Genomic DNA, 57,192 nt, shown 5'->3' on the forward strand with positions numbered 1-57,192 from the left:
GACAGCACCACCACCAGATCACCGTCCTGCGGCCGATGCACGGCAATCCGGCACACGTTGGCGCCGCGCACACTGCGGGTTTCCGGATGGCTGCCGGCCGGCATCACATCGACGAACGGCTCGTTGGCGTAACGCTTTTCAAACAGCGCCTGCAAATCCACCGAGCGATCCACCACCGTCGCATACAGTGTCGAGTGAATGCCACGGATCATCGGAGTCAGGTGCGGCACGAAGGTCAGCCCCACATCCTTACCGGCGGCGCGACGCAGCCCCTGGCGGATTTCCGGCAGATGACGATGCCCTTTTACCGCGTAGGCCTTCATGCTTTCCGACGTCTCGGAGTATAGCGACCCCACCGCCGCCCCACGCCCGGCGCCGCTGACGCCCGACTTGCAGTCGGCAATCAAGCGCGAAACGTCGGCCAGCCCGGCTTCGAGCAATGGCAGGAAGCCCAGCTGCGTCGCGGTCGGATAGCAACCCGGCACAGCGATCAGGCGCGCTTGCTTGATCTGCTCACGATTGACTTCCGGCAGGCCGTACACCGCCTCTTCCAACAGCTGCGGCGCGCCGTGTGGCTGGCCGTACCATTTGGCCCACTCGTCGGCATCCTGCAGGCGGAAGTCCGCCGACAGATCGATGACCTTGGTGCCCGCGGCCAGCAACTCGCCGGCCAGCGCATGGGCCACGCCGTGGGGGGTGGCAAAGAACACCACGTCACAGGCGCCGAGGGTCTTGATGTCCGGTACACTGAACGCCAGGCCGTCGTAATGGCCTCGCAGGTTCGGGTACATATCGGCCACAGCCAGGCCGGCCTCGGATCGGGAAGTGATGACCACCACCTCAGCTTGCGGATGCTGCGCCAACAGACGCAGCAATTCGACACCGGTGTAACCCGTGCCGCCGACGATACCGACCTTGACCATAAACCTGCCCTCAAAGAACCCACTGGAAAGCCGTCGATAATAGGGGCCGCATTGTCCTGCGACAACCGCCAAGGTGACGTAAGGACGCATGAGCCACTACTATCTTCAGTTACCGTGAACCTGGGAATAACTAAAAATGCTTTATCTATGGGTCAAAGCCTTCCATATCGTCAGCATCGTGTGCTGGTTTGCCGGGCTGTTCTACCTGCCGCGCCTGTTCGTCTACCACGCCCAAAGCGAAGACACCGTCAGCAAGGAACGCTTCAGCGTCATGGAGCGCAAGCTGTATCGAGGCATCATGGGCCCGTCGATGCTTGCCACGCTGGTCTTCGGCATCTGGATGATCGCCCTCAACCCCGGCCTCTTCCATATGGGCGCCTGGCTCCACGTCAAGCTGACCCTGGTCGTTCTGCTGATCGGTTACCACCACATGTGCGGCGCACAGGTAAAACGCTTCGCCCGTGGCGAAAACACCCGCAGCCATGTCTTTTATCGCTGGTTCAATGAATTCCCGGTTCTGATATTGCTGGCTATCGTAATTCTGGTCGTGGTCAAACCGTTCTAACGTCAATGCCTCGGGGTACCTCCAATGTCGCTGCCCGCTTTGCTTGAACAACATCTGCGCCTGCCCGTCGTGGCCGCGCCGATGTTCCTGATTTCCAATCCGCAACTGGTCCTGGCGTGCTGCCGCAATGGCGTGGTCGGAAGTTTCCCGGCACTGAACCAGCGCGAAAGCAGTGGTTTCAAGGCCTGGCTGGAGGAAATCGAAGCGGGCCTGGCGCAGTTGAGCAACCCTGCGCCCTACGCCGTCAACCTCATCGTCCACCACAGCAACCCACGGTTGGAGGCAGACCTGGCGATCTGCGTCGAGCACAAGGTGCCGATCGTCATCACCAGCCTCGGCGCGGTGAAGGCGTTGGTCGATGCGGTACACAGCTACGGCGGCCTGGTCTTCCATGACGTCACCACTCGACGTCACGCCGAGAAAGCCGCCGAAGCCGGGGTGGACGGCCTGATCGCCGTGGCCGCCGGCGCCGGTGGCCATGCCGGCACCTGGAGCCCGTTCGCGTTGATCGCCGAGATTCGCCAGTTCTTCGACAAAACCCTGCTGCTGGCCGGCTGCCTCAACCACGGGCACGAGATCCTGGCCGCCCAGTTGCTGGGCGCGGACCTGGCGTATCTGGGCACGCGGTTTATCGCCACCGCCGAAAGCCACGCGCCGGATGCGTATAAAGAGATGCTGCTCACATCAGGCGCCGTCGACATCGTGCACACTGCCGCAGTCTCCGGCGTGCCCGCGAGCTTCATGCGCCAGAGCCTGGCAAACGCCGGTTTCGACCTGGCCGCCCTGCAAGGCAAAGGCGAAGTCAATTTCGGCGCCAAGCTCAAGCCGCTGAACGACGAGGCCAAGGCCTGGAAGACCGTATGGTCTGCCGGCCAGGGCGTCGGTGAAATCGATGATTTGCCCGGCGTCGATGAACTCGTTGCGCGCCTGGATGCCGAATACCGCGAAGCCCGCGAGAAGGCGGCACAGTTGCGCTGGCCGCGCTGATACACTTGCCGGACCCGCTCATTGAAGCGGGCCTGCCCCCCCCCCCCTGTAACATGACAAGGATGCCCGCATGAGCGACAACCGTTTCAAGATTGTGTTTGATGGAGCCCTGCTCCCGGGTGTCGAAAGCACCACCGCTAAACTGAATCTCGCCGAATTGTTCAAAAGCAACGTTGAGGCCATCGAGAAGCTCTTTACCGGTCGCCCCGTCGCCCTCAAGCGCGACCTCGCGCGCCCCGATGCCGAAACCTACCTCACCGCGTTGAAGAACGCCGGGATCGACGCGCGTATCGAAGCCGAACAGCCCGTGGCCTTCAGCCTTGACGAAACCCACGAGACCGAGCCCTCTGCCCGCCCTGCCGCCTCCCCGTATGCACCACCGCGTGCCGCAGTGGGTGACGATTTGCCGGAGTACGCCGAGCTCAAGATCTTCACGATCCATGGCCGCATCGGTCGCCTGCGCTACCTGGCCTGGACGCTGGTACTCACCGTCGCGATGCTCGTCGCCTCGGGCATCCTCGCCACTGCCGGCTTCGCCGTGGCGACCGCTTCGCCGACGGCGGGCATCATCCTGGGCTCGCTGCTGGGTTTCGCGCTGTTCGTGGCGATTGTCTGGGTCAGCGTGCAAATCGGCGTGCAGCGTCTGCACGACCTGGGCTGGTCCGGCTGGCTGTACCTGCTGAACCTGGTGCCGCTGGTGAACAGCATTTTCCCGCTGCTGCTGCTGGTGTTGCCAGGTAACACCGGCGCCAACCAGTACGGTGCGCCGCCACCGCGCAATTCCACGGCAGTGAAAGTCCTGGCCTCCCTGTGGCTGGCGTTTATTCCGTTGATGCTCATCATCTTGATGGCCTTGGGGATGAACGGCTACCTGGACCAACTCGAAAGCAACGTGGACAGCAGCTACGAAAGCAGCTCCATCACCTCCGATGAAGACGCCGATCAAAGCGTGATCGTCAATGAAGAAGACGTGCAAAGTGCTGACGACGCGGCCGAACCTGTAGACTCTCCAGAACAGTGAAAAAACGCCCGCCGCCTGTGATGCCTCTGTCACAGGTCCGGCGGCGTTGCGATGGAGAAAGGCATGACCCGTTACGCTCTGATCACCGGTGCCTCCAGCGGCATCGGCCTGGCCTTGGCCGAAGCACTGGCCCGGCGTGGCCGCAGCTTGATTCTGGTGGCCCGCCAGCGTGATCAGTTGGAAAGCATTGCAATCGAATTGACGCAACGCTTCGGCGTCGAGGTGCTGTTCCGCGCCTGCGACCTGGGTGAGCCGCTGCGTTTGTCCGGGTTCCTGTTGGAGCTTGAGGAAGGCGAGCGGCAGATCGACTTGCTGGTCAACTGCGCCGGCATGGGCACCAGCGGGCCGTTCCTGGCCCAGGACTGGATGACCGAGCAGGACCTGATCGAAGTCAACATCCTCGCCCTGACCCGTATGTGTCACGCCCTCGGCAATGCCATGGCCCTGCATGGCGGCGGGCAGATCCTCAACGTCGCCTCGATCGCCGCATTCCAACCCGGCCCGTGGATGAGCAGTTACTACGCCAGCAAAGCCTATGTATTGCACTTCTCCGAAGGTCTGCGCGAAGAATTGAAAACCTGCGGCATCAAGGTCTCGGTGCTGTGCCCCGGCCCGACGCGCACGGCCTTCTTCGGCACGGCGCAAATGGACACCGCCAAGCTCGAGCGCAGCGCGCACTTGATGAGCCCGGAGGAAGTGGCGCTCTACACCGTGCGCGCCCTGGAAAAAAACCAAGCCATCATCATCCCCGGCCGCCGCAATCGCTGGCTCGCCTTCAGTCCGCGCTTGAGCCCACGCTGGCTGACCCGCAAGCTCGCCGGCGCGATCAACAAGGCCTATTGCCCGCGCTGAAGGCCTGAGTACACTCACCCTGCACATTCACCATGGAGAAACAGCTTTGGATACTCTGTTCACCAAGATCATCAACAGAGAAATACCCGCGAAGATCATCTATGAAGATGATCAGGTCCTCGCCTTCCACGATATCGCCCCACAAGCGCCGGTACATTTTCTGGTTATCCCGAAAAAACCGATCCGCACCCTGAACGATCTGACCGAAAGCGACAAAACCCTGGCTGGGCACATCCTGTTCACCGCTCAGCGCCTGGCCCTGGAACAGGGCTGCGAGAAGGGTTTTCGTGTGGTGATGAACTGCAATGAAGACGGTGGACAGACCGTTTACCATATCCACATGCATGTGCTGGGTCAGCGCCAGATGAACTGGCCGCCGGGCTGATACGCCTGACACACGGGTCGCCGGCCTCCCGCATGCGACCCCATGCCCTTGACTCAACGCAAACGCTTCGCCCTCTCTTGCGGTAAACTGGCCGCCGAGATTCTTCCCGGAGGTCAGCATGACTACCCAACGTCACTACTCGCCAATTGACCGTCTGTTGTTGCAAGCCGACACGGCCATACGCACGCTGCTGCCATTCAGCGGCCAGCCGTATCGCCCGTCGCCCGCCATCGTGCAGCCCGATGCACAGATGAACGAGACCGACACCCGCCACGTCGCCGGCCTGATGCGTATCAACCATACCGGCGAAGTCTGTGCCCAGGCGCTGTACCAGGGCCAGGCGCTGACCGCCAAGCTGCCGCAAGTGCGCGCAGCCATGGAGCATGCCGCCGAGGAAGAAATCGACCACCTGGCCTGGTGCGAGCAACGCATTCGCCAGTTGGGCAGCCATCCCAGCGTGCTGAACCCGCTGTTCTATGGCCTGTCGTTTGGGATTGGCGCCGCAGCCGGCTTGATCAGCGACAAAGTCAGCCTGGGGTTTGTCGCGGCCACGGAACAGCAAGTATGCAAGCACCTGGATGAGCACCTGGAACAGTTACCGACCGAAGACGAAAAGTCCCGGGCGATTCTTGAACAGATGCGTATCGACGAAGAACACCACGCAGAAAGCGCACTGGACGCCGGTGGTTTCCGCTTCCCGGCGCCGGTGAGGTTTGGCATGAGCCTGATGGCCAAGGTCATGACCAAAAGCACCTACCGCATCTAACCTGCAAAAAAGGGCGCTATCAAAGCGCCCTGTCTTTATTGCCGACGAATCCCTGGATCAGCCCAACTCAATGATTTCGTAATCATGGGTAATGGCGACACCGGCCGCGCCCAGCATGATCGACGCCGAGCAATACTTCTCGGCCGACAGCTCGATGGCACGTTTGACCTGGGCTTCTTTCAGCGCCCGGCCCTTGACCACGAAATGCATGTGGATCTTGGTGAACACCTTGGGATCTTCAGTCGCACGCTCGGCTTCGAGGAAGGCTTCGCAGCTTTCCACGGCCTGGCGGGACTTTTTCAAAATGCTGACCACGTCGAAATTGCTGCAACCGCCTACACCAAGCAGGAGCATTTCCATCGGGCGTACGCCCAGGTTGCGGCCACCGGCTTCCGGCGGACCGTCCATGACCACGACATGGCCACTGCCCGACTCACCGAGGAACATGGCTTCGCCCGCCCATTGGATGCGTGCCTTCATCGCCCAGACTCCACTGCTAAAAAAGGGTCGCCAGCTTAGCACACGGCCCGCGGCCGGCAGCTTTTGCGCGTAAAACCATCAATCGCCACAGTTACCCGGTAAATTGGCTAATCGAGTCACAATGTGTCTGGTAAGCTGGCGCCAAATGAATGGCGCATTGCCATCCTTTGTACAACGTGTATCAATGCAGATACAGCTGGATAAAAACAAATCCAACCACCCTGTGCAGTCTTTTTCGGGATACAACCATGGTTGCTTTTACTCCCATACCCAAGATCAAGAATCTCGACAGACTGCTGACGCATTGCCAGAGTCGTCGTTACCCGGCCAAGCACAACATCATCTGCGCAGGCGAACGCTCCGAAACACTGTTCTTCATTATCAAGGGCTCGGTCACCATCCTGATCGAGGATGAAGACGGCCGCGAGATGATCATTGCCTACCTCAATACCGGCGATTTCTTCGGCGAGCTGGGGTTATTTGAACAAGCTGGCAAAGAACAGGAGCGCAGTGCCTGGGTGCGGACCAAAATCGAGAGCGAAGTGGCCGAGATCAGTTACACGAAGTTTCGTGAACTGACCCAGCACGATCCCGACATCCTTTATGCACTGAGCGGCCAGATTGCCCAGCGCCTGCGGGACACCACGCGCAAAGTCGGCGACCTGGCATTCTTTGATGTCACCGGCCGTGTGGCCCGCTGCCTGTTGGAGCTGTGCAAGCAGCCCGACGCGATGACTCACCCCGATGGCATGCAGATCAAAGTCACGCGCCAGGAGATCGGGCGCATTGTCGGTTGTTCACGGGAGATGGTCGGTCGCGTGCTCAAGGATCTGGAAGAACGCAACCTGGTAGACGTCAAAGGCAAGACGATGGTGGTGTTCGGCACCCGTTAAACCGGCAGGAAGCTGGCCAGCATCTGCCGGTACAGCACATCCAGCCGGCTGAGCGCGTCCGGTGCGGGGAAGGCTTCGTGCAGGGCGATATGGCTGTCGGCGCGAACGCGCTGTTCCAGGCCGCAGGCTTGATTGAAGCGATTGACCGCCGCGATCAGTTCTTCGCGATCGTTGTCCAGCAACAAGGCTCCGTGTACCAGCCCCACCGGACGGCCACCACTTTGGCGCCAGCGCTGGGCGGTGCCGACCATTTTGCGGCCATTGAGGTTGACGTTGTAGCGGCCGTCGCAGAACGCGCCGTCGATTTCGCCGACGGAAGCATCGCCGCCCAGTTCGATCAGCAAGTCACAGATCGGCTGGCACAAACGCAGGTAGCCGGTTTCGATGCGCCCCTGGTCGCCTTCGCTGCGCGGCGGTGCGTAGACCAGGGCGATATTGACCGTGGCGTTTGATTGCGGCACCGGCTCGCCGCCGGTTTCGCGTAACAGCACCGGCCAGCCGGCCGCGGCTGACACTTGGCTGGCCACGTCAAACCCCGGCAGTCGGCTCAAGCGCCGCGGCATCACCAATGCCTGATCACTGGGCTGCCAGAACAGCAGGCCAAACGCCTGCTCCCCAGCACAAACAGCCGCCAGCAGGTTTTGCTCGGCAGCAAGCCCGGCTTCGACGCTCATCGACACTGGCTGGATCATCGAACACCTACCTCGCTGAATAAATACAAAACCCAATGTGAATGTGGGAGGGGGCTTGCCCCCTCCCACATGTTGACCGCACTTCAAATACTGACCGCGGTTTGATCAATCCAGGGTCGAACCGCTGACTGCCACACCACGCTCCGGGAAGAACAGGCGTTGCAGTTCGGCGCCCGGGTTCTCGGCGCGCATGAAGGTCTCGCCCACCAGGAACGAATACACGTCGCTGATTTCCATCAGCTCCACGTCGGCGCGGTTAACGATGCCGCTTTCGGTAATCACCAGGCGGTCGCGCGGGATACGCGGCAGCAGGTCGAGGGTGTTTTCCAGGCTGACTTCGAAGGTGTGCAGGTTGCGGTTGTTGACCCCCACCAGCGGTGTGTCGAGGGTTTTCAGCGCACGTTCCAGCTCATCGCCGTCGTGGACTTCCACCAGCACGTCGAGGCCGACGCTTTTGGCCACGGCCGCCAGCTCGGCCATCTTCACGTCATCCAGCGCGGAGACGATCAGCAGCACACAGTCGGCGCCCAGGGCACGGGCTTCAACGATCTGGTATGGATCGATCATGAAGTCCTTGCGGATCACCGGCAACTTGCACGCGGCGCGGGCCTGTTGCAGGAACAGGTCGGAACCCTGGAAGAAATCGACATCAGTCAGCACGGAGAGGCAAGTCGCCCCGCCTCTCTCATAGCTGGTGGCGATGTCGGCCGGTACGAAGTTTTCGCGGATCACGCCTTTGCTTGGCGAGGCCTTCTTGATTTCAGCGATGACAGCCGGCTGCTTGAGCTTGGCCTGAGCGATCAAGGCCTTGGCGAAGCCACGCGGCGCATCGGCGATTTTCGCCCGGCTTTCCAGCTCGGCCAGGCTCACGCGGGCACGGCGTTCAGCGACTTCTTCGGCTTTGCGGGCCAGGATCTTTTCCAGAACGGTCGGCACACTCATCCTTCATTCTCCATCTTGAACACCGCAGTAAAGGCCCCCAGTTCTTCGAGCTTCTCGCGGGCAAGGCCGGTGTGCAATGCATCATGCGCGAGGGCCACGCCTTCGTTAAGACTATAGGCGTGATCGGCGGCATAAAGCGCGGCACCGGCATTGAGCACAATCATTTCGGCGGCTTTCTGGCCGTTTTCGGTCTTGCGACGCCCCAAGGCGTCCTGAATCAGCGCCAGGGAGTCCGCCGGGCTTTCCACCGCCAGGCCGTGCAGGCTCTGGCTCTTCATGCCGAGATCTTCAGGCTCGACCCAATATTCGGTGATCTGATCATTCTTCAGCTCCGCCACAAAGGTCGGCGCCGCCAGGCTGAATTCGTCCAGGCCGTCTTTGGAATGCACCACCAGCACATGCTTGCTGCCCAGGCGCTGCAACACTTCGGCCAACGGCCGGCACAACGCCTGGCTGAACACGCCGACCACCTGATGCTTCACACCGGCCGGATTCGTAAGCGGGCCGAGCATGTTGAACAGGGTGCGCAGGCCGAGATCCTTGCGCGGGCCGGCGGCGTGTTTCATCGCGCCGTGGTGGGACTGCGCAAACATGAAGCCAATGCCCACGTTGTCGATGCAGCGCGCCACTTGTACGGGGGTCAGGTTCAGGTAGATCCCGGCCGCTTCGAGCAGATCCGCGCTACCGCTTTTGCCGGACACCGCTCGGTTGCCGTGTTTGGCCACGGTGCAACCCGCTGCCGCGACCACGAAGGAGGCCGCCGTGGACACGTTGAAAATATTCGCACCGTCGCCGCCGGTGCCGACCACATCGACCACGCCGTCGAGGGTCTTGAGCTCGACCTTGTCCGCCAGCTCGCGCATCACCGACACGGCGCCGACGATTTCGTCGATGCTCTCGCTCTTCATACGCATCGCCATCATGAACGCGCCGATCTGCGCGTCGGTGCATTGACCGGTCATGATCTCACGCATCACATCGCTCATTTCCGCGGTGCTCAGGTCCAGATGGCCGACGATACGGCTCAGGGCAGTCTTGATATCCATGAAAAGTCCTTAGCGCGTGCCGCCGCTCTGCTTGAGAAAGTTGGCGAACAGCTCGTAGCCCTGCTCGGTCAGGATCGACTCGGGGTGAAACTGCACCCCTTCGATGTTCAGTGTCTTGTGGCGCAAGCCCATGATCTCGTCGACCGAGCCGTCTTCCAGCTGGGTCCAGGCGGTCAATTCCAGGCAGTCGGGCAGGGTTTCGCGCTTGACCACCAGCGAATGGTAGCGCGTCACGGTGACCGGCAGGTTGAGGTCTTCGAACACACCGAGGTTTTTATGGAACACCGGGCTGGTCTTGCCGTGCATCACTTGGCGCGCCCGCACCACCTCACCGCCAAACGCCTGGCCGATGGACTGGTGGCCCAGGCACACGCCGAGGATCGGCAGCTTGCCGGCGAAGTATTTGATCGCCTCCAGGGAGATGCCCGCCTCGGTCGGCGTGCAGGGCCCCGGCGAAACCACAATGCGCTCCGGGTTCAGGGCGGCGATTTCGGCGACGGTCAGTTCGTCGTTGCGCACCACCTTGACCTCGGCACCAAGCTCGCCCAGGTACTGCACAACGTTGTAGGTAAAGGAGTCGTAGTTATCAATCATCAGCAACATGGGGGAAACCTCAAGAATTCTTAGCCCTGGGGGGTCTGTTCAGCCAACGCCACTGCACGGAACATGGCGCGGCGCTTGTTCAGGGTTTCTTCCCATTCGAGGGCCGGCACCGAGTCGGCGACGATCCCGCCACCGGCCTGCACATGCAGTTCCCCGTCCTTGATCACTGCCGTGCGAATCGCAATGGCGGTGTCCATGTTGCCGTTCCAGGCGAAATAGCCCACGGCGCCGCCGTAGACACCGCGCTTGACCGGCTCGAGCTCGTCGATGATCTCCATCGCGCGAATCTTCGGCGCGCCCGACAAGGTGCCCGCCGGCAGAATCGCCCGCAGCGCGTCCATCGCGGTCAGGCCGGCCTTCAATTCGCCGGTGACGTTGGAGACGATGTGCATCACGTTGGAGTAGCGCTCGATGACCATCTTCTCGGTCAACTTCACCGAACCGATTTCCGAGACGCGCCCGGTGTCATTGCGGCCCAGGTCGATCAGCATGAGGTGCTCGGCGATTTCCTTGTCGTCGCTGAGCAGCTCTTCTTCGAGCGCCAGGTCCGCTTCCTCGGTCGCGCCACGCGGGCGGGTACCGGCGATCGGGCGCACGGTGATCAGGTTGTCTTCGACGCGCACCAGCACTTCCGGCGAACTGCCGACGACGTGGAAGTCGCCGAAGTTGAAGAAGTACATGTACGGCGTCGGGTTGAAGCAACGCAGCGCGCGGTACAGGTCGATCGGCGCGGCCTTGAAGTCGATGGACATGCGTTGCGACGGCACCACCTGCATGCAGTCGCCGGCGAGGATGTATTCCTTGATGGTATCGACCGCCCGCTCGTAGTCATCCTGGGTAAAGCTGGAGCGGAACACCGGGTCGGCCGCCGGCGGACGGCGCAGGTCCAGGCCGCGACGCGGGGTGATCGGCTGGCGCAGTTTTTCCAGCAGGGCTTCGAGGCTGGCCAGGCCTTGCTCGAACGCATCGCTCTGGGCGGGGTCGGCCAGCACGATTGCATGCATCTTGCCGGCGAGGTTGTCGAACACCACCACGGCGTCGGAGACCATCAGCAGAATGTCCGGAACGCCCAATGGATCGGGGTTCGGGCATTTACCCAGGCGTTTTTCCACATAACGCACGCAGTCGTAGCCGAAATACCCGACCAGGCCGCCGTTGAAACGCGGCAGCCCAGGGATGGTCGGCACGTTGTAGCGCGCCTTGAAGGTTTCGACGAAGGCCAGTGGGTCTTCGACGTCATGGCTTTCGATCTCGACGCCGTCATGGGTGATGCTGACGTGATGGTCGTACACGCGCATGACGGTGCGGCACGGCAGGCCGATGATCGAGTAACGGCCCCACTTCTCGCCGCCCTGTACCGATTCAAGCAGGTAGGAGTTGGGCGCGTCGGCCAGCTTCAGGTAGATCGACAGCGGCGTGTCGAAGTCGGCCAGGGTTTCGCAGGCCAGGGGGATACGGTTGTAGCCGGCAGCGGCCAAGCGCAGGAATTCTTCGCGGATCATGAGGTGCCTCGTGGCATGAGGGTCTAACGGTCAGGTGTGCAAACGTGCCGCAGCGCGGCCAGGATTCAGTCAGGCGCGCCAACGCCAGCGGGCCAGGGCCTTGATAACTTTCATCCAGAGTTTGCGAGTGACTACCACGATGGTATTTCCAGAAGGGGATGGATCGGTGTCGGCCAACGTTATCTCAGCGCCCGCTCCCAAGCAACCGGGGATTAGTCGGCGCAGGTCATCAATTACCAGCGCGGGCGACTCTTCGGCGATCGGCCGACCGTGGTTATAGCCGTAACTCAAGGCCACGCACTGCACGCCCGCCGCCTTGGCCGCCAGCACATCGCTGCGCGAATCGCCGACAAACAGCGACTGGGACGCCGGGATATTGGCCATTTTCATCACGAAAAACAGCGCCGCCGGGTCGGGTTTCTTCTGCAGCAAGGTATCGCCACCGATGATCCAGCGGAAATAACGGCCGATTTTCATCTGGTCCAGCAACGGCGCGACGAAGCGCTCCGGCTTGTTGGTGATCAGGGCCATTTCCACGCCCTGCTTGCTCAGCCATTTGAGGGTGTCGCGCACGCCGGGGTACACCACGGTCAGTTCGTGGTGGTCTTCATAGGCGAGGTTGAACAATTCCAGGGCATGTTCGGCCTCGACATCATCGACCCCCTCGGCCTCGATGTGGTTGGCCAGCGCCCGGCGTACCAGTACTTGCGCGCCGTTGCCGACCCATTTGCGCACCGACTCGATGCCGACCGGCTTGCGCCCCAGCTTGAGCAGCATCTCGTCCACCGCCGCCGCCAGGTCCGGCACCGAGTCGATCAACGTACCGTCCAGATCGAACATCACCAGCCGTGGCAGTTTGCCGGGGAACAGCCGCTCGAAGCCGCTCATGGACGCGCCAGCGCCAGTTCCGCACGCATCTTGGCGATGACGTCCTGGTAGTTCGGCGCATTGAAGATCGCCGAGCCGGCGACAAAGGTGTCGGCGCCGGCGGCAGCGATTTCGCGGATGTTGTTGACGTTGACCCCGCCGTCGATTTCCAGGCGGATCTCACGCCCCGAGGCATCGATCAGCGCACGGGCTTCGCGCAGCTTGTCGAGGGTGCCGGGGATGAACTTCTGCCCGCCGAAACCTGGGTTGACGCTCATCAGCAGCACCATGTCGACTTTGTCCATCACGTACTTGAGCACGTCCAGCGGGGTGGCCGGGTTGAACACCAGGCCCGCCTTGCAGCCGCCTTCGCGGATCAGTTGCAGGGTGCGGTCGACGTGCAGCGAGGCTTCCGGGTGGAAGGTGATGTAAGTCGCGCCCGCTTCAATGAAGTCCCCGACGATGCGGTCTACCGGGCTGACCATCAGGTGCGCGTCGATCGGCGCGGTGACACCGTACTTGCGCAACGCCGCGCAAACCATCGGGCCGATGGTCAGGTTGGGGACGTAGTGGTTGTCCATGACATCGAAGTGGACGAAGTCGGCACCGGCGGCCAACACGTTGTCCACTTCCTCACCCAGACGGGCAAAGTCGGCGGAGAGAATCGATGGAGCGATAACGAAGGGCTGCATGACGCACCTTTTTTGAGCTAAATCACAATGGCGCGCATTGTATACCTCATGCTTTGCCCAGCGCACCGTGACCTAACTCAACGGCTAGTACGCCGCCCGATAGATTTTCTCGATATCGGCAGCGCTGAGTTGGCGCGGATTGTTGCACATCAGGCGCTCGATGCCCGCCGCTTCCACGGCCATCGCGGCGAGTGCGTCTTCGGGGATGCCGAAGCTGCGCAGGCCCGACGGGATCTCCACCGCGGCGCACAGTCGCGTCATCGCCTCGACCGCCTGGTCGGCGGATTCATTGACGCTCAGGCCGGTGACATTCACGCCCATGGCCTGGGCAATGTCCTGCATGCGTTCGACACACGCCAGCTTGTTCCAGTGCATGACATACGGCAGCAACAGCGCATTGCTCACGCCATGAGCGATATTGAAGCGCCCGCCCAGCGGATACGCCAACGCATGCACCGCGCCGACCCCGGCGTTACCGAACGCCATCCCGGCCATCAGGCTGGCGGTGGCCATGTCGTCGCGGGCCTGCAGGTTGGCCGGGTTGGCGTAAGCCTTGGGCAACGCCTTGGCAATCAGCTTGATCGCGCCGATGGCCAAGGCATCGGTAATCGGCGAGGCGTTCAGCGACAGGTAGGACTCAATGGCATGCACCAGCGCATCCACGCCACTGGCGGCGGTGACGCTGCGCGGGCAGGTCAGGGTCATCTGCGGGCTGATGAGTGCGACGTCCGGCAGCAGGAAGTCACTGACGATGCCCTTTTTCAGTTGCGCGGCCTTGTCGGAGAGGATCGCGACGTTGGTCACTTCCGAGCCGGTGCCGGCCGTCGTGGGAATGGCGATCAGCGGCGGGCCCTTGCGCGGCACCTGATCGACACCGAACAGGTCCGCCAGCGCGCCGTGGTATCCGGCATAGGCCGCCACGCTCTTGGCGATATCGATCGCACTGCCGCCGCCCAGGCCGATCAGGCCGTCATGCCCGCCTTCGCGGTAGGCGCGCATGCAATCTTCGACAATGGCGATTTCCGGGTCGGGCAGCACCCGGTCGAAGATCTCGTAGGAGCGCTCGCCCAAATGCGCCAGCGCCAGCGCCACGGTGCCGGACTTGACCAGCGCGGCATCGGTGACGATCAGCGGGTTGTCGACATCCAGCCGCGTCAACTCTGCGGCCAATTGCTCGATGGCGCCGGCGCCAGTCAACAGTTTGTGGGCGATCTTGAATGAGGAAGTACTCATGTGCGCGGCCTCTTGTCGATTGTGGGCTGGCACAAGAGTAGCTGACGGAGATCGGTTGTCTTCCATTCAACAGCTGAATGGTCACAGAGCCGATTGTGGGAGGGGGCTTGCCCCCTCCCACATTTAGACCTGGGCGGTGCGCAACTTCTCGCTACGGCCGCGCAGCCATTCCAGGGTCAGCAGCAGCAACACCGAGAAAGCAATCAGCAAGGTCGCCGCGGCGGCAATCGTCGGGCTGAGGTTTTCGCGGATACCGCTGAACATCTGGCGCGGCAGGGTCGCTTGCTCGGGGCCGGCGAGGAACAGCGTCACCACCACTTCGTCGAACGAGGTGGCAAACGCGAACAGCGCCCCGGAAATCACCCCCGGCGCGATCAGCGGCAAGGTCACCCGGCGAAACGCGGTCAACGGCGATGCCCCCAGGCTGGCCGCTGCCCGCACCAGGTTATGGTTGAAACCCTGCAAGGTCGCGGACACCGTGATGATCACAAACGGCACGCCCAATACGGCGTGGACCACAATCAGCGAAAAGAAACTGTTACCCAGCCCCAGCGGCGCGAAGAACAGGTAACTGGCCACGCCGATGATCACCACCGGCACCACCATCGGCGAAATCACCAGGGCCATCACCAGCGCCTTGCCGGGGAAATGCCCACGGGTCAGGCCGATCGCCGCCAACGTGCCGAACACCATGGCCAGCACGGTGGCCGCCGGGGCGACGATGACGCTGTTCTTCAGCGCCCGCATCCATTCGGCCGAGGCGAAAAAGTCCTGGTACCAGTGCAGCGAGAAGCCTTGCAGCGGGTACACCAGGAAGCTGCCGCTGTTGAACGACAGCGGGATGATCACCAGCACAGGCAGAATCAGGAACAGCAGGATCAAGCCGCAGAGGATCCGCAAGCTGTAGAACCACACCCGCTCCACGGGCGACATATAAGGGCTCAGCATCGCAAGGTCTCCTTAGCTCAGGCGCAGGCGGCTGGCGCCCACCAGCCGGTTGTAGATCAGGTACAGCAGCACGGTGGCCAGCAGCAGCAAGCCGCCCAACGCGGTCGCCATGCCCCAGTTGATGCTGGTGTTGGTGTAGAAGGCCACGAAGTAGCTGACCATCTGGTCGTTCGGGCTGCCCAGCAAGGCCGGGGTGATGTAGTAACCAATCGCCAGGATGAACACCAGCAGGCAGCCTGCGCCCACACCGGCGTAGGTTTGCGGGAAGTACACGCGCCAGAAGCTGGCGAATGGGTGACAGCCCAGGGAAATCGCGGCGCGCATGTAAGTCGGCGAGATGCCTTTCATCACGCTGTAGATCGGCAGAATCATGAACGGCAGCAGGATATGCACCATGGAGATGTAGACCCCGGTGCGGTTGAACACCAGCTCCAGCGGCTTATCGATCAGGCCCATGCCCATCAGCGCGCTGTTGATCAGGCCACCGGACTGCAGCAGCACGATCCACGCCGCCACGCGCACCAGGATCGAGGTCCAGAACGGCAGCAGCACCAGAATCATCAGCAGGTTGCTTTGCCGTGCCGGCAGGTTCGCCAGCAGGTAGGCCAGCGGATAGGCCAACAGCAGGCAGACAAAAGTGATCACCAGGCCCATCCAGAAGGTGCGGGCGAAGATGTCCAGGTAGATCGCCTGGTCCGGCGTGGCCGGGGCCACTTCGCCGAGGTCGTCGATACGGTGATCGACGGCCGCCAGCAGATAGTACGGCGTCAGGCTGCTGGTATTGCGCCGGATCGCCTGCCAGTACGCCGGGTCGCCCCAGCGTTCGTCGAGGGTTTCCAACGCTTCTTTATAAGAGGCCGGCGCTTCGGTAAACGGCAGCGCCCGCGCGGTTTTGGTCAGCAGGCTGCGATAGCCGGCCAGTTCCATGTTCAAGCGTTTCGACAGATCGCCGAGGGTCTGGTTCTTGCGCGCTTCGCCAAGGTCTTCGCTGAGCGCCTGGTACACCGGCTCGCCAGGCAAGCCGCGACCGTCCCAGGTCTTCACCGCCACCACCGTGCGCGGCAGGCCGCCCACGACTTCCGGGTTGCCGACACTTTTGTACAACAGCGCAACGATCGGCACCAGGAACACCAGCAGCAAAAACAGCACCAGCGGCGCAATCAAGGCCTGGGCCTTCCAGCGATTAAGCCGCTCGGCACGCGCCAGGCGCTGCTTGAGGGTGGGGCTGTTGACCTCGGTCGAGGGAACGGCGATGGCCATGGCTAACTCCGAAACTTGAAAATGAATGCACTCTGCCAAACGCAGCAGATCCCCTGTGAGAGGGGGCAAGCCCCCTCCCACATGGAGTTACTTGGCAGCCCAGGAATTGAAGCGCTGCTCAAGTTGCTCGCCGTTATCCGCCCAGAAGCTCACATCGATCTGCACCTGGTTGGCGATGTTCTCAGGCGTGGTCGGCATGTCTTTCAAGACGTCTTTGGCCAGCAGCGGTACAGCTTGGGTGTTGGCCGGGCCGTAAGCGATGTTTTCCGAGTAGATCTTCTGCTGCTGCGGCTGCACCGAGAAGGCGATGAACTTCTTCGCCGCTTCTGCGCGATCCTTGGCCAAGCCTTTTGGAATAGCCCACGCGTCGAAGTCGTAGATGCCACCGTTCCAGACCACTTTCAGGTTGCTCTCTTTCTGTACGGCAGCGATGCGACCGTTGTAGGCCGAGCTCATCACTACGTCACCCGAGGCGAGGTACTGCGGCGGTTGCGCGCCGGCTTCCCACCACTGGATCGACGGTTTGAGTTCGTCGAGCTTTTTGAACGCACGGTCCTGGCCGTCTTTGCCGGCCAGCACTTTGTACACATCCTTCGGCGCCACGCCGTCAGCCATCAACGCGAATTCGAGGGTGTATTTGGCACCCTTGCGCAGGCCGCGCTTGCCAGGGAATTTCTTGGTGTCCCAGAAGTCCGCCCAACTGGTCGGCGCGCTGCTCAGCTTGTCAGCGTTGTAGGCGAGTACGGTCGACCACACGAAGAAGCCCACGCCGCATGGCTGGATCGCGCCTTTGACGTAGTCAGCGCTGTTGCCGAACAGTTTCGGGTCCAGCGGCTCGAACATGTCTTCGTCGCAACCACGGGACAGTTCCGGCGACTCCACTTCCACCAGGTCCCAGGACACGCTCTTGGTGTCGACCATGGCCTTGATCTTGGCCATCTCACCGTTGTACTCGCCGGCGACGATTTTGCCGTTGCCCGCACTTTCCCACGGTGCATAGAAAGCCTTGACCTGTGCGGCCTTGTTCGCGCCACCAAAGGACACGACCGTCAGATCCGGGCCGGCCATGGCCTGGGTCGCGCCGATCAAGCCGATCGCCAGTGCGGAATACTTAAGGGATCTCAACATTGTTGTTCTCTCCACGTGCAGGGTTGGTGAAGCCATGGGGGCGATTATTTCGCCTCTAGAAGTGGGTCGAGTGCGCGAACGTGCTCGACTTGCCAGCCAATCGGTACCACGTCGCCGACCGCCAGTGCCGGGTCCAGCTCGGCGATCGGTTGTTTCACAAAAAAATCAGTCATGCCGCAGACTTCCAGGCGCACGCGCACGTGGTCGCCCAGGTAGACAAATTCCGCTACTCGCCCAGAGAAGCGGTTCACGCAACGTTCGCTGGAGCCATTGAGGCTGACGCGCTCAGGCCGCACCGACAAGGTCACCGGGCCGCCGACCTGGCCGACGTTCACCGCCAGCGCCTCGACTTTCTCGCCCCGCGCCAGTTCCACCACGCAGCGGTCGCCGGTGTGGCTGTGCAGGCGACCGTTGAGGCGGTTGTTTTCGCCGATGAAGTTGGCGACGAAGGTATTTTTCGGCTCTTCGTACAGGGTACGCGGCGCCGCGATCTGCTGGATCTCGCCCTGGTGGAACACGGCCACCCGGTCGGACATGGTCAAGGCTTCGCCCTGGTCGTGGGTCACATACACCACGGTCACGCCGAGGCGTTGGTGCAGGTGCTTGATCTCCATCTGCATGTGTTCGCGCAATTGCTTGTCGAGGGCGCCGAGGGGTTCGTCCATCAGCACCAGCTGCGGTTCGAACACCAGCGCCCGGGCCAACGCCACACGCTGTTGCTGGCCGCCGGAGAGTTGCGCCGGGTAGCGTTGGGCGAAGGCGTCGAGCTGGACCATGCTCAGCACGCGCTTGACCCGCTCGCTGATATCGGTCTTGCTCAACCCTCGCACCGACAGGGGAAACGCCAGGTTCTCGGCCACGGTCATGTGCGGGAACAACGCGTAGTTCTGGAACACCATGCCGATATCGCGCTTGTGCGGCGGCACGTGGTTGATGGCACGCCCGGCCAGCTGGATTTCGCCGGCAGTCGGCGTTTCGAAGCCGGCCAGCATCATCAGGCTGGTGGTCTTACCCGAACCCGACGGCCCTAGCAGGGTGAGGAACTCGCCCTTGCGAATCTCCAGGTTGAGGTCTTTGACGATCAGGTTCTCGCCGTCGTAGCTCTTCTGCACGCCACGAAAGCTGACCAGCACATCATTTGAATCCGCCTCGCTCATACCCGCACCTTTGTATTTTGGACTGCTGTGGCACAAGCGTAGTCCAGGGGCGGGGCCCCGAAAATCGGGGGCCAGGAGAGAATCACATCAGCCGGATGGAAGGTTGGGGGTAGGGAACGCCCTACAGCGATGGCGGGGATAGAACAGCGCCGCTATAAGCGCCAGCCTGCAAGCGCCGAGAACGGGCAAATGGCGCTCTGAAGGAGGTCGCAAACAGGCATGTCGTCAGAGCAGCTTGTGCTCCATGGCGTACTTCACCAGTTCGGCCAGGGAGGTGATATTGAGCTTTTGCATCAGGCGTGCCTTATGGGTGCTGATGGTCTTGCTGCTCAACGCCAGTTGCTGGGCGATGTCGTTGACGTTGGCGCCCTGGGCCAGGCGTTCGAACACCGAGAACTCGCGTTCCGACAGCAGCGAATGCAAAGGTCGCGAATCGGTCAGGCCGACCTCGAAGACCATGCGATCGGCCAGGTCCGGGTCGATATAGCGCCCGCCAGCCGCGACCTTGCGAATCGCCATCAAGAGCAGGGCCGGGTCGCTGTCCTTGGTGGCATAACCGGCCGCGCCTACCTTCAAGGCCCGCGCGGCCATCTGCGCTTCATCGTGCATCGACAGCACCAGGATCGCCGGCGGATTGCTCAGCGCACGAATCCGCGCGATGGCTTCCAGGCCGTTGACGCCAGGCATCGAGATATCCAGCAACACCACCTCGCAAGGCACATGGCGCAAGGTCTCCAGCAACTGCTCGCCATTGCCCGCCTCGCCCACCACCAGCAAGTCTTTGGCCAGGCCGATCAATTGCTTGATGCCTTCACGCACGATGGTGTGGTCTTCGGCTACCAGTACACGGATCACAGGGGTTTCCTCTTATTGTTATGCATCCAATGGCACCGTCACACTCAGGGTGGTGCCCTCCCCCGGCTGGCTGTCCAGGTTCAACTGCCCGCCCATGATCAGCACGCGCTCACGCATGCCGACCAGGCCGAACGACACCGGGCGCCCCTTGGCCTCGATGAAACCGACGCCGTCGTCGCTGATGGTCAGCCGCAGTTGCTTGCCCTCCACCGCCAGGGTCAGCTCGACAGTATGCGCCTGGGCATGGCGCATCACATTGGTCAGCGCCTCCTGCAGGATACGGAACAGGCCGATGGCCTTGGCATCGCTCAAGGCCGGCAGGTTATCCGGGACTTGCACCAGGCAGGGAATCTGCGTGCGCGCTTCGAAGCGCCGCGCCTGCCACTCGATGGCCGAGGCGATCCCGGCGTCGAGAATCGGCGGGCGCAACGCCGTGGCCACGTCGCGCACCAATTGAAACAGTTGGGCGATCAGGCGTTTCATGCTGTTCAAGCGCTCGTTCAGGCCAGGGTCCAGTTGCGCATAGGCCAGCTCGCACATGGAGGTTTCCAGCTTGAGTACGGTGAGCATTTGCCCGAGTTCGTCGTGTACTTCGCGGGCGATGCGCGCCTTTTCTTCTTCACGCACGGTTTCCAGGTGCGCCGACAGTTCGCGCAACTGCGCTTCGCTTTGCAGCAACGCAGCCACATAACGGCGACGCTCAGTGACGTCATTGAGGTAGACCACCAGGTATTCGCCATCGGCAAACCGCAGAAAGCTCAACGACACCTCGGCCGGCAGGATGCTGCCGTCTGCGCGCAGGCAGTCGGCGGCGAAATGCTGTGGGCCCTCTTCGCTGGCACGCGCGCGTTTCCACAGGTTCAGCCAACGGTCCATGCTCAGGCTCGGGTCGAAATCGGCCAGCGGACGCTCGATCAGCGCGCCGGGGCCATAACCGAGCATGGTTTCCGCCGCCAGGTTGGCGTAGCGCACATGGCTGTCCCAATTGACCCAGAGGATGCCGACGGTACTTTGATCGATGGAAAACTGCGTCAGGCGCAGCGCTTCGGCACCGGCGGCGCGTGCGGCGCTTTCTTCGCGAGCGGCGAGCAGCTTGTGTTCCAGCACTCGTTGCTGGCGACGCTGCCAGAACACCACCGCCAGGCTGGCGAGCAGCAGCAACCCCAGCAGCAGGCTGAGGTTTTGCCACAGGCCGGGAGACTCAGACAGACGCGGGTATTTGGGTTGCAGCCAGCGGTTGTGCAACTGGTCCAGATCGCGGGCGGGGATGGCGCGCAACGCGCTTTCCATGATGCCAGACAGTTCCGGCCAGTCGCGGCGGGTCGCCACCCGCAGCAATTGCGGCAAGCCGATATCACCGACCACCGCCAGCCCGGAGAACTCAGGCTCGCCCGACAAGCGGCTCAGTTGCGCCTCATCCACCACGGCGTAACGCGCCTGCTGACTGACCAGCAACTGCAAGGCCTGGCGCTCCATGGGCACGCCTTGCAGGTTGAGACCGGGATAGGTGCTGCGCAGGTAATCGGCCACGGCGCTGGGCATACGCACGGCGACGCGGGAATGTTCGTCGAGTTTTTCCAATTCCACCGCACCGCCGCCCTCACGCACACCGACGATACGCTGGGGCACGCGCATGTACGGGTCGGTGAACAACCACAGGCGCAAACCGGCCGGGGTTTGCTGCAGACCGGGGGCGATGTCCACCTCGCCGTCGCGCAGGGCGGCTTCCAGTTGCTCCTGAGTGGGGAAATTGCGCCACGTCAGCTCGATGTTCAGGGCCTTGGCCAGCCATTGCATCAACTCGACATTGGCCCCCGACAAACGCTGCAGGCGCCGGTCGTATTGCGCATACGGCGCCTGCAAGACCAGCCCCACCCGCAACTCCGGGTGCTGCGCCAGCCATTCGCGTTGCGGCACAGAGAGCTGCGCTTGCGCAGCGACAGGCACGGGCGCGGCCCCCGCCATCAAGGCAAAGCACATACAGCCGATAACCAGCAGACAGCGAAAACCCATGATCCACGTCTCACATCACTGACAAATACTGACCAACCCATTAGGCTGCTGGAATCACTTCTGGCCGGGAATTAACGATGCCCTATCGAAACCGTTCGGCACTGCCAGCATTGTGCCTGTCACTCCTCTTTACCGCCGTCTTTTCTGCCCAGGCCGCCGACGCGCCTGCGCCGGTTGCGGAAAAACCGCTCGAACGCCAGCCCCTGCCGGAGCGGAGCCGGGAAGAAGCCAGCGCCCTCGAACGCCAGATCCCACGCGAAGAACAGCAACAGCTGCAGGCCGGCAGCGATTCATTCCTGGCCCTGTGGAAACCGGCCAACAGCGCCGAAGCCGAAGGCGTGGTGATTATCGTACCTGGCGCGGGTGAAAATGCTGACTGGCCGCAAGCAATTGCACCATTGCGGCGTAAATTGCCGGATGCCGGCTGGGGCACCCTCAGTCTGTCACTCCCGGACGTGAACCTGGACACCTTGCCACCACGGGTGATCGAAGCGCCCAACGCGGCCGTCGACACCAGCAGCAAAGACGGCAGCACCGCCGCCAAACCGATCGAGCAAGCCGCCAGCGCGGAAGCCGAAGGCACCGACCCGGCCGTGGTGCCGGGTGCGGACGAACAGGACAAGACCGATGCCAAGCGTATCTTCGAGCGCATCGATGCCGCCGTCGCTTTCGCCCAGACCCAAGGCGCCCGCAGCGTCGTGCTGCTTGGCCATGGCAGCGGCGCCTGGTGGGCCGCGCGGTACTTGAGCGAGAAACAACCGAGCCAGGTGCAGAAGCTGGTGATGGTGGCGGGCAAGGCCCCCGTGGGTCGCCAACCGGACCTGCAACAACTCGCCCCGGGCTTGAAAGTCCCCACGGCGGATGTCTTCTACCAGGACCTCGCCCAGGACCGGAACACCGCACGGGAGCGCGCCCAAGCCGCCAAACGCTTGAAGAATGGCGGCTACAAGCAAGTGTCGCTCAAGACCTTGCCCGGCAACAGTTCGGCCGAGCAGGAGCAGTTGTATCGGCGGGTGCGCGGGTGGTTGAGCCCAGAGCCAAAAGACAGCTGAGCGCCCGCGCCCAAATGGGATGACTAGCGGAAATCCCGCCGCTCGCGAATCAACGTATAGGCGTTATGCAGTTCGCGGGTTCGCTCGGTGGCCTCACGCACTTGCGCGGGGCTGGCGCCGCTACCGGCGATCTTGTCTGGATGGTGGCGGCTGAGCAGGCGGCGGTAGGCGCGCTTGATCGCCGAGGGCTCGGTGGTGCTGGTCACCCCCAGAATCCGCAACGCCTCCTGATACGCGGCGCCACGGCTGGCCACCGGCTTGCGCTCCGGCGCGTAATCGGCGGCCAGCGCCTGAAGCTGTTGCGGCGTCCAGCCCAACCACTTGCCCCACAAGTTGATCAAGTCGCGCTCGGCATCATCCGCGCGGCCATCCGCCCAGGCCATGCGCCAACAGGCGCGCAACACGCCTTCTGACGCATGGGGCTGGGACTTGAGGACGCGCAGGTAGGCGCGCACCCGGTCAGAGCCGGATTTACCGCGGTTGAACGCCGCAATCGCCCGACGCTGGGCCGGTTCGGTCATGTCCAGCGCGCGCATTTCCTGGCGTGCCTGCTGGATATGCCCGTCCGCCACGCGGCCATTGCTTTTGGCCAGGCGGCCCAGCAGCACAAACAACAGTTCGTCATTGCGCAATGCCGGGCGCCCGCCCAGGCGCTCACGCAACTGTGCCCAGCTGTGCAGTTGCAGGCGGCGATCCAGCGCCTGCCCGAGCAAGGCTCCCAACAAGGCCCCCGGAATACTGGCAATGGCAAAGCCAGCCCCGGCGCCGATCAGCGTCCCAGGCCACAACATCTTAGCGCCCCGCTGTCAGCAGGGTTTCGACTTGCGCCAGGCGCTCCAGCGTGCCGACATCGATCCAGCGTCCCGTCATGTGTTCTCCCGTTACTTGACCTTGCGCCATGGCCGCGCGCAACAGCGGCGCCAGCTTGAAGGCACCGGTGCTGCAACCCGCGAACAACTTGGGGTCGAGCACTGATATGCCACTGAAGGTCAGGTTATCGGCACCGGGCGCCGCATCATGAAGCACACCATGATCCAGGTGGAAATCCCCGCCCGAGGGGTGATGCGCCGGGTTATCGACCATCACCAAGTGGGCCAGGCCCTGGAGCGGGCGCTGGAGTTGGGCGAAGTCGTAATCGGTCCAGATATCGCCATTGACCACCAGAAAGGGCTCATCCCCCAGCAACGGCAGCGCCTGGAAAATCCCGCCGCCGGTTTCCAACGGTTCGCCCTCGGGGGAGTAGCGGATGCGCAGGCCAAACTGCGCACCGTCGCCCAGGTAGTTTTCAATCTGCTGGCCGAGCCAGGCATGGTTGATCACGACATCGGTGAACCCGGCCCTGGCCAGCGCCTCCAGGTGATACTCGATCAGGCGTTTGCCGCCCGCCTGCACCAGCGGCTTGGGCGTGTGCAAGGTGAGCGGGCGCATCCGCTCGCCTTTGCCGGCCGCCAGGATCATCGCCTTCATACGCTCGCCTCGGCGGGTTGGCGCAGGCTGGCCAGCAGCTCCGCCAGTTCGCCCAACTCCGGACGGTCCGCCAGTACCCCTTCTATATAGGCAAAGAAGCGCGGCACGTCGGCCAGGTAGCGTGGCTTGCCGTCGCGGTGGCAGATACGCGCGAAAATACCGATCACCTTGAGGTGACGCTGCACGCCCATCAGGTCGCTGGCGCGCAGGAAGTCATCGAAATCCGCCTGCACCGGGATGCCCAGGGTTATGGCGCGCTGCCAATAACCGCGCTGCCATTCGCGCACGCGGGCCTGGGGCCAACTGAGGAACGCGTCCTTGAACAGGCAGGTGATGTCGTAGGTCACCGGGCCGTAGACCGCGTCCTGGAAATCCAGCACGCCGGGGTTCGGTGCGCTGATCATCAGGTTGCGCGGCATGTAGTCGCGGTGTACCAGCACTTTCGGCTGGGCCAGGGCGCTGTCGATCAGGCGCTCGCTGACACGCTGCCAGAGCGCCTGCTGGTGCGCGTCGAATTCGATCCCCAGGTGTCGGCGCACGTACCATTCGGGGAAGAGTTCCAGCTCGCGGCGCAGTAAAGCGACGTCATAGCTGGGCAGCGGCGCGTCCATCGGCAACTGCTGGAAAGCCAGCAAGGCGTCGATGGCATCGGCGAACAATTGATCGGCATTTTGCTCGTCAATCACGTCCAGATAGGTTTTTCTGCCCAGGTCGTTGAGCAAAAGAAAGCCGCGCGGCAAATCTTCTGCATAAATTTTTGGCACATTGATTGCCGATTTCGCCAGTAAATCGGCGATATCGACGAAAGGTTTGCAGTTTTCCTGGGGGGGTGGAGCGTCCATCACCACGAAAGTATGCGCCCCGCCTTCCCAGCGGAAGTAGCGCCTGAAACTCGCGTCGCTACTGGCCGCGGTCAATGTGGCCGGGGGTACGACGCCCCAATCCTGAGCGTTGAAGAGGATCGGCAACTGCTCATCCAGCCAGACTTTCAGCTGTTGTAAACGTAGATCTTGCTCGGGCATTACAAGGGTCTCCGACGGCGCTAGCCGTCAAGCGGGTCATGCTTTATTATCACGCATCTTTTTCAGACCATCGAGAGGCGTGCGGCCCACACCGCGGGCAGATGGCACGCAGGAAGCCCGGACTAATAAGATGGCATTGAAATCCCCCGCGTTTCGTAGAAAATTTCCGTTGCTGGTAACCGGCAGTCTGCTGGCCATGCAACCTTTCGCCACCTCATTCGTGGTCGCCGCGGAACAGTATGACTGCTCAGTCTCTGCTTCGGGTGCCTGGGATTGCGCGCCGAAAACCGCCGCCGCCCCATTGCCACCGCGCCCGGTGCACGACGGTGCAGCCGTCAGCTCGGCCAACGGCACGGCGCAAGCCAACGCTGAAGGCGGCACCGAGGCCGAGCCGAAGACCATGCTGGTCACCGAATCCAAGGGCCGTGGCCTGCGTTCGCGCAGCGCCGACTACAGCCACTTGGACTGGGTGCCTCGCGAGAAGCTGACCGCCGCCCAACTGGCGGAAACCGGTCCTTATTGCTCCGGCGCGTACATCGAGCCGATTCGTCCTGGCATGAACGACAAGACGAACCAGAGCGATGCGCCGACCTTCATCGGCGCCAAGGCCTCGCGTTACGAGCAGGAACAGCAGGTCGCGACCCTGGCCGGTGACGTCGTCATGCGCCAGGGCAGCATGCAGCTGGAGTCTGAAGAAGCCAGCCTGTACCAGGCCGAGAACCGTGGCGAGCTGAACGGCAACGTCCGCCTGCGCGACAACGGCGCCCTGATCGTCGGCGACCACGCCCAGGTCCAGCTCGATACCGGCGCGGCACAGATCGACAACGCCGAATACGTGATGCACAAGTCACGCATCCGCGGTAACGCGCTGTACGCCAAGCGCGCCGAAAACGCGATCATCCGTCTCAAGGACGGTACGTACACCACCTGTGAGCCAGACAGCAACGCCTGGCAGCTCAAGGGCAACAACATCACGTTGAACCCGGCCACCGGTTTCGGTACGGCCACCAACGCGACGTTGCGGATCAAGAACATCCCGATCCTGTATACCCCTTACATCTATTTCCCGATCGACAACCGTCGTCAATCCGGCTTCCTGCCGCCGAGCTTCAGCACCGGCAGCGAGACTGGCTTTACGCTGGTGACGCCGTACTACTTCAACCTGGCACCGAACTACGACGCCACGTTGTACCCGCAATACATGACCAAGCGCGGCTTGTTGATGGAAGGCGAATTCCGCTACCTCACCAAATCCAGCGAAGGCCAGTTCGGCGGCGCGTACCTGAACGACGACAGCAACGAACGCAACAAGCAGACCGATTACGAAAAAACCCGTTATATGCTCAATTGGCAGCATAAGGGCGGGCTGGATTCGCGCCTGACGACTCAGGTGGATTACACCAAGATCAGTGATCCTTACTACTTCCAGGATTTGAAGTCGTATGAAGAGGGGGTTCAGAGTCGGGATTACCTGAATCAGCAAGGGTCTGTGACTTATCGAGGCGATTCTTACCAAGCGCGCGTGAACGTCCAGGCTTATCAGCTGGCAACGATCTCTCAGATCACGCCGTATGATCGCTTGCCGCAGATCACTTTCAATGGTGCGCTGCCGTATCATCCAGGCGGGCTGAACTTTACCTATGAGACCGAAGCGGTTAGGTTTGAGCGTAGCCTGGAAAAGGGCACGTTTACTGATGAGAATGGTCTCGAGTCGGCTCGGCTGGACACCTACGTCAGAGGCCTGACCCGTGCAAACGGTACTCGCTTGAACGCGGCCCCCGCCGTCGACTACCCGATGAACTGGACCTACGGCTTTATTACGCCGAAGTTGAAGTACGTCTACACCAAGTACGACCTCGACCTTGACGGTTTGGGCAAGTCGCAAATGGTTACAGACGGTCAGACGTTCAAGAGCTCACAAGATCGCGCGGTGCCAATTACCAGCGTCGACAGCGGTCTGTACTTCGACCGCAACACCAACTGGTTCGGCAAAGACTACCGCCAAACCCTCGAGCCGCGTGCGTTCTACCTTTATGTACCGAATAAAGACCAGAGCGACATCCCGGTTTTCGACACCAGCGAATACTCGTTCAGCTACGCCTCGCTGTTCCGTGACAACCGCTTCAGCGGCACCGATCGGATCGGCGATGAGAACAAGCTGTCCCTGGGCCTCACCAGCCGCTGGATCGAAGAGAACGGCTTCGAACGCCAACGCATCAGCGTCGGCCAGGCCCTGTACTTCAAGGACCGCGAAGTTCAACTGCCCGGCATCGTGACAGCCGACCGCGCCGACTCCCAGAGCGACGTTTCGCCGATCGCGCTGGACTACGAGTTCCGCTTCAACCGCGACTGGCGCGCCACTGCCGATTACAACTGGGACACGGAAAGCCACGCCCCACGTTCCGGCAGCGCGATGTTCCACTACCAGCCGGAAGACAACCCGAACAAGATCGTCAACCTCGGTTATCGCTATCGCAACGACCAAGTGGTCTACAACCAGCTGACCGGCAAATGGCAGTTCGGTGGTGACTATAGCGTTCCGTCGGACACCGCGAACTATGTGAAGGATTACTACAAAATCCAACAACACGACTTCTCGATGATGTGGCCGATCATTCCTCAGTGGAACATGATTACCCGCTGGCAGTACGACTACGCCCGCAACCGTACCTTGGAAGCCTTCGGTGGTTTCGAGTACGACAACTGCTGCTGGAAACTGCGCGTCATCAACCGTTACTGGGTTTCCAACGACGAATACAGCCAGATCGCCCCGCTTAACGAAAAGGGTGACCACGGGCTCTTCTTCCAGATCGTCCTCAAAGGACTCGGCGGCCTGACCGGCGCCAAGGTAGAGAGCTTCCTCGACAAAGGCATTCAAGGTTATCGTGAACGTGAAGATCAAGCTTTCTGATTGTCTGCGCCCGCTCGTGCTGGGCGCGCTGTTCCTGGGTACCGCATCGGCGCATGCCGCGGTTCAACAGCTGGATAAGGTCGTGGCCATCGTCGATAACGACGTGATCATGCAGAGCCAACTGGACCAACGGGTCAAGGAAGTTCAGCAAACCATCGCCAAGCGTGGCGGTGGTGTGCCGCCTACCAGCGTCCTGGACCAACAGGTGCTGGAGCGCCTGATCGTCGAAAACCTGCAATTGCAGATCGGCGATCGTTCCGGCATCCGTATTTCGGACGAAGAACTGAACCAGGCTGTTGGCACGATCGCGCAACGCAACAACATGAGCATCGATCAGTTCCGCGCCGCCCTGGCCCACGACGGCCTGTCCTATGAGGACGCGCGTGACCAGATCCGCCGCGAAATGATCATCAGCCGTGTGCGTCAGCGCCGTGTGGCCGAGCGGGTTCAGGTATCCGAGCAGGAAGTGAAGAACTTCCTCGCATCGGACCTGGGCAAGATGCAGCTCTCCGAAGAACTGCACCTGGCCAACATCCTGATCCCGACCCCGGACAGCGCCAACTCTGAGCAGCTCAATGCAGCCGCCGCCAAAACCCAGGCTATCTATGATCGCCTGAAGGCCGGTGCCGACTTCGCCCAGATGGCAATCGCCCAATCCGGCAGCGACAACGCACTGGAAGGCGGCGATATGGGCTGGCGTAAAGCCGCTCAATTGCCACCGCCGTTCGACCGTGAGCTGAGTGCCATGGAAGTGGGAGGCATTACCCAGCCAGCCCGCACCCCAGGCGGCTTCATCATCCTCAAGTTGCTGGAACGTCGCGGCGGCGAGACCTCGCTGAAAGACGAAGTCCACGTTCGTCACATCCTGGTTAAACCAAGCGAAATCCGCACCGAAGCGCAAACCAAGGAACTGGCCCAGAAGATCTATGACCGCATCGAAAGCGGCGAAGACTTTGCCACCCTGGCCAAAAGCTTCTCGGAAGACCCAGGTTCAGCCCTCAACGGTGGCGACCTCAACTGGATCGACCCGAAAGCATTGGTGCCGGAGTTCCAGGAAGTGATGGCCAAGACCCCGCAAGGCGTACTGTCCAAACCGTTCAAGACGCAATATGGCTGGCATGTACTGGAAGTCCTTGGCCGCCGCGCCACCGACAACACCAGCCAGGCCCGCGAACAGCAAGCCCTGACCGTCCTGCGCAACCGCAAGTACGATGAAGAGCTGCAAACCTGGCTGCGTCAGATCCGTGACGAAGCCTACGTAGAAAACAAACTGCCAGGCGCCGAGCAAACAGGCACCAACCAGGCAAACCAGTGAAACCCCAGCGTTTCGCGGTGACACCCGGCGAGCCGGCCGGCATTGGTCCAGACCTGTGCCTGCTGCTCGCCTCGCAGCCCCAGCCACACCCCCTGATCGCCATTACCAGCCGCGACCTGCTCCTTGAGCGGGCCGCGCAACTGGGCGTGGCCGTCAAGCTGCTGGACGTTGCGCCGGGTAACTGGCCCGACCTGCCGGCTCCTGCGGGCAGCCTGTATGTATGGGATACCCCGCTGCAGGCCAAGGTGGTCGCCGGGCAACTGGACAAGGCCAATGCGGCCTTTGTGCTGCAAACCCTGACCCGTGCCGGGCAAGGGTGTATCGACGGCGACTTCGCCGGCATGATCACCGCCCCCGTACACAAGGGTGTGATCAACGAGTCCGGCATCGCCTTTTCCGGCCATACCGAATTCCTCGCCGAACTGACCCACACCCCCCAAGTCGTGATGATGCTGGCCACACATGGCCTGCGCGTCGCCCTGGTGACCACGCATTTGCCGTTGCGCGACGTCGCCGATGCCATCACCGTCGAACGCCTGGAGCGCGTCACGCGCATCCTGCATGCCGACCTGCAACAGAAATTCGGCATCGCCCAACCGCGCATCCTGGTCTGCGGGCTCAACCCCCACGCCGGTGAGGGCGGCCACCTGGGCCATGAAGAAATCGACATCATCGAACCCACCCTGGAGCGTCTGCGCCAAGACGGCATGGACCTGCGCGGCCCATTGCCCGCGGACACTCTGTTTACCCCCAAATATCTGGAGCACTGCGACGCAGTGCTGGCGATGTACCATGACCAGGGGCTGCCCGTGCTGAAATACAAAGGCTTCGGCGCCGCAGTCAACGTGACGCTGGGCCTGCCGATCATCCGCACTTCCGTCGACCATGGCACCGCCCTGGACCTGGCGGGCAGCGGCAAGATCGATACCGGCAGCCTGCGCGTGGCCCTGGAAACCGCCTATCAGATGGCCGAGACCCGTATATGACCGAGCATTACCAACACCGGGCGCGCAAGCGCTTCGGGCAAAACTTCCTGCACGACGCTGGCGTGATCGACCGCATCCTGCGCTCCATCCATGCCAAGCCCGAAGACCGTCTGCTGGAAATCGGCCCGGGCCAGGGCGCACTGACCCAAGGCCTGCTGGCCAGCGGCGCGCAACTGGATGTGGTTGAGCTCGATAAAGACCTGATCCCGATCCTCAATCAGCAGTTTGGCGGCAAGTCCAACTTCATCCTGCACCAGGGCGATGCGCTGAAGTTCGACTTCACCAGCCTCAATGCCGCGCCCAACAGCCTGCGGGTGGTGGGTAACCTGCCGTACAACATCTCCACGCCGCTGATCTTCCACCTGCTGAACAACGCAGGGATCATCCGCGACATGCACTTCATGCTGCAGAAAGAAGTGGTTGAGCGCTTGGCCGCCGGCCCTGGCGGCGGCGATTGGGGCCGCCTGTCGATCATGGTTCAGTACCACTGCCGCGTCGAACACCTGTTCAATGTTGGCCCGGGCGCGTTCAACCCGCCGCCGAAGGTCGATTCGGCCATCGTGCGCCTGGTGCCTCACGCCGTGCTGCCGCACCCGGCCAAGGATCACAAACTGTTGGAGCGCGTCGTGCGCGAAGCCTTCAACCAGCGCCGCAAGACCCTGCGCAATACGCTCAAAGCGCTGTTGAGCAACGCCGAGATCGAAGCCGCTGGCGTCGACGGCAGCCTGCGCCCGGAACAACTGGACCTGGCCGCATTCGTGCGCCTGGCCGACCAGCTTGCGATCCAGCCGCCGCCCGTCGCGGACTGAAGCCCACCCTGCACCAGGCCCGACAGCATGTCTGGCCTAGTGCCCGCCTCTTGGCCTAGACTGATCCGCATCTGCTGTCCTCCGCTTTTGCTTTTAAGGCCTCTTGCATGTCCGATCCTCGCTACCAGATCGACGTCAGCGTCGTTACCCGCTTCCTGGCGGACCAATCGCAACCTGAACACAACCGTTTCGCCTTTGCCTACACCATCACGGTGAAAAACAACGGGCTGGTGCCGGCCAAGCTGCTGTCACGCCACTGGGTGATCACCGACGGTGACGGTCAAGTGGAGGAGGTGCGGGGTGCCGGCGTGGTCGGCCAGCAACCGCTGATCGATATCGGCGCCAGCCATACCTACAGCAGCGGCACGGTGATGACGTCCAAGGTCGGCACCATGCAAGGCTCGTATCAGATGAAAGCCACTGACGGCAAACTGTTCGACGCGATCATCAAGCCATTTCGCCTGGCCGTGCCCGGAGCCTTGCACTGATGGCAACCTATGCGGTCGGCGACCTGCAAGGCTGCCTGCAACCCCTCAAGTGCCTGCTCGAACGCGTGGCCTTCGACCCAGCGAACGATCGCCTGTGGCTGGTAGGCGACCTGGTCAATCGTGGCCCCGAATCCCTGGAGACCCTGCGCTACTTATATGGCCTGCGCGATTCCCTGGTGTGCGTACTGGGCAACCACGACCTGCACCTGCTCGCGGCCGGCAGTAACATCGAGCGCCTGAAAAAGGCCGATACCCTGCGGGAAATCCTCGAGGCCCCGGATCGCACCGACTTGCTGGACTGGCTGCGCCGGCAAAAGATCATGCACTACGACGAACAGCGCGACATGGTGCTGGTCCATGCCGGCATTCCACCGCAGTGGACGCTGAAAAAAGCCCTCAAGTGCGCCGCCGAAGTCGAAAGCGCCCTGGCCGATGACAACCTGTACGTCGCCTATCTCGACGGCATGTACGGCAATGAACCGGTGAAATGGGACAACGACCTGACGGGCGTCGCCCGCCTGCGCGTGATCACCAACTATTTCACACGCATGCGCTTCTGCACCGCCGACGGCAAACTGGACCTCAAGAGCAAGGAAGGCGCCGACACCGCGCTGCCCGGCTACAAACCGTGGTTCGCCCACAAGGAACGCAAGACCCGCGACACGAAGATCATCTTCGGTCACTGGGCGGCCCTCGAAGGCAAATGCGATGAACCCGGCGTGTTCGCCCTCGACACCGGCTGCGTGTGGGGCGGCGCCATGACCCTGATGAACATCGACACCGGCGAGCGCCTGAGCTGCCAGTGCCCTTCCCCTCTTCCCGTGACCCCGTCGGTTGCCGCGAAGCGCTAGACGCCGCTTGCAGCCAAACCCAAGGAGCCCGCCATGAGCGAATTCAAACGTATCCCACCCGAACAAGCCCAGGCCCTGCGCGAACAAGGCGCGGTGGTGGTGGATATTCGTGATCCGCAGACCTACGCCCTGAACCACATCAAAGGCGCCCGGCACCTGGATAACCACAACATCGCCGATTTCATCCGCGCCGCCGACCTCGACGCGCCGGTGATCGTGGCCTGCTATCACGGCAATTCCAGCCAGAGCGCGGCCGCCTATCTGATCAGCCAGGGCTTCTCCGACGTCTACAGTCTGGACGGTGGCTTTGAGCTGTGGCGTACGACCTATCCTGCAGAAATTGCCTCCGGCGATTCGCAATAATTTTTTTCACACCCCGCCACCCCGCGTGACGCTTGGGCTTGCGCCGTTTCTGACGAACGGCGCACCCAAACTAATTGCGTATCCCTCCTTTACCTCGCGGATTCCGAACTATCCTTAAGCGCAGGCCATCCGAATCAGGGGAGAGCCGGTACACCGGCGTGCGGGTCATCGGTAGCGTTTCAGGGTGTTCTGGGGGGAAAACGGCCATTGGCGTTCGTCAATGACTGCCAGCATCGACTGATTGATCCGGCGTCGGCTCCACGTATCGAGCGAGGTGACGACGTCATGAGTATTTTTAGCCACTTCCAACAACGCTTCGAGTCCACGCAGCAGGAAGAACTCACACTGCAAGAGTATCTCGACCTGTGCAAGCGTGACCGCAGCACCTACGCGTCTGCCGCCGAGCGTTTGTTACTGGCGATTGGCGAGCCGCAGTTGGTGGACACCTCCAACAATTCGCGTCTGTCGCGAATCTTCTCGAACAAGGTGATCCGCCGCTATCCGGCCTTTGAAGACTTCCACGGCATGGAAGAATGCATCGACCAGATCGTCTCCTACTTCCGGCACGCCGCCCAAGGCCTGGAAGAGAAGAAACAAATCCTCTACCTGCTCGGCCCGGTTGGCGGCGGTAAATCGTCCCTGGCCGAAAAACTCAAACAACTGATCGAGAAAGTGCCCTTCTACGCCATCAAGGGTTCGCCGGTCTTCGAGTCGCCCCTGGGCCTGTTCAACGCCACGGAAGATGGCGCGATCCTCGAAGAAGACTTCGGCATCCCACGGCGCTACCTCAACACCATCATGTCGCCCTGGGCGACCAAGCGCCTGGCCGAGTTCGGCGGTGACATCAGCCAGTTCCGCGTGGTGAAACTCTACCCGTCGATCCTCAACCAGATCGGCGTGGCCAAGACCGAGCCGGGCGATGAGAACAACCAGGACATCTCGGCGCTGGTGGGCAAAGTCGATATCCGCAAACTGGAAGAATTCCCACAAAACGATGCCGACGCCTACAGCTACTCGGGCGCACTGTGCCGGGCCAACCAGGGCCTGATGGAATTCGTGGAGATGTTCAAGGCTCCGATCAAGGTCCTGCACCCACTGCTCACCGCCACCCAGGAAGGTAACTACAACAGTACCGAAGGCCTCGGCGCGATTCCGTTCACCGGGATCCTGCTGGCCCACTCCAACGAATCGGAATGGCACACCTTCCGCAACAACAAGAACAACGAAGCCTTCATCGACCGGATCTACATCGTCAAGGTGCCGTACTGCCTGCGGGTCAGCGATGAAATCAAGATCTACGACAAGCTGCTGTTCAACAGCTCCCTGGCCAAGGCCCATTGCGCGCCCGACACCTTGAAGATGCTCGCGCAATTCACCGTGCTGTCGCGCCTCAAGGAGCCGGAGAACTCGAATATCTATTCGAAGATGCGCGTGTACGACGGCGAAAACCTCAAGGACACCGATCCCAAGGCCAAGTCGATCCAGGAATACCGCGACACCGCCGGCGTGGACGAGGGCATGAACGGCCTGTCGACGCGCTTCGCGTTCAAGATCCTGTCCAAGGTGTTTAACTTCGACCCTCACGAGATCGCCGCCAACCCGGTCCACTTGCTCTATGTGCTGGAGCAGCAGATCGAACAGGAACAATTCCAGGCCGAAACCCGCGAACGCTACCTGCGCTTCCTCAAGGAATACCTGGCGCCGCGCTATATCGAGTTCATCGGCAAGGAAATCCAGACTGCGTACCTGGAATCCTACAGCGAGTACGGCCAGAACATCTTCGACCGCTACGTGCTGTATGCCGACTTCTGGATTCAGGACCAGGAATACCGCGATCCGGAAACCGGCGAAATCCTCAATCGCGTAGCCCTCAACGAGGAACTGGAAAAGATCGAAAAACCCGCCGGCATCAGCAATCCGAAGGATTTCCGCAACGAAATCGTCAACTTCGTGCTGCGCGCCCGCGCCAACAACAACGGCAAGAACCCCACTTGGCTCAGCTACGAGAAGCTGCGGGTGGTCATCGAGAAGAAAATGTTCTCCAACACCGAGGATCTGCTGCCGGTCATCAGCTTCAACGCCAAGGCCAGCAAGGAGGATCAGCAAAAACACAACGACTTCGTTACACGGATGGTCGAGCGTGGCTACACCGACAAACAGGTACGGTTGCTCTCCGAGTGGTATCTGCGGGTGCGCAAATCGCAGTAAGGCAGCGACGGGCGTGTACTGCCGGGCCCATGGCCTGGCAGTCGACCGCTTGTCTCTAAGCTTCCAGCTCGCGGCTTGAAGCTTGTAACGTGAAGCTGCCCGGAGGGCTCCCCATGAGCTATGTGATCGACCGACGCCTCAATGGCAAGAACAAGAGCACGGTAAACCGTCAACGTTTCCTGCGGCGTTACCGTGACCACATCAAAAAGGCCGTTGAAGAGGCCGTCAGCCGCCGTTCCATCACCGACATGGAGCATGGCGAACAGATCAGCATTCCCGGACGGGACATCGACGAACCGGTGCTGCACCACGGCCGGGGTGGCAAGCAGACTGTCGTGCATCCGGGCAACAAGGAGTTCACCACCGGCGAACACATCCAGCGCCCCCAAGGCGGTGGCGGCGGCAAGGGCCCCGGCAAGGCGGGTAACTCCGGCGAAGGCATGGATGAGTTCGTGTTCCAGATCACCCAGGAAGAATTCCTCGAATTCATGTTCGAAGACCTCGAACTGCCCAACCTGGTCAAGCGCAACCTGACCGGCACCGACACGTTCAAGACCGTGCGCGCCGGGATCAGCAACGAAGGCAACCCTTCCCGGATCAACATCATCCGCACCCTGCGTTCGGCACACGCCCGGCGCATCGCCCTGTCCGGCAGCAGCCGCGCCAAATTGAAGGAGGCCAAGGAAGAGTTGGCGCGCTTGAAACGCGAAGAACCGGACAACTTCGGCGATATCCAGGAAATCGAGACAGAAATCGAGAAGCTCAGCGCGCGCATTCACCGCGTGCCGTTCCTCGACACCTTCGACTTGAAATACAACCTGTTGGTCAAACAACCCAACCCAAGCTCCAAGGCAGTGATGTTCTGCCTGATGGACGTGTCCGGCTCCATGACCCAGGCCACCAAAGACATCGCCAAGCGCTTTTTCATCCTGCTGTACCTGTTCCTCAAGCGCAACTACGACAAGATCGATGTGGTATTCATCCGCCACCACACCAGCGCCCGGGAAGTCGATGAGGAGGAATTCTTTTATTCACGGGAAACCGGCGGCACCATCGTCTCCAGCGCGTTGAAACTGATGCAGGAAATCATGGCCGAGCGCTACCCGGCCAACGACTGGAACATCTACGCGGCGCAGGCCTCCGACGGCGACAACTGGAATGACGACTCGCCGATCTGCCGCGACATCTTGATCAACCAGATCATGCCATTCGTGCAGTACTACACTTATGTCGAGATCACCCCCCGTGAGCACCAGGCGCTGTGGTTCGAATACGAGCGCATCGGCGAAGCCTTCGCCGACACGTTCGCCCAGCAGCAATTGGTCTCGGCCGGCGATATCTACCCGGTCTTCCGTGAACTCTTCCAGCGCAGGTTAGTGACATGACCGCCAAAGAGCATAAACGCCAACCCATTTCCACGGGGTCTGAGTGGACCTTTGAACTGATCCAGGCCTACGACCGGGAAATCAGCCGCATCGCGGCCGGTTATGCCCTGGACACCTACCCCAACCAGATCGAAGTGATCACCGCCGAACAGATGATGGATGCCTACGCTTCGGTAGGCATGCCCCTGGGTTACCACCATTGGTCCTACGGCAAACACTTCCTCAGCACCGAAAAGTCCTACAGTCGCGGCCAAATGGGTCTGGCCTACGAGATCGTGATCAACTCCGACCCTTGCATCGCCTACCTGATGGAAGAAAACACCATCTGCATGCAGGCGCTGGTGGTGGCTCATGCCTGCTACGGGCATAACAGTTTCTTCAAGGGCAACTACCTGTTTCGTACCTGGACCGACGCCAGCTCGATCATCGACTATCTGGTGTTCGCCAAGCAGTACATCATGCAGTGCGAGGAGCGCCACGGCATCGATGCGGTGGAAGACTTGCTCGACTCCTGCCATGCCCTGATGAACTACGGCGTCGATCGCTACAAACGCCCGTATCCGATTTCCGCCGAAGAAGAACGCCTGCGCCAGAAGGAGCGCGAGGAACACCTGCAGAAGCAGATCAACGACCTGTGGCGCACCATTCCCAAACGCGCCGATAAAAACAGCGACAAGGACAATGCGCGCTTCCCCGCCGAACCTCAGGAAAACATCCTGTATTTCCTGGAAAAGCACGCGCCCCTGCTGGAGCCGTGGCAACGGGAAATCGTGCGTATCGTGCGCAAGATCGCCCAGTACTTTTACCCACAGCGCCAGACCCAGGTGATGAACGAAGGCTGGGCGACGTTCTGGCACTACACCCTGATAAACGACCTGTACGACGAAGGCCTGGTCACTGACGGCTTCATGATGGAGTTCCTCACTTCCCACACCAGCGTGGTGTTCCAACCCGGCTTCGACAGCCCGTACTACAGCGGCATCAACCCGTATGCGCTGGGCTTTGCCATGTATCGCGACATCCGGCGCATGTGCGAAAACCCCACTGAGGAAGACCGCCACTGGTTCCCGGAAATCGCCGGCACCGACTGGCTTTCCACCATCAAGTTCGCCATGAGCAGCTTCAAGGACGAGAGCTTCATCCTGCAGTACCTGTCGCCCAAGGTGATTCGCGACCTCAAGCTGTTCAGCATCCTCGATGACGACCTCAAGGACGACCTGGTGGTACCGGCCATCCACGACGAGCCCGGCTACCGCACCATTCGCGAAACCCTGGCGGCACAGTACAACCTGGGCAACCGCGAGCCCAACGTGCAGATCTACAGCATCGACGTGCGCGGCGACCGCTCGCTGACCCTGCGTCACCAGCAGCACGACCGCAAACCCCTGGGCGACTCCACCGAGGAAGTACTCAAGCACCTGCATCGGCTGTGGGGGTTCGACATCCACCTGGAAACCCTGCAGGGCGATCAGGTGATGAAAACCCACCACGTCCCCCCACGCAGCGATCACAACGATAACGACTACGGCCGCCTGGACCTGGCCGTCGTTCATCTCTGAAACGGCAAAGCCTCCATTGGCCGGGCACAGGCGTTATCCTGTGCGGCTAATGGAGGCTTTTTCATGAAAATCTACAAAGTCGGCGGCGCGGTGCGTGACCGCCTTCTGGGCATCAAGGTCACCGATATCGACCGTGTCGTCGTCGGCGCAACGGCCGAGGAAATGCTCGCCAAGGGCTATAAACCGGTGGGCGCGGACTTCCCGGTATTCCTCGACCCGAAAAACGGCGACGAGTACGCCCTCGCCCGTACCGAGCGCAAGAGTGGCCGGGGCTATGGCGGCTTTGTGTTTCACGCCAGCCCGGACGTCACGCTGGAAGAAGACCTGATCCGCCGCGACCTGACCATCAACGCCATGGCAGAGGACGACGACGGCAGGCTGACCGACCCCTATCACGGCCAGCGCGACCTTGAAGCCCGCATTTTACGCCACGTTTCCCCGGCGTTCGCCGAAGATCCCCTGCGCGTATTGCGGGTTGCGCGCTTTGCTGCGCGCTACGCCCACCTGGGTTTTACAGTGGCGCCGCAAACCCTGGACCTGATGCGTCAACTCAGCGAATCCGGTGAACTCGAAGCCCTGACGCCGGAGCGCAGCTGGAAGGAAATTTCCCGTGCCCTGATGGAAGACCAGCCCCAGGTATTCATCCAGGTGCTGCGCGATTGCGCCGCACTGAAAACCTTGATGCCGGAAGTCGACGCCCTGTTCGGCGTGCCGCAGCCCGCAGCCCATCACCCCGAGATCGACAGCGGCGTTCACACCTTGAGCGTGCTCGAACAGGCCGCTTTGCATCACCAGCCGCTGACAGTGCGCTGGGCCTGCCTGCTGCATGACGTCGGCAAAGGCCTGACGCCTGTGGATAAGTTGCCACAGCATATTGCCCATGAGCAGCGCGGCCTGAAGCTGATCAAGGCGGTCAATGAACGCTTCAAGGCGCCGAGGGACTGCCAGGAACTGGCGCTGTTGGTGGGCCAATACCACACCCATGGCCATCGTGCCCTGGAGCTTAAAGCCTCGACATTACTGGAATTGCTGCAGAGTTTTGACGTTTACCGGCGGCCGCAGCGCTTTGAAGAGTTCGTGGTCGCCTGCGAAATGGACGCCCGCGGCCGCAAGGGCTTGGAACAACGCAGTTATCCACAGGCAGATTATTTGCGCGGCGCCGCAAAGGCCGCGCGCGAGGTCGCGGTGGCGCCGTTGCTGGAGAAGGGTTTCAAGGGCCCCGAACTGGGCGAGGCCCTGAAGCGCGAACGGCTCAAGACCTTGAAAGCCTACAAGGAACAGCACGCCCTATAGCAGCGCGCTCGGCGTCAGTTGCTGGCCCCGCCATTCGAATCCGACGGGCGCCAGCACCTGATCGATCTGTGCATCCCGCCACAGCTCAGCCAGCGTCTTGCCCACTTCAGGGTGCACACGATCCGGCGCCATCATCGACAACGGCCACAGCACGAAGGCGTTTTTCAGGATTTCTGCACGCGGCAAGATCAGGCCATCGAAGTTGCCCACCAGATCGCCGTACAGCAGCACGTCGATATCCAGCGGCAGGCCCTTGCGATCCGGCGCGTAACGGCCATTGTCGGCCTCGATGGATTTTAGCCGGCGATCCAGTTCCATCAACGACAGGTCGGTATAGGCCGACACCACCAGATTGAAGAACAGCCCGCTCTTGATGCCCACCGGCTGGCTCTCGAACACCGCCGAGCAGCGCATGTCGATCAAGAAGCCCGCGAGTGCATCCAGGCCCGCGCACAGATGGGGCTCGCGCTCGATATTGCTGCCAAGACCAAGGTAAACCTGAGTTAGCGACATCCGCGCTCGATCTCCACGCCCACGCCCTTGGCGGCCGGTACGGCCCCCGGCTTGGTCAACTTGAGGTGCAGCCAGGGAATCTGGAACTCGCTCATCAGCACTTCGGCCAGACGCTCGGCAAAGGTTTCCACCAACTGGTACTGCGACTGCTCGGCAAAGGCCTGGATACGCGCGGACACACTGGCGTAATCCAGTGCCAGGGTGAGGTCGTCACCCGCAGCGGCCGGGCGGTTGTCCCAGGCGAAACTCAGGTCCAGGCGCAAGCATTGCTTGATGCCGCGCTCCCAGTCGTAGGCCCCGATCACGGTGTCGACTTCCAGGCCTTCGATAAACACTCTGTCCAAGCTCTTCTCCGCAGCACGACAAGGGCGCGATGCCCCGTTAGAATCAGGGCGTCCTCGCCCGGAATAGTTAGCATGTTTTGGTCACTGGCGATTTTCGCCTACCTGCTCGGCTCGCTGTCCTTCGCCATTTTGCTCAGCCGCCTGACGGGAAATCCCGACCCGCGAATGGGTGGTTCAGGCAATGCCGGCGCCACCAACATGCTGCGCCTGGCCGGCAAGAAGCTCGCCGTGCTGACGCTGCTGGGCGACGTGTGCAAGGGCCTGTTGCCCGTACTGATCGCCAGCCTTGCCGGCCTTACCCTGCAACAGCAAGCCTGGATTGGCGTGTGCGCCGTCCTCGGCCATCTGTTTCCGTTGTACTTCCGTTTTCGCGGCGGCAAGGGTGTCGCCACGGCGGCCGGCATGCTGCTGGGGATCTACCCTCCGGCGGCGCTGCTGGCCATGCTCGCCTGGCTGCTGACCTTCTACCTGACCCGCACCAGCTCGCTGGCCGCGCTGATCGCCACGCCGCTCACCCTGCCGTTGCTGGCCTGGCAGGAACCGGCGGCGCTGTTGCCGATGAGTGTGCTGACCCTGCTGATCGTCTGGCGCCATCGCGGCAATTTACGCGACCTGTTTGCCGGGCGCGAACGGCATTTTTAAATCCGGCCGATGAATTCCGCTCACCTTGAGCGCCTACAACGGTGACAACTGCTCCATCGGCCAGCGTGCCTGCACGCTGATCGCCAGGCTTTCGTGCTGCCCGGCCTGCAGGCGCTGGCAACCGGCATAAGCGATCATCGCGCCGTTGTCGGTGCAGAATTCAGGGCGCGCATAGAACACATCGCCCTTCATGTCGCCGAGCATTTTTTCCAGGGATGCGCGCAAGGCCTTGTTGGCGCTGACGCCGCCTGCGATCACCAGGCGCTGCATGCCCGCCTGTTTCAGGGCGCGCTTGCACTTGATGGTCAAAGTCTCCACCACAGCCTGCTGGAACGCCAGCGCGATGTCGCAACGGGCTTGCTCACTGTCGTCCCCGGCGCTGACGCTGTGCTGCCAGGTATTCAGGGCAGAGGTCTTCAAACCGCTGAAGCTGAACATCAGCCCCGGGCGATCACACATCGGACGCGGGAAGGTATAGCGACCGGCGACGCCTTTTTCGGCCAGGCGCGCGATTTCCGGACCGCCGGGATAATTGAGGCCCATCATCTTCGCGGTCTTGTCGAACGCCTCACCGGCGGCATCGTCCAGCGACTCGCCCAATAGCGTGTATTGACCGATCCCATCGACCTGAACCAGCTGCGTATGGCCACCCGAAACCAACAAAGCGACGAACGGGAACTGCGGCGGTGTTTTTTCCAGCATCGGCGCCAGTAAATGACCTTCCATATGGTGTACGCCGAGGGCCGGAATGTCCCAGGCAAATGCCAGCGCCTGGGCGCAAGAAGCCCCAACCAGCAGGGCTCCGACCAATCCGGGGCCGGCGGTGTAGGCGATCGCATCGATCTCGGTCGGCACGCAGCCGGCCTCGTCCAGCACCTGCCGAATCAACGGCAGCATGCGTTTGACGTGATCACGGCTGGCAAGCTCCGGCACCACGCCGCCATAGGCGCGATGCAAGTCGATCTGACTGAACAGCGCATCGGCCAAAAGCCCGCGTTCACTGTCGTAAAGTGCGACACCGGTTTCGTCGCAGGAGGTTTCAAGTCCCAGTACTAGCATGGGTTTGCGCCTTGTAGAGGCTGAATTCGAAGGCGCGCATAATAGTCGCCACTCCCCCTCCCGACTAGCGGTTTTCGATCAGAGGCTTTGCATTCCTGGCAATGAGGGGTTAACATCCGCAACCCTTAAAAACCGACGACCTCAGCCGCGAATTTTTTGCGACGAGAACGTTGATTCCCGGTAATGAAAGAAGGTAGCTCTGGATGCCAGCCGTCAAAGTAAAAGAGAACGAACCCTTCGACGTAGCTCTGCGTCGTTTCAAGCGCTCCTGCGAAAAAGCCGGTGTTCTGGCTGAAGTTCGTAGCCGCGAATTTTACGAGAAGCCAACTTCTGAGCGTAAGCGTAAAGCAGCAGCCGCTGTTAAGCGTCACGCCAAGAAAGTTCAGCGCGAGCAGCGCCGCGCCGTTCGTCTGTACTAATACACAGACGTTCGTAGCAAGCTTCTGCCAAGCCCGGCCCTAAGCCGGGCTGTTGGCATTTGCGGATATCGCTTGATGCTTCACCGTCGACGCCGCCCACGCGACCGAGACACTGCTTCACACGTCAGGACTGGCTCTTCTGCCAGCGGTGCGCGTCTCTTCTGACGAGTCTAACAAGGCTACTGACGAGCACACTTATTTCTTCAAGCAGACGATCGACTGTGTCGGCTGTGCCCATCGATGCGCTTCCGAGGCCCGCCATTGGCCAAGACCGGACGCCGGGGCAACATTTCTTCGCCGAACAGACTGAGTAGAAATTAACGTCAGTGGATGTTCGGCAGATACACTTCCTGACAGCCCAAGCAGACGATTGATGGTCGAGCCATACGATACGTGCGCTTGAGCACTTCACGGGCCCTCATTTCCACGCAGTGATGACGAGAACGCCATGGCCGGGCTGATTCCCCAGAGCTTTATTGACGACCTTCTGAACCGCACCGACATCGTCGATGTAGTCAGCTCGCGCCTGCAAATGAAGAAGGCGGGCAAGAACTACACCGCCTGCTGCCCGTTCCACAAGGAAAAGACCCCGTCGTTCAGCGTCAGCCCCGACAAGCAGTTCTACTACTGCTTCGGCTGCGGCGCGGGCGGCAACGCCCTCGGCTTTATCATGGACCACGACAACCTGGACTTCCCCCAGGCCGTCGAGGAACTGGCCAAAGCCGCCGGCATGGAGATCCCCCGCGAAGAAAGCGGCCGCCCGCACAAACCGCGGCAACCCACCGATTCGCCGCTGTACCCGCTGCTGACCGCCGCCGCCGACTTTTATCGCCAGGCGCTCAAGAGCCATCCGCAGCGCAAGGCCGCCGTCGACTACCTCAAGGGGCGCGGCCTCACCGGCGAAATCGCCCGCGACTTCGGCCTGGGCTTCGCCCCGCCGGGCTGGGACAACCTGTACAAACACCTGAGCAGCGACACCCTCCAGCAAAAAGCCATGATCGACGCCGGCCTGCTGGTGGAAAACGCCGAGACCGGCAAGCGCTACGACCGCTTCCGCGACCGCGTGATGTTCCCGATCCGCGACAGCCGTGGCCGGATCATCGCCTTCGGCGGCCGGGTGCTCGGAGACGACAAGCCCAAGTACCTCAACTCGCCGGAAACCGCAGTGTTTCACAAGGGCCAGGAACTCTACGGCCTGTTCGAAGCGCGCAAGAACAACCGCAACCTCGACGAAATCATCGTGGTTGAAGGCTATATGGACGTGATCGCCCTCGCCCAGCAAGGCCTGCGCAATGCCGTGGCGACCCTGGGCACCGCCACCAGCGAAGAACACTTGAAGCGCCTGTTCCGCGTAGTGCCCAGCGTGCTGTTCTGCTTCGACGGCGACCAGGCCGGCCGCAACGCTGCCTGGCGCGCCCTCGAAGCCACGCTGCCGTGCCTGCAGGACGGGCGCCGCGCACGCTTCCTGTTCCTGCCCGAAGGCGAAGACCCGGACACCCTGGTCCGCTCCGAAGGCACCGACGCCTTCCGCGCGCGCATCAACCAGCATGCGCAGCCGCTGGCGGACTATTTCTTCCAGCAACTGACCGAAGAAGCCGACCCGCGCTCCCTCGAAGGCAAGGCGCACATGGCCACCCTCGCAGCGCCGCTGATCGACAAAGTGCCGGGCGCGAACCTGCGCACCCTGATGCGTCAACGCCTGCTGGAAATCACCGGACTGAGCGGCGAAGCGGTCAGCCAGCTGGTCCACAGCGCACCGCAAGATGCGCCGCCGGCCTACGACCCAGGCATGGATTACGACGCCATGCCGGACTATTCCGACTTCCACCAACCGCAGGAGGCCTACACGCCCCAGCAGGAGTGGACACCGAAAAAGCCCGGCGCCGGCGGCAAGAAATGGGACAAGAAGCCCTGGAACAAAAACGGCAAGCGTGGTGACCGCGACGAGGCCTACGCCCCGCGCACCCCGGTGGCCGTAGAGGCGCCGACGCTGATTGCCCTGCGCACGCTCATCCACCATCCGCAATTGGCGGGCAAGGTCGAGAGTGCCGAGCACTTTGCCAACGAGAGCAATACCTATGCCCAGGTACTGATCGCGCTGATCGAGGCGGTGCAGAAAAATCCTAAGCTAAACTCCATTCAGCTGATGGCTCGCTGGCATGGCACCGAACAAGGGCGGTTGTTGAAAGCACTCGCGGAAAAGGAGTGGCTAATTGACGGCGATAACCTTGAACAACAGTTTTTAGACACCATTACTAGGTTATCCGCGGGTCAGCACACGCAGACCCTCGATGAACTCATCAAGAGAGCGAGGCAGCCGGGATTATCGGCTGAAGAGCAAATTCAGATAGCAAAACAGATGCGTGACCTCTTAAAACAGAATGTTTCCGCATCAAACCCGACCTCAGCTGGCGCGTGAGGTCATAGCTCGGGTATAATCCTCGGCTTGTTTTTTGCCCGCCAAGACCTTCAGTGGATAGGGTGTTATGTCCGGAAAAGCGCAACAGCAGTCTCGTATCAAAGAGTTGATCACCCTGGGTCGTGAGCAGAAGTATCTGACTTACGCAGAGGTCAACGATCACCTGCCTGAGGATATTTCAGATCCAGAGCAGGTGGAAGACATCATCCGCATGATCAACGACATGGGGATCCCCGTACACGAGAGTGCTCCGGATGCGGACGCCCTTATGTTGGCCGACGCCGATACCGACGAGGCAGCCGCTGAAGAAGCCGCTGCCGCGTTGGCCGCGGTGGAGACCGACATCGGTCGCACGACTGACCCTGTACGCATGTATATGCGTGAAATGGGTACCGTCGAGTTGCTGACACGCGAAGGCGAAATTGAAATCGCCAAGCGTATTGAAGAGGGTATCCGTGAAGTGATGGGCGCAATTGCGCACTTCCCTGGCACGGTTGACCACATTCTCTCCGAGTACACTCGCGTCACCACCGAAGGTGGCCGCCTGTCCGACGTCCTGAGCGGTTATATCGACCCGGACGACGGCATTGCGCCACCTGCTGCCGAAGTGCCGCCGCCTGTCGACCCGAAAGCCGTGAAAGCGGACGACGATGCCGAAGACGACGATGCCGAAGCCAGCACCGACGACGAAGATGAAGTCGAAAGCGGTCCAGACCCGATCATCGCTGCCCAGCGTTTCGGTGCGGTTTCCGATCAAATGGAAATCACCCGCAAGGCCCTGAAAAAGCACGGTCGCTCCAACAAGCTGGCAATTGCCGAGCTGGTGGCGCTGGCTGAGCTGTTCATGCCGATCAAGCTGGTGCCGAAGCAATTCGAAGGCCTGGTCGAGCGTGTTCGTAGCGCCCTTGAGCGTCTGCGCGCACAAGAGCGGGCGATCATGCAGCTCTGTGTGCGTGATGCGCGCATGCCGCGTACCGACTTCCTGCGCCAGTTCCCGGGCAACGAAGTTGACGAAAGCTGGACCGACGCTCTGGCCAAGGGCAAGGCGAAATACGCCGAAGCCATTGGTCGCCTGCAGCCCGATATCATTCGTTGCCAGCAGAAGCTGACCGCACTTCAGACCGAAACCGGTCTGACGATTGCCGAGATCAAGGACATCAACCGTCGCATGTCGATCGGTGAGGCCAAGGCCCGCCGCGCGAAGAAAGAGATGGTTGAAGCGAACTTGCGTCTGGTGATCTCCATTGCCAAGAAGTACACCAACCGTGGCCTGCAATTCCTCGATCTGATCCAGGAAGGCAACATCGGCTTGATGAAGGCGGTGGACAAGTTCGAATACCGTCGCGGCTACAAGTTCTCGACTTATGCCACCTGGTGGATCCGTCAGGCGATCACTCGCTCGATCGCCGACCAGGCCCGCACCATCCGTATTCCGGTGCACATGATCGAGACGATCAACAAGCTCAACCGTATTTCCCGGCAGATGTTGCAGGAAATGGGTCGCGAACCGACCCCGGAAGAGCTGGGCGAACGCATGGAAATGCCTGAGGATAAAATCCGCAAGGTATTGAAGATCGCTAAAGAGCCGATCTCCATGGAAACCCCGATCGGTGATGACGAAGACTCCCATCTGGGCGACTTCATCGAAGACTCGACCATGCAGTCGCCAATCGATGTAGCCACCGTTGAGAGCCTTAAAGAAGCGACCCGCGACGTACTGTCCGGCCTCACTGCCCGTGAAGCCAAGGTACTGCGCATGCGTTTCGGCATCGACATGAATACCGACCACACCCTTGAGGAAGTCGGTAAACAGTTTGACGTGACCCGCGAGCGGATCCGTCAGATCGAAGCCAAGGCGCTGCGCAAGTTGCGTCACCCGACGCGAAGCGAGCATCTGCGCTCCTTCCTCGACGAGTGATCCCAGAACCCCCGGCCCAGGCCGGGGGTTTTGCTTTCTACCGATTACTTTTTATAGATTCACCGCCGCGCCCTCCCTCCCCCGCAATGCCCGTCTACACTCGAAACATTCCCCGTGCCATAACGAGACCGTTATGCCCAGATTGCCGACCGTGCTTTTGCTGTCGCTGCTGACCTGGACCGCAACGGCTGGCGCCTTGACTCTCACGGAGGATGAGCGTGGCTGGTTGGCGGACCATCAGGAGCTGCGCCTGGGGGTGGATGCCTCCTGGCCGCCCTTCGAATACCGCGACGAGAACGGACGCTACCAAGGCTTGGCGGCGGATTACGTGCGCCTGATCCAAGACCGCCTGGGCGTCAGGATCAAGCTGATCGAGCCGGTGAACTGGAGCGCCGTCCTCGAACAGGCCCGCAACAACCAGCTCGACCTGCTGCCGGGCATCATGTCCACCCCCGAGCGCCAGGCCTACATGGCGTTCACGCGGCCTTACCTGGACTTCCCCATCGTCATCCTCGCCCATGAAGGCGGTGCACAACCGCACAACCTGAAGGACCTCTATGGGTTGAAGATTGCCGTGGTGGAAAACTACGCGCCCCATGAATTGCTGCGCACCCACCACCCCGACCTCAACCTGGTGGCCTTGCCGAATGTCAGCTCGACCCTGCAGGCGCTGGCCACCGATGAAGTGGACGCAGTAGTCGGCGACCTGGCTTCGAGCGTATGGAGCCTGCGCCAACTCAAGCTCGACGGCTTGTACGTCAGCGGTGAAACGCCCTACCGCTACCAACTGGCGATGGGCGTGCCTCGTGAAAACAAAATGCTGGTAGGGATTCTGGACAAGGTCCTCGCTGACCTCAGCCCGGACGAAACGCAAGCGATCCAGCGACACTGGGTCGGCAGCCTCACCGATCACCGCACGTTCTGGACGGATCTGCTGACGTATGGCCTGCCCACGGTACTGCTGCTGAGCAGCGTATTGGTCGTCGTGATTCGGATCAATCGTCGGCTCAGTTCGGAAATTTCCCGCCGCGTCGCCCTCGAGCAGGAATTGCGCAGCAGCGAATATCACTATCGCGGCCTGGTGGAGAGCTTGTCCGCCATTGCCTGGGAAGCCAGCATTAGCGATTTCACCTACAGTTACGTGTCGCCGCATGCCGAAGAACTGCTCGGTTACCCCCGCGCCCATTGGCTGATTCCAGGCTTCTGGCGCAGCATCATTCACCCCGCCGACCTGACGCGCACCGAAGCCTATTGCTACCGCGAAACCCGCGCCAACCGTGATCACAGCGTCGATTACCGGGTGATCACCGCCGACGGCCGTTGCCTGTGGGTACGCGACATTGTCAGCCTGATCGAACACGGCCATGAACCGGTGCTCCGAGGCTTGATGATCGACATCAGTGACGCCAAGCGCACGGAAGAGGCGCTGCAATTGTCCGAGCAAAAATTTGCCTCGGTGTTCCAACAGTGCCCAGACATTCTGGTGATCGCACGAATGTCCGACGGCTGCCTGTTGGAGGTCAACAAAGCGTTTGAGGACCAGGTGGGCCTGAAGGCCGAAGACGTGATCGGTAAAACCGCTACTTCGCTGAATATCTGGGGTATCCCGGGCATCGGCCCGGACCTGCTGCAACGGCTGCAGACCACCAGCATCCGCAACCTGGAAATGCGCTTTCTGCGCAGCAACGGCCAAGCCTTTACCGGGCTGATTTCCGCCGAACCGTTCCAACTCGACACGACCGAAGCCCTGGTAATTGTGGTGCGAGACATCACCCAGCTCAAGGAAACCCAGCAACAGCTGCAAACCTCCGAAGAGAAATTCGCCAAGGCCTTCCATGCCTCGCCCGACGGTTTGCTTTTGAGCCGTCAGAGCGATGGCCAACTGATCGAGGTCAACGAAGGGTTCAGCCGCATTACCGGCATTGCCAGCGTGAGTTCCCTCGACCAGTCAACCCTGGACCTGGGCATCTGGGTCGACCTCAACGAACGCAAACACATGCTGGAGCTGCTGCAACGCGACGGGTTTGTCCGCGATTTCATCTGCCATATCCGCCGCAGCGACGGGCAGATCCGGCTCTGCGAGTTGTCCAGCCGTCCGCTGCCCATCGGCGATGACGACTGCATGCTGACCATCGCCCGGGACATTACCGAGCGCCAACAGATGCAGGAAAAACTGCAACAGGCCGCTACCGTCTTCGAAAGCACCGCCGAAGGCGTGTTGATCACCGACACCCGGCAAAACATCAGCGCCGTGAACCGCGCCTTCAGCGAGATCACCGGCTACAGCGAAGCCGAAGCCCTCGGCCACACCCCGCGCCTGCTCGCCTCCGGCCTGCATGACAGCGCATTCTATGCCGCGATGTGGCACCAGTTGACCACTCACGGGCATTGGCAGGGCGAGATCTCCAACCGTCGCAAGAACGGCGAGGTCTACCCCAGTTGGCTGACCATCAGCGCCGTGCGCAACCGCGACCAGGCGATCACGCACTTCGTCGCGGTGTTTGCCGACATCTCCAGCCTCAAACACGCCCAGGCCCGCCTCGACTACCAGGCCCATCACGACCCGCTGACCGGCCTGCCCAACCGCACCCTGTTTGAAAACCGGCTACAGGCCGCGCTCAACAATCAACAGGAGAGCGGCCACCAGGGCGCCGTGCTGTTCCTCGACCTGGATCGTTTCAAACACATCAACGACAGCCTCGGCCACCCGATCGGCGATCTGCTGCTCCAGAACATCGCCGTGCGCCTCAAGGAGCAACTGCGCGACATCGACACCGTCGCCCGCCTGGGCGGCGACGAATTCATCATCCTCCTGCCCGGCCTGCAGCAAGCCAGCGACGCCCAGCACCTGGCCAATAAACTGCTGGCCTGCTTCACCCCGCCGTTCCAGGCGGGTGAGCACGAGTTTTTTATCAGCGCCAGCATCGGCACCAGCCTGTACCCCCAGGACGGCATGGACGTCGCCACCCTGGTCAAAAACGCCGACGCCGCGATGTACCGCTCCAAGGCCAAGGGCCGCAACCGCGTCGAAGGCTACACCCGCGACCTGACCGCCCAGGCCAAAGAACGCGTGGCGCTGGAACATGAACTGCGCCGGGCCATCGAACGCGATGAGCTGAGCCTGTATTACCAACCCAAACGGAGCCTGGAGACCCAGGAACTGATCGGCGCCGAAGCGCTGATCCGCTGGCACCACCCGACCTTCGGCGACGTACCGCCCGAACACTTCATCGCCCTGGCCGAAGAGAACGGCATGATCCTGCAGATCGGCGATTGGGTCCTGGAACAGGCCTGCCAACAAATGCACGCCTGGCAAACCGTGTTCGATCACTTCGGCCCGCTGTCAGTCAACCTCGCCGGCGCACAACTGCGCCAGCCCAACCTGCTGTCACGCATCGAACAGCTACTGCGCGATTACCGCCTCGAACCCGGCTGCCTGCAACTGGAGATCACCGAAAACTTCATCATGAGCCAGGCCGAAGAAGCGCTGGACGTGCTGCACCAACTCAAACGCCTGGGCGTACAACTGGCGATCGATGATTTCGGCACCGGCTATTCATCCCTCAGCTACCTCAAGCGCCTGCCCCTGGACTTCCTGAAAATCGACCAATCCTTCATCCGCGGCCTGCCCGACGACCCCCACGACGTGGCGATCGTGCGCGCCATCATTGCCCTGGGCCACAGCATGCAATTCACCATCATCGCCGAAGGCGTAGAGACCCCCGCACAACAAACCTTCCTCGCCGCCGAGGGCTGCGAACAGATGCAAGGCTACATCGTCAGCCTGCCCCTGCCCCCGGAGCTTTTTGCCGCGACGTTTCTTCGTATGAGGGTTCAGGATTTTTCGGATAGCACAGCGGAGAAACCATCGCTATAATCCGCGGCCTGTTAAGGGCCTATAGCTCAGTTGGTCAGAGCAGAGGACTCATAATCCTTTGGTCCACGGTTCAAGTCCGTGTGGGCCCACCAACTCCAAAGCCGCGCATTGCGCGGCTTTTGTGTGTCTGTCGCTGCCGTTTTAGCCAGCGCCCTCGCCCTCAGGCTCACGTCGCAAACAACTGCCCAATATCCCGGAACGCTTTGAACTCCAACGCGTTACCGCAGGGGTCAAACAAAAACAGTGTCGCCTGCTCCCCCACCTGGCCTTTGAAGCGAATGTGCGGCTCCAGCACGAACACGGTCTGCCGTGCCTGCAAGCGCGCCGCCAGGGCATGCCAGTCGTCCCAGCTCAATACCACGCCGAAATGCGGCACGGGGACGTCGTGGCCGTCGACTGCGTTGGTGTGCGCCGCAGCCTGGGAGGCTGTTTTGGGGTGTTCATGAATCACCAGTTGATGGCCGAAGAAGTTGAAGTCGACCCAGCGGTCGCTGGAGCGCCCCTCTTGCAGGCCGAACACGTCAGCGTAGAAATGCCGGGCAGCGGCCAGGTCGAATACTGGAATGGCCAAGTGAAAAGGTGCCAGTGTCATCAGGTCAAACCTCTGCGGGTCGTGGAGAGGCTCGAGTTTAGCCTTGCTGCTGGCGATGAAAAGACGATAATTTTTGCGCCGAGCTCAAATAATTTCGATGAGTTGAGGCGCCCATGCTGCGTGAATTGAAGACCTTTATCGCGGTAACGCGCCACGGTACGTTCGCCGCGACGGGCATGCATATCGGGCTGACGCAATCGGCGGTCAGTGCGCAGATTCGTCAACTGGAGCAGGCGCTCGGGGTGGCGTTGTTCGACCGCACCGGGCGCCAGGCTACGCTGAATGCCGCAGGCGTTCGCGCCTTGCCGCTGGCCAAGGAGATTCTGGAGACGTTCAACCGCATGGCAGTGCCGGTGGATGCCAATGAATACCGGGGCGAGCTGAAAGTCGGGGCGATCAGCACTGCACAGACCGGGTTGTTGCCCCAGGCCCTGGTCCGGTTACGTCAGGCCGCGCCGACCGTGGAATGCAAGTTGGTGCCCGGCGTGTCCCTGGAATTGCTGAGCCAGGTGGACGCTGGCGAGCTGGACTCGGCGATTATCATTCGACCGCCTTTTGACTTGCCTAAGGAGCTGCACGTACAGGTGCTGCGCAAGGAGCCTTTTGCGCTGATCGTGCCGCATGCACTGGCAGGCGATGACCCCTTGCAGTTGCTCGGCAGCCAACCCCATGTGCGCTACGACCGGGCGTCGTTTGGCGGTCGATTGGTCAGCCGGTTTCTGCGCGAGCAGAAGCTCGAGGTGCGGGTGGCGCTAGAGTTGGATGAGCTGGAAGCCATCGTCAAGATGGTCGAGTGTGGCCTGGGGGTGTCGCTGATTCCTCAGGCGGGGCTGTGGCTCGAACGCTCGCCCCAGGTACGAATTATTCCGCTAGGCCATCTGACCTTTTACCGGGAGATCATCCTGCTCAGTCGCTACAACCACCGCAACCTGCCCGTGCCGCAACTGTTTGCCCGCTGTCTGTTGGCTGACGCAAGCCTGTAACATATGCCCCCTATCCGTCCGCACCGGAGCTGCCCTTGCCTGTCCTCGATGAAATCGACCGCCAACTGATCGCCGCGTTGCAGATCAACGCCCGTGAGAGCGTGGCCATGCTCGCCAGGCAGTTGGGTATTGCGCGAACTACGGTGACGTCGCGCCTGGCTCGTCTGGAGAAAACCCAGGTGATTACCGGTTATGGCGTGCGCCTCGGCCAGCGTGTGGTGGATGGCGGGCTGCAGGCGTATGTCGGCATCACCGTGCAGGCGCGCTCGGGCAAGGACGTGCTGCGCAAGCTCAGCGCCATGGCCCAGGTTCAGCAACTGTGCGCGGTGAGCGGCGAGTTCGATTACGTGGCATGGCTGCGCACCGATTCGCCAGAACAGCTCGATCAATTGCTGGACCAGATCGGCAGCGTCGACGGCGTGGAAAAAACCACCACGTCGATCATCCTCAGCAACAAACTCGATCGCAGACAACCAATCTGACCGCCAACCTCGTCACTTTGACTGAAAACAATTCAATTCGACGACACTTTGCGTCTTATTAACGAACGCTACGCTCCCTAAACTGGCTGCCATCTTTTCCTATACTCAGCGGGTACGTCCCGCGAGCCGCTAGTAAGGTCAGCCATGAGCATTCCGTCCAGCAGCATCAGCAAGACCAATCGCCACCCCGCCGACGGTAAAAAACCGATCACCATCTTCGGCCCGGATTTCCCCTTTGCGTTTGATGACTGGATCGAACACCCCGCCGGCCTGGGCAGTATTCCGGCCGCCAACCACGGCGCCGAAGTGGCGATCGTCGGCGCCGGGATCGCCGGCCTGGTGGCCGCCTACGAACTGATGAAGCTGGGCCTCAAGCCCGTGGTGTACGAGGCCTCGAAGATGGGCGGCCGTTTGCGCTCCCAGGCGTTTGAAGGCGCCGAAGGGATCATCGCCGAGTTGGGCGGCATGCGTTTCCCGGTGTCGTCCACCGCGTTCTACCACTATGTCGACAAGCTCGGCCTGGACACCAAACCCTTCCCCAACCCGCTGACGCCGGCGTCCGGCAGCACGGTCATCGACCTGGAAGGCCAGACCCACTACGCACAAAAACTGTCCGACTTGCCTGCGCTGTTCCAGGAAGTGGCTGACGCCTGGGCCGACGCCCTGGAAGCCGGCTCGCAGTTCGGCGATATCCAGCAAGCCATCCGCGACCGCGACGTACCACGCCTCAAAGCGCTGTGGAACAAACTCGTGCCGCTATGGGACGACCGCACCTTCTACGACTTCGTCGCCACCTCCAAGGCCTTTGCCAAGCTGTCCTTCCATCACCGCGAAGTGTTTGGCCAGGTCGGCTTCGGCACCGGTGGCTGGGATTCGGACTTCCCCAACTCCATGCTGGAAATCTTCCGCGTGGTGATGACCAACTGCGACGACCATCAACACCTGGTGGTCGGCGGCGTGGCGCAGGTGCCCATGGGTATCTGGCGCCATGTGCCGGAGCGCTGCGCCCACTGGCCGGCGGGCACCAGCCTGAGTTCGCTGCACAGCGGCGCGCCACGGGCCGGGGTCAAGCGCATTGCCCACGCGCCCGGCGGCCGTTTCGCCGTGACCGACAACTACGGCGATACCCGCGAATACGCCGCCGTGCTGACCACCTGCCAAAGCTGGCTGCTGACCACCCAGATCGAATGCGACGAAACCCTGTTCTCGCAAAAGATGTGGATGGCCCTGGACCGCACCCGCTACATGCAATCGTCGAAGACCTTCGTGATGGTCGACCGCCCTTTCTGGAAAGACAAAGACCCGCAAACCGGCCGCGACCTGATGAGCATGACCCTCACCGATCGCCTGACCCGTGGCACTTACCTGTTCGACAACGGCGACGACAAGCCGGGCGTGATCTGCCTGTCGTACTCATGGATGAGCGATGCGCTGAAAATGCTCCCGCAGCCCATCGATAAACGCGTGAAGCTGGCCCTCGACGCACTGAACAAGATCTACCCGAAAGTCGACATCAAGGCGCGCATCATCGGCGACCCGATCACCGTGTCCTGGGAAGCCGACCCGCATTTCCTCGGGGCCTTCAAAGGTGCGTTGCCCGGTCACTATCGCTACAACCAGCGGATGTACGCGCACTTCATGCAGAAGGACATGCCCGCCGAGCAACGTGGGATTTTTATCGCCGGCGATGACGTATCCTGGACACCGGCCTGGGTCGAAGGCGCGGTGCAAACCTCATTGAACGCGGTGTGGGGCATCATGACCCACTTCGGCGGCCACACTCACCCAGAGAACCCGGGGCCGGGTGATGTGTTCGATGAAATCGGGCCAATTGCCCTGGCCGATTAAGGAGCCAAGCCATGCGTGTCGCCCTGTACCAATGCCCGCCGCTGCCGCTGGACGTGGCCGGCAACCTCGAGCGCCTGCACCGACTCGCGCATGAGGCATCCGGCGCCGACCTGCTGGTGCTGCCGGAGATGTTCCTCACCGGCTACAACATCGGTGCCGAAGCTGTCGGCGCATTGGCCGAGGCGCAGGATGGCGAGTCGGCGCGAACGATTGCCGAACTGGCGCGAAGTGCCGGGCTGGCAATCCTGTACGGCTACCCGGAGCGCGCCGCGAACGGGCAGATCTATAACGCCGTGCAGTTGATCGATGCCCACGGCCAGCGCCTGTGCAACTACCGCAAGACGCACCTGTTCGGCGACCTCGATCATTCGATGTTCAGTGCCGGCGGCGATGATTTTCCGCTGGTGGAACTCAACGGCTGGAAACTGGGCGTGCTGATCTGTTACGACCTGGAGTTCCCGGAAAACACCCGGCGCCTGGCCCTGGCCGGCGCCGACCTGATCGTGGTGCCCACCGCGAATATGGTGCCGTTCGACTTTGTCGCCGACGTCACCGTGCGGGCGCGGGCTTTCGAGAACCGGTGCTACGTGGCCTACGCCAATTACTGCGGGCACGAAGGCGAGATTCAGTATTGCGGGCAAAGCAGCATCGCCGCGCCGGATGGGCAGCGAATCGCCCAGGCCGGCCTGGATGAAGCCTTGATCGTCGGCACGCTGGAACACCAATCGATTCTCGATGCCCGCGCCGCCAATGACTACCTGCAAGACCGCCGCCCCGAACTGTACGGCACGCTGCACAAGCCCTGATCTGGAGGGTTTGCTAGCATAGGCACTTCCCTCGTATCGGAAGTGCCCATGCCTGCGCCGGCCCAGCCCCATCACCTTCACCTGACCCTGGCCAACGGCCTGCGGGTTTCCCTGCGCCATGCCCCGCGTTTAAAGCGTTGCGCCGCTGTTTTGCGGGTGGCGGCCGGCAGCCATGACGTGCCGTTGGCGTGGCCCGGCCTGGCGCACTTTCTGGAACATCTGTTGTTTCTTGGCACTGAGCGTTTTCCGAGCGATGAAGGGCTGATGACCTATGTGCAGCGCCACGGTGGCCAGGTCAATGCCAGCACCCGCGAGCGCACCACGGATTTCTTCGTTGAACTGCCGTTGTCGACCTTTGCCGATGGGCTCGAACGCCTGGCCGATCTGCTGACCCATCCGCGCCTGGCGCTGGACGATCAACTGCGCGAGCGCGAAGTGCTGCACGCGGAATTCATCGCCTGGTCCCAGGACGCCAAGGCACAACAACAGGTCGCGCTGCTGGAGGGACTGGCGGCCGATCATCCGCTGCGCGGCTTCCATGCGGGCAATCGCGACAGCCTGCCCGTGGAACGTCAGGCGTTTCAGCAAGCATTGCGGGATTTCCACCAGCACTTCTATCAGTCGGGGCAAATGACCTTGAGTCTGGCCGGCCCACAACCGCTGGCAGAACTGGAACGCCTGGCGCGGCGCTTCAGTGAGCAACTGCGCGCCGGCCCGCGACACCCGCAGGCGGCCCCGCCGGCGCTGATGCCCGCTCATACACAGCATTTCCAACACAGCGCCGACGGCCATCTGCATCACGTCATCAGCGTCGACGCCCCCAGGGAAGCCCTGGATTTCCTCTGTTTCTGGCTCAACGCCTCGGCGCCCGGCGGGTTGCGCGCGGAACTGCAAGCGCGGCAATTGGCGAGCACTGTGCAGGCCTCCGTGCTCTACCATTTCGCCGGGCAAGCGCTGCTGGATCTCGACTTTACCCTCGGAACTCATAGCGACGCGGCGACACAGATCGAAGCGTTGTTGTACGACTGGCTGAGCTTTTTCGCACACAGCGACTGGACATCTCTGCGCGAGGAATTCGCCCTGCTCAACGCACGCCAACAGCAGGTCCAAGGCGCCCTCGCGTTGGCGCGGCATGACAGTGAAGAACTCGAAGCGCCGGTGTCGGAGCAGCACGTTGCCGCCCTCAAGACCCTGCTCGACGCCCTGCCGTTGCAGGCCTGCCGACATGCGTGGCAACTGCCGCCCAACAACCCGTTCCTGCGCCCACCCGTGAAGGACGAACGCGCCGGCCTGATTCGCGGCCAGACCAGCGCCCACCGAGGCCTGCGCACCTTTGCCCAGGACCGTTCCCGAGGGCGGCGAGAGCTGTCGGCGTTGTCGTTCAGCCCGGCGTTGGCCGATACCCATGACGAAGGCGCGCTCTACCTGCGCTGGCGGCTGGATTGCGCGCTCCCATCGACGCTGGAAAACACCCTGGCACCGTTGCGCGAAAATGCCCGCCAGGCCGGCGTCGACTTATCCTTCGACGCGATCGGCAATGACTGGCTGGTGAAGATGGTCGGTCTTCACCAACCCATGCCGGCGATACTCGATGAACTCGCGCGCAGCCTGAACCTGCTTGAGGAGGATCGGCAACACGCCACTGCCGGTACACCGCCGATTGCCATCCGGCAATTGCTCAAGGCGCTGCCGGCGTGCTGTGCCGGCGTTCGACCAAACCCGCCTGCGCCCTCGCTGTCGTGGGCCCACGCACGCTGGGAAGGCCTGGGCA

52 protein-coding genes and 1 tRNA gene (2 of these 53 cut by a window edge) are annotated in these 57,192 nt (G+C 61.7%); 30 read left to right on the forward strand and 23 right to left on the reverse strand.

Translation table 11 applies throughout. The features are described 5' to 3' along the window. Positions 1–923: the 5' portion of an N-acetyl-gamma-glutamyl-phosphate reductase gene (argC, locus tag PverR02_RS28620; protein WP_017847781.1), read on the reverse strand. The gene continues 112 nt to the left of window position 1, outside the view; the window shows 923 of its 1,035 coding nt (coding positions 1–923); the start codon lies at positions 921–923; its stop codon lies off the left edge, out of view. Between the two features lie 136 nt (positions 924–1,059). Here argC and hemJ point away from each other — a divergent pair, with 136 nt between their 5' ends. The 6 genes from hemJ to coq7 all read left to right on the forward strand — a co-directional run bounded on the left by hemJ (position 1,060) and on the right by coq7 (position 5,499). Further along, on the forward strand, positions 1,060–1,488 hold the full coding sequence (gene hemJ / locus PverR02_RS28625; protein ID WP_017847782.1) for a protoporphyrinogen oxidase HemJ: 429 nt from the start codon (positions 1,060–1,062) through the stop codon (positions 1,486–1,488). A gap of 24 nt (positions 1,489–1,512) precedes the next feature. Next, a complete protein-coding gene (locus PverR02_RS28630) occupies positions 1,513–2,475 on the forward strand; it encodes an NAD(P)H-dependent flavin oxidoreductase (RefSeq protein ID WP_079444811.1) in 963 nt (320 codons plus the stop codon). A gap of 70 nt (positions 2,476–2,545) precedes the next feature. Beyond that, a complete protein-coding gene (locus PverR02_RS28635; RefSeq protein ID WP_017847784.1) occupies positions 2,546–3,496 on the forward strand; it encodes a DUF805 domain-containing protein in 951 nt (316 codons plus the stop codon). Between the two features lie 63 nt (positions 3,497–3,559). Next, the gene (locus PverR02_RS28640; RefSeq protein WP_017847785.1) at positions 3,560–4,348 is read left to right on the forward strand and encodes an SDR family NAD(P)-dependent oxidoreductase; all 789 of its coding nucleotides are present in this window, start codon (positions 3,560–3,562) and stop codon (positions 4,346–4,348) included. Positions 4,349–4,394: 46 nt separating this feature from the next. Continuing rightward, a complete protein-coding gene (locus tag PverR02_RS28645) occupies positions 4,395–4,733 on the forward strand; it encodes a histidine triad nucleotide-binding protein (RefSeq protein WP_017847786.1) in 339 nt (112 codons plus the stop codon). Positions 4,734–4,851: 118 nt separating this feature from the next. Then, positions 4,852–5,499 carry a 2-polyprenyl-3-methyl-6-methoxy-1,4-benzoquinone monooxygenase gene (coq7, locus tag PverR02_RS28650; protein ID WP_017847787.1) on the forward strand — a complete coding sequence of 216 codons (648 nt, stop codon included), beginning with the start codon at positions 4,852–4,854 and terminating at the stop codon, positions 5,497–5,499. 57 nt (positions 5,500–5,556) lie between these two features. Here the strand turns inward: coq7 and PverR02_RS28655 are convergent, their stop codons facing one another. Next, positions 5,557–5,979 carry an OsmC family protein gene (locus PverR02_RS28655; protein ID WP_005792019.1) on the reverse strand — a complete coding sequence of 141 codons (423 nt, stop codon included), beginning with the start codon at positions 5,977–5,979 and terminating at the stop codon, positions 5,557–5,559. A 248-nt stretch (positions 5,980–6,227) separates the two neighbouring features. Here PverR02_RS28655 and crp point away from each other — a divergent pair, with 248 nt between their 5' ends. Continuing rightward, entirely contained in the window at positions 6,228–6,872 is a 645-nt protein-coding gene (crp, locus tag PverR02_RS28660) for a cAMP-activated global transcriptional regulator CRP (RefSeq protein ID WP_017847788.1), read from the forward strand. Here crp and PverR02_RS28665 read toward each other — a convergent pair. The 14 genes from PverR02_RS28665 to PverR02_RS28730 form a co-directional block, all read right to left on the reverse strand. Next, on the reverse strand, positions 6,869–7,564 hold the full coding sequence (locus PverR02_RS28665; protein WP_079444812.1) for a lipoate--protein ligase family protein: 696 nt from the start codon (positions 7,562–7,564) through the stop codon (positions 6,869–6,871). The two genes, crp and PverR02_RS28665, sit on opposite strands and share 4 nt — an antisense overlap. A gap of 105 nt (positions 7,565–7,669) precedes the next feature. Next, entirely contained in the window at positions 7,670–8,506 is an 837-nt protein-coding gene (gene trpC, locus PverR02_RS28670; RefSeq protein ID WP_079444813.1) for an indole-3-glycerol phosphate synthase TrpC, read from the reverse strand. After that, positions 8,503–9,552, reverse strand: coding sequence for an anthranilate phosphoribosyltransferase (gene trpD, locus PverR02_RS28675; RefSeq protein ID WP_017847791.1), 1,050 nt, complete (start codon positions 9,550–9,552; stop codon positions 8,503–8,505). Before trpD ends, trpC begins: the two co-directional genes overlap by 4 nt. A 9-nt stretch (positions 9,553–9,561) precedes the next feature. Continuing rightward, positions 9,562–10,155, reverse strand: a complete 594-nt coding sequence (locus PverR02_RS28680) for an aminodeoxychorismate/anthranilate synthase component II (protein WP_079444814.1) — start codon at positions 10,153–10,155, stop codon at positions 9,562–9,564. Positions 10,156–10,175: 20 nt separating this feature from the next. Further along, positions 10,176–11,657, reverse strand: a complete 1,482-nt coding sequence (gene trpE / locus PverR02_RS28685; RefSeq protein WP_046381870.1) for an anthranilate synthase component I — start codon at positions 11,655–11,657, stop codon at positions 10,176–10,178. 69 nt (positions 11,658–11,726) lie between these two features. Further along, entirely contained in the window at positions 11,727–12,545 is an 819-nt protein-coding gene (locus PverR02_RS28690; RefSeq protein WP_079444815.1) for a phosphoglycolate phosphatase, read from the reverse strand. Further along, entirely contained in the window at positions 12,542–13,216 is a 675-nt protein-coding gene (gene rpe, locus PverR02_RS28695; RefSeq protein WP_046381868.1) for a ribulose-phosphate 3-epimerase, read from the reverse strand. Before rpe ends, PverR02_RS28690 begins: the two co-directional genes overlap by 4 nt. An 84-nt stretch (positions 13,217–13,300) precedes the next feature. Beyond that, entirely contained in the window at positions 13,301–14,449 is a 1,149-nt protein-coding gene (locus PverR02_RS28700; RefSeq protein WP_079444816.1) for an iron-containing alcohol dehydrogenase, read from the reverse strand. A 123-nt stretch (positions 14,450–14,572) separates the two neighbouring features. Beyond that, a complete protein-coding gene (locus PverR02_RS28705; RefSeq protein WP_017847797.1) occupies positions 14,573–15,397 on the reverse strand; it encodes an ABC transporter permease in 825 nt (274 codons plus the stop codon). Between the two features lie 12 nt (positions 15,398–15,409). After that, positions 15,410–16,657: an ABC transporter permease gene (locus PverR02_RS28710; RefSeq protein ID WP_046381866.1), complete on the reverse strand. Its 1,248-nt coding sequence runs from the start codon at positions 16,655–16,657 to the stop codon at positions 15,410–15,412. Between the two features lie 87 nt (positions 16,658–16,744). Continuing rightward, complete coding sequence (locus PverR02_RS28715; RefSeq protein ID WP_057005388.1) at positions 16,745–17,785, reverse strand: ABC transporter substrate-binding protein; 1,041 nt, start codon at positions 17,783–17,785, stop codon at positions 16,745–16,747. Between the two features lie 44 nt (positions 17,786–17,829). Further along, complete coding sequence (locus tag PverR02_RS28720) at positions 17,830–18,942, reverse strand: ABC transporter ATP-binding protein (RefSeq protein ID WP_046381864.1); 1,113 nt, start codon at positions 18,940–18,942, stop codon at positions 17,830–17,832. A gap of 225 nt (positions 18,943–19,167) precedes the next feature. Beyond that, a complete protein-coding gene (locus PverR02_RS28725; protein WP_017847801.1) occupies positions 19,168–19,797 on the reverse strand; it encodes a response regulator in 630 nt (209 codons plus the stop codon). Between the two features lie 18 nt (positions 19,798–19,815). Continuing rightward, positions 19,816–21,810: a sensor histidine kinase gene (locus PverR02_RS28730; RefSeq protein WP_046381863.1), complete on the reverse strand. Its 1,995-nt coding sequence runs from the start codon at positions 21,808–21,810 to the stop codon at positions 19,816–19,818. Between the two features lie 77 nt (positions 21,811–21,887). Between PverR02_RS28730 and PverR02_RS28735 the strand changes: the two genes are divergently transcribed. Continuing rightward, positions 21,888–22,862 carry an alpha/beta hydrolase family protein gene (locus tag PverR02_RS28735; RefSeq protein ID WP_046381862.1) on the forward strand — a complete coding sequence of 325 codons (975 nt, stop codon included), beginning with the start codon at positions 21,888–21,890 and terminating at the stop codon, positions 22,860–22,862. Between the two features lie 23 nt (positions 22,863–22,885). Here the strand turns inward: PverR02_RS28735 and PverR02_RS28740 are convergent, their stop codons facing one another. Genes PverR02_RS28740 through PverR02_RS28750 form a run of 3 tightly spaced genes read right to left on the reverse strand, consistent with a single transcriptional unit; the run spans position 22,886 to position 25,351 of the window. Further along, positions 22,886–23,653: a TerB family tellurite resistance protein gene (locus PverR02_RS28740; RefSeq protein WP_017847804.1), complete on the reverse strand. Its 768-nt coding sequence runs from the start codon at positions 23,651–23,653 to the stop codon at positions 22,886–22,888. 1 nt (position 23,654) lies between these two features. Continuing rightward, on the reverse strand, positions 23,655–24,329 hold the full coding sequence (murU, locus tag PverR02_RS28745; RefSeq protein WP_046381861.1) for an N-acetylmuramate alpha-1-phosphate uridylyltransferase MurU: 675 nt from the start codon (positions 24,327–24,329) through the stop codon (positions 23,655–23,657). Next, entirely contained in the window at positions 24,326–25,351 is a 1,026-nt protein-coding gene (locus PverR02_RS28750; protein WP_079444817.1) for an aminoglycoside phosphotransferase family protein, read from the reverse strand. The genes murU and PverR02_RS28750 overlap by 4 nt, the downstream gene beginning before the upstream one ends. Before the next feature lie 130 nt (positions 25,352–25,481). Here PverR02_RS28750 and PverR02_RS28755 point away from each other — a divergent pair, with 130 nt between their 5' ends. The 11 genes from PverR02_RS28755 (at position 25,482) to PverR02_RS28805 (ending at position 39,519) form a co-directional block, all read left to right on the forward strand. Further along, on the forward strand, positions 25,482–28,262 hold the full coding sequence (locus PverR02_RS28755; protein ID WP_079444818.1) for an LPS-assembly protein LptD: 2,781 nt from the start codon (positions 25,482–25,484) through the stop codon (positions 28,260–28,262). Beyond that, positions 28,237–29,577 (forward strand): peptidylprolyl isomerase, encoded by a 1,341-nt coding sequence (locus PverR02_RS28760; protein WP_026140134.1) that lies wholly within the window; start codon positions 28,237–28,239, stop codon positions 29,575–29,577. Before PverR02_RS28755 ends, PverR02_RS28760 begins: the two co-directional genes overlap by 26 nt. Continuing rightward, the gene (gene pdxA / locus PverR02_RS28765; protein WP_017847809.1) at positions 29,574–30,563 is read left to right on the forward strand and encodes a 4-hydroxythreonine-4-phosphate dehydrogenase PdxA; all 990 of its coding nucleotides are present in this window, start codon (positions 29,574–29,576) and stop codon (positions 30,561–30,563) included. The genes PverR02_RS28760 and pdxA overlap by 4 nt, the downstream gene beginning before the upstream one ends. Then, positions 30,560–31,372 (forward strand): 16S rRNA (adenine(1518)-N(6)/adenine(1519)-N(6))-dimethyltransferase RsmA, encoded by an 813-nt coding sequence (rsmA, locus tag PverR02_RS28770; RefSeq protein WP_017847810.1) that lies wholly within the window; start codon positions 30,560–30,562, stop codon positions 31,370–31,372. Before pdxA ends, rsmA begins: the two co-directional genes overlap by 4 nt. Before the next feature lie 107 nt (positions 31,373–31,479). After that, positions 31,480–31,860 carry a Co2+/Mg2+ efflux protein ApaG gene (gene apaG, locus PverR02_RS28775; RefSeq protein WP_017847811.1) on the forward strand — a complete coding sequence of 127 codons (381 nt, stop codon included), beginning with the start codon at positions 31,480–31,482 and terminating at the stop codon, positions 31,858–31,860. After that, the gene (locus PverR02_RS28780) at positions 31,860–32,711 is read left to right on the forward strand and encodes a symmetrical bis(5'-nucleosyl)-tetraphosphatase (RefSeq protein WP_079444819.1); all 852 of its coding nucleotides are present in this window, start codon (positions 31,860–31,862) and stop codon (positions 32,709–32,711) included. The genes apaG and PverR02_RS28780 overlap by 1 nt, the downstream gene beginning before the upstream one ends. Positions 32,712–32,744: 33 nt before the next feature. After that, positions 32,745–33,074, forward strand: coding sequence for a thiosulfate sulfurtransferase GlpE (gene glpE / locus PverR02_RS28785; protein WP_046381857.1), 330 nt, complete (start codon positions 32,745–32,747; stop codon positions 33,072–33,074). 285 nt (positions 33,075–33,359) lie between these two features. After that, positions 33,360–35,282: a PrkA family serine protein kinase gene (locus tag PverR02_RS28790; protein ID WP_017847814.1), complete on the forward strand. Its 1,923-nt coding sequence runs from the start codon at positions 33,360–33,362 to the stop codon at positions 35,280–35,282. Positions 35,283–35,395: 113 nt separating this feature from the next. Next, the gene (locus PverR02_RS28795; RefSeq protein ID WP_017847815.1) at positions 35,396–36,667 is read left to right on the forward strand and encodes a YeaH/YhbH family protein; all 1,272 of its coding nucleotides are present in this window, start codon (positions 35,396–35,398) and stop codon (positions 36,665–36,667) included. Next, positions 36,664–38,226 carry a SpoVR family protein gene (locus PverR02_RS28800; RefSeq protein WP_017847816.1) on the forward strand — a complete coding sequence of 521 codons (1,563 nt, stop codon included), beginning with the start codon at positions 36,664–36,666 and terminating at the stop codon, positions 38,224–38,226. The genes PverR02_RS28795 and PverR02_RS28800 overlap by 4 nt, the downstream gene beginning before the upstream one ends. Before the next feature lie 63 nt (positions 38,227–38,289). After that, positions 38,290–39,519, forward strand: coding sequence for a multifunctional CCA addition/repair protein (locus PverR02_RS28805; protein WP_017847817.1), 1,230 nt, complete (start codon positions 38,290–38,292; stop codon positions 39,517–39,519). On the opposite strand, the gene folK is transcribed toward PverR02_RS28805, so the two are convergent. After that, positions 39,514–40,032, reverse strand: coding sequence for a 2-amino-4-hydroxy-6-hydroxymethyldihydropteridine diphosphokinase (folK, locus tag PverR02_RS28810; protein WP_046381854.1), 519 nt, complete (start codon positions 40,030–40,032; stop codon positions 39,514–39,516). The two genes, PverR02_RS28805 and folK, sit on opposite strands and share 6 nt — an antisense overlap. Further along, positions 40,023–40,376 (reverse strand): dihydroneopterin aldolase, encoded by a 354-nt coding sequence (gene folB, locus PverR02_RS28815; protein ID WP_026140135.1) that lies wholly within the window; start codon positions 40,374–40,376, stop codon positions 40,023–40,025. Before folB ends, folK begins: the two co-directional genes overlap by 10 nt. Before the next feature lie 72 nt (positions 40,377–40,448). Between folB and plsY the strand changes: the two genes are divergently transcribed. After that, positions 40,449–41,018, forward strand: coding sequence for a glycerol-3-phosphate 1-O-acyltransferase PlsY (gene plsY, locus PverR02_RS28820; RefSeq protein ID WP_046489144.1), 570 nt, complete (start codon positions 40,449–40,451; stop codon positions 41,016–41,018). A gap of 33 nt (positions 41,019–41,051) precedes the next feature. On the opposite strand, the gene tsaD is transcribed toward plsY, so the two are convergent. Next, positions 41,052–42,077, reverse strand: coding sequence for a tRNA (adenosine(37)-N6)-threonylcarbamoyltransferase complex transferase subunit TsaD (gene tsaD, locus PverR02_RS28825; protein WP_017847821.1), 1,026 nt, complete (start codon positions 42,075–42,077; stop codon positions 41,052–41,054). A gap of 203 nt (positions 42,078–42,280) precedes the next feature. Here tsaD and rpsU point away from each other — a divergent pair, with 203 nt between their 5' ends. The 5 genes from rpsU to PverR02_RS28850 all read left to right on the forward strand — a co-directional run bounded on the left by rpsU (position 42,281) and on the right by PverR02_RS28850 (position 50,802). Next, positions 42,281–42,496, forward strand: coding sequence for a 30S ribosomal protein S21 (rpsU, locus tag PverR02_RS28830; RefSeq protein WP_002551877.1), 216 nt, complete (start codon positions 42,281–42,283; stop codon positions 42,494–42,496). 448 nt (positions 42,497–42,944) lie between these two features. Beyond that, positions 42,945–44,915 carry a DNA primase gene (dnaG, locus tag PverR02_RS28835; RefSeq protein WP_017847822.1) on the forward strand — a complete coding sequence of 657 codons (1,971 nt, stop codon included), beginning with the start codon at positions 42,945–42,947 and terminating at the stop codon, positions 44,913–44,915. Between the two features lie 67 nt (positions 44,916–44,982). Beyond that, complete coding sequence (gene rpoD, locus PverR02_RS28840; protein ID WP_017847823.1) at positions 44,983–46,833, forward strand: RNA polymerase sigma factor RpoD; 1,851 nt, start codon at positions 44,983–44,985, stop codon at positions 46,831–46,833. 133 nt (positions 46,834–46,966) lie between these two features. Then, a complete protein-coding gene (locus PverR02_RS28845; RefSeq protein WP_046381851.1) occupies positions 46,967–50,710 on the forward strand; it encodes an EAL domain-containing protein in 3,744 nt (1,247 codons plus the stop codon). A 15-nt stretch (positions 50,711–50,725) separates the two neighbouring features. Next, positions 50,726–50,802: transfer RNA gene (locus PverR02_RS28850), tRNA-Ile, on the forward strand. A gap of 74 nt (positions 50,803–50,876) precedes the next feature. On the opposite strand, the gene PverR02_RS28855 is transcribed toward PverR02_RS28850, so the two are convergent. Then, positions 50,877–51,302: a VOC family protein gene (locus tag PverR02_RS28855; RefSeq protein ID WP_079444820.1), complete on the reverse strand. Its 426-nt coding sequence runs from the start codon at positions 51,300–51,302 to the stop codon at positions 50,877–50,879. 113 nt (positions 51,303–51,415) lie between these two features. Between PverR02_RS28855 and PverR02_RS28860 the strand changes: the two genes are divergently transcribed. The 5 genes from PverR02_RS28860 to pqqF form a co-directional block, all read left to right on the forward strand. Then, entirely contained in the window at positions 51,416–52,285 is an 870-nt protein-coding gene (locus PverR02_RS28860; protein WP_079444821.1) for a LysR family transcriptional regulator, read from the forward strand. Between the two features lie 35 nt (positions 52,286–52,320). Further along, positions 52,321–52,767, forward strand: a complete 447-nt coding sequence (locus PverR02_RS28865) for an Lrp/AsnC family transcriptional regulator (RefSeq protein WP_017847827.1) — start codon at positions 52,321–52,323, stop codon at positions 52,765–52,767. A 165-nt stretch (positions 52,768–52,932) separates the two neighbouring features. Beyond that, on the forward strand, positions 52,933–54,615 hold the full coding sequence (locus PverR02_RS28870) for a flavin monoamine oxidase family protein (protein WP_046385157.1): 1,683 nt from the start codon (positions 52,933–52,935) through the stop codon (positions 54,613–54,615). A gap of 11 nt (positions 54,616–54,626) precedes the next feature. Further along, positions 54,627–55,421: a carbon-nitrogen hydrolase family protein gene (locus PverR02_RS28875; RefSeq protein ID WP_046381847.1), complete on the forward strand. Its 795-nt coding sequence runs from the start codon at positions 54,627–54,629 to the stop codon at positions 55,419–55,421. A 48-nt stretch (positions 55,422–55,469) separates the two neighbouring features. Next, positions 55,470–57,192, forward strand: partial view of a pyrroloquinoline quinone biosynthesis protein PqqF gene (gene pqqF, locus PverR02_RS28880; protein WP_079444822.1) — the 5' portion only. 668 nt of this gene lie beyond the right edge of the window; only the first 1,723 of its 2,391 coding nucleotides appear in the window; it begins with the start codon at positions 55,470–55,472; its stop codon lies beyond the right edge, outside the window.

Origin of the sequence: Pseudomonas veronii, assembly GCF_002028325.1 — a bacterium.
GTDB lineage: Bacteria > Pseudomonadota > Gammaproteobacteria > Pseudomonadales > Pseudomonadaceae > Aquipseudomonas > Aquipseudomonas veronii.

What these genes read in the sequence shown, in the direction of transcription:
- PverR02_RS28710 (WP_046381866.1), bottom strand. Translation starts at nt 16,657, where the DNA reads ATGGCCATCGCCGTTCCCTCGACCGAGGTCAACAGCCCCACCCTCAAG.
- PverR02_RS28640 (WP_017847785.1), top strand. Translation starts at nt 3,560, where the DNA reads ATGACCCGTTACGCTCTGATCACCGGTGCCTCCAGCGGCATCGGCCTG.
- hemJ (WP_017847782.1), top strand. Translation starts at nt 1,060, where the DNA reads ATGCTTTATCTATGGGTCAAAGCCTTCCATATCGTCAGCATCGTGTGC.
- coq7 (WP_017847787.1), top strand. Translation starts at nt 4,852, where the DNA reads ATGACTACCCAACGTCACTACTCGCCAATTGACCGTCTGTTGTTGCAA.
- crp (WP_017847788.1), top strand. Translation starts at nt 6,228, where the DNA reads ATGGTTGCTTTTACTCCCATACCCAAGATCAAGAATCTCGACAGACTG.
- PverR02_RS28750 (WP_079444817.1), bottom strand. Translation starts at nt 25,351, where the DNA reads ATGCCCGAGCAAGATCTACGTTTACAACAGCTGAAAGTCTGGCTGGAT.
- PverR02_RS28655 (WP_005792019.1), bottom strand. Translation starts at nt 5,979, where the DNA reads ATGAAGGCACGCATCCAATGGGCGGGCGAAGCCATGTTCCTCGGTGAG.
- PverR02_RS28790 (WP_017847814.1), top strand. Translation starts at nt 33,360, where the DNA reads ATGAGTATTTTTAGCCACTTCCAACAACGCTTCGAGTCCACGCAGCAG.
- folK (WP_046381854.1), bottom strand. Translation starts at nt 40,032, where the DNA reads ATGTCGCTAACTCAGGTTTACCTTGGTCTTGGCAGCAATATCGAGCGC.
- PverR02_RS28680 (WP_079444814.1), bottom strand. Translation starts at nt 10,155, where the DNA reads ATGTTGCTGATGATTGATAACTACGACTCCTTTACCTACAACGTTGTG.
- PverR02_RS28800 (WP_017847816.1), top strand. Translation starts at nt 36,664, where the DNA reads ATGACCGCCAAAGAGCATAAACGCCAACCCATTTCCACGGGGTCTGAG.
- rpe (WP_046381868.1), bottom strand. Translation starts at nt 13,216, where the DNA reads ATGCAGCCCTTCGTTATCGCTCCATCGATTCTCTCCGCCGACTTTGCC.
- trpD (WP_017847791.1), bottom strand. Translation starts at nt 9,552, where the DNA reads ATGGATATCAAGACTGCCCTGAGCCGTATCGTCGGCCATCTGGACCTG.
- trpC (WP_079444813.1), bottom strand. Translation starts at nt 8,506, where the DNA reads ATGAGTGTGCCGACCGTTCTGGAAAAGATCCTGGCCCGCAAAGCCGAA.
- PverR02_RS28780 (WP_079444819.1), top strand. Translation starts at nt 31,860, where the DNA reads ATGGCAACCTATGCGGTCGGCGACCTGCAAGGCTGCCTGCAACCCCTC.
- PverR02_RS28855 (WP_079444820.1), bottom strand. Translation starts at nt 51,302, where the DNA reads ATGACACTGGCACCTTTTCACTTGGCCATTCCAGTATTCGACCTGGCC.
- PverR02_RS28700 (WP_079444816.1), bottom strand. Translation starts at nt 14,449, where the DNA reads ATGAGTACTTCCTCATTCAAGATCGCCCACAAACTGTTGACTGGCGCC.
- PverR02_RS28665 (WP_079444812.1), bottom strand. Translation starts at nt 7,564, where the DNA reads ATGATCCAGCCAGTGTCGATGAGCGTCGAAGCCGGGCTTGCTGCCGAG.
- murU (WP_046381861.1), bottom strand. Translation starts at nt 24,329, where the DNA reads ATGAAGGCGATGATCCTGGCGGCCGGCAAAGGCGAGCGGATGCGCCCG.
- PverR02_RS28755 (WP_079444818.1), top strand. Translation starts at nt 25,482, where the DNA reads ATGGCATTGAAATCCCCCGCGTTTCGTAGAAAATTTCCGTTGCTGGTA.
- tsaD (WP_017847821.1), bottom strand. Translation starts at nt 42,077, where the DNA reads ATGCTAGTACTGGGACTTGAAACCTCCTGCGACGAAACCGGTGTCGCA.
- PverR02_RS28730 (WP_046381863.1), bottom strand. Translation starts at nt 21,810, where the DNA reads ATGGGTTTTCGCTGTCTGCTGGTTATCGGCTGTATGTGCTTTGCCTTG.
- PverR02_RS28735 (WP_046381862.1), top strand. Translation starts at nt 21,888, where the DNA reads ATGCCCTATCGAAACCGTTCGGCACTGCCAGCATTGTGCCTGTCACTC.
- PverR02_RS28845 (WP_046381851.1), top strand. Translation starts at nt 46,967, where the DNA reads ATGCCCAGATTGCCGACCGTGCTTTTGCTGTCGCTGCTGACCTGGACC.
- rpsU (WP_002551877.1), top strand. Translation starts at nt 42,281, where the DNA reads ATGCCAGCCGTCAAAGTAAAAGAGAACGAACCCTTCGACGTAGCTCTG.
- apaG (WP_017847811.1), top strand. Translation starts at nt 31,480, where the DNA reads ATGTCCGATCCTCGCTACCAGATCGACGTCAGCGTCGTTACCCGCTTC.
- rpoD (WP_017847823.1), top strand. Translation starts at nt 44,983, where the DNA reads ATGTCCGGAAAAGCGCAACAGCAGTCTCGTATCAAAGAGTTGATCACC.
- PverR02_RS28720 (WP_046381864.1), bottom strand. Translation starts at nt 18,942, where the DNA reads ATGAGCGAGGCGGATTCAAATGATGTGCTGGTCAGCTTTCGTGGCGTG.
- dnaG (WP_017847822.1), top strand. Translation starts at nt 42,945, where the DNA reads ATGGCCGGGCTGATTCCCCAGAGCTTTATTGACGACCTTCTGAACCGC.
- PverR02_RS28860 (WP_079444821.1), top strand. Translation starts at nt 51,416, where the DNA reads ATGCTGCGTGAATTGAAGACCTTTATCGCGGTAACGCGCCACGGTACG.
- PverR02_RS28740 (WP_017847804.1), bottom strand. Translation starts at nt 23,653, where the DNA reads ATGTTGTGGCCTGGGACGCTGATCGGCGCCGGGGCTGGCTTTGCCATT.
- PverR02_RS28715 (WP_057005388.1), bottom strand. Translation starts at nt 17,785, where the DNA reads ATGTTGAGATCCCTTAAGTATTCCGCACTGGCGATCGGCTTGATCGGC.
- PverR02_RS28635 (WP_017847784.1), top strand. Translation starts at nt 2,546, where the DNA reads ATGAGCGACAACCGTTTCAAGATTGTGTTTGATGGAGCCCTGCTCCCG.
- PverR02_RS28875 (WP_046381847.1), top strand. Translation starts at nt 54,627, where the DNA reads ATGCGTGTCGCCCTGTACCAATGCCCGCCGCTGCCGCTGGACGTGGCC.
- PverR02_RS28705 (WP_017847797.1), bottom strand. Translation starts at nt 15,397, where the DNA reads ATGCTGAGCCCTTATATGTCGCCCGTGGAGCGGGTGTGGTTCTACAGC.
- trpE (WP_046381870.1), bottom strand. Translation starts at nt 11,657, where the DNA reads ATGATCCGCGAAGAATTCCTGCGCTTGGCCGCTGCCGGCTACAACCGT.
- glpE (WP_046381857.1), top strand. Translation starts at nt 32,745, where the DNA reads ATGAGCGAATTCAAACGTATCCCACCCGAACAAGCCCAGGCCCTGCGC.
- PverR02_RS28795 (WP_017847815.1), top strand. Translation starts at nt 35,396, where the DNA reads ATGAGCTATGTGATCGACCGACGCCTCAATGGCAAGAACAAGAGCACG.
- PverR02_RS28805 (WP_017847817.1), top strand. Translation starts at nt 38,290, where the DNA reads ATGAAAATCTACAAAGTCGGCGGCGCGGTGCGTGACCGCCTTCTGGGC.
- plsY (WP_046489144.1), top strand. Translation starts at nt 40,449, where the DNA reads ATGTTTTGGTCACTGGCGATTTTCGCCTACCTGCTCGGCTCGCTGTCC.
- PverR02_RS28630 (WP_079444811.1), top strand. Translation starts at nt 1,513, where the DNA reads ATGTCGCTGCCCGCTTTGCTTGAACAACATCTGCGCCTGCCCGTCGTG.
- PverR02_RS28690 (WP_079444815.1), bottom strand. Translation starts at nt 12,545, where the DNA reads ATGAGCGGCTTCGAGCGGCTGTTCCCCGGCAAACTGCCACGGCTGGTG.
- rsmA (WP_017847810.1), top strand. Translation starts at nt 30,560, where the DNA reads ATGACCGAGCATTACCAACACCGGGCGCGCAAGCGCTTCGGGCAAAAC.